General features: G+C 69.7%; 50 protein-coding genes, 1 tRNA gene, 1 other RNA gene and 2 pseudogenes (1 of these 54 running past the window's edge). 23 read left to right on the top strand and 31 right to left on the bottom strand.

All coding sequences use genetic code 11. The features are described 5' to 3' along the window. From acpM to aceE, 4 genes are all read right to left on the bottom strand, one after another. Positions 1 to 231: the 5' portion of a meromycolate extension acyl carrier protein AcpM gene (acpM, locus tag GOHSU_RS06370; protein WP_005938585.1), read on the bottom strand. 72 nt of this gene lie to the left of the window's left edge; only the first 231 of its 303 coding nucleotides appear in the window; it begins with the start codon at positions 229 to 231; its stop codon lies off the left edge, out of view. 138 nt (positions 232 to 369) lie between these two features. Further along, on the bottom strand, positions 370 to 1,281 hold the full coding sequence (locus tag GOHSU_RS06365; protein ID WP_024332833.1) for an ACP S-malonyltransferase: 912 nt from the start codon (positions 1,279 to 1,281) through the stop codon (positions 370 to 372). A gap of 206 nt (positions 1,282 to 1,487) precedes the next feature. Then, positions 1,488 to 2,756 (bottom strand): PucR family transcriptional regulator, encoded by a 1,269-nt coding sequence (locus tag GOHSU_RS06360; RefSeq protein WP_005938581.1) that lies wholly within the window; start codon positions 2,754 to 2,756, stop codon positions 1,488 to 1,490. Between the two features lie 48 nt (positions 2,757 to 2,804). Beyond that, on the bottom strand, positions 2,805 to 5,576 hold the full coding sequence (aceE, locus tag GOHSU_RS06355; protein WP_005938579.1) for a pyruvate dehydrogenase (acetyl-transferring), homodimeric type: 2,772 nt from the start codon (positions 5,574 to 5,576) through the stop codon (positions 2,805 to 2,807). A gap of 251 nt (positions 5,577 to 5,827) precedes the next feature. Between aceE and GOHSU_RS06350 the strand changes: the two genes are divergently transcribed. The 3 genes from GOHSU_RS06350 to GOHSU_RS06340 all read left to right on the top strand — a co-directional run bounded on the left by GOHSU_RS06350 (position 5,828) and on the right by GOHSU_RS06340 (position 7,362). Beyond that, the gene (locus tag GOHSU_RS06350) at positions 5,828 to 6,328 is read left to right on the top strand and encodes an Rv2240c family protein (RefSeq protein WP_005938576.1); all 501 of its coding nucleotides are present in this window, start codon (positions 5,828 to 5,830) and stop codon (positions 6,326 to 6,328) included. A 150-nt stretch (positions 6,329 to 6,478) separates the two neighbouring features. Continuing rightward, positions 6,479 to 6,892, top strand: a complete 414-nt coding sequence (locus GOHSU_RS06345) for a DUF3052 domain-containing protein (protein ID WP_005938573.1) — start codon at positions 6,479 to 6,481, stop codon at positions 6,890 to 6,892. Further along, positions 6,892 to 7,362, top strand: a complete 471-nt coding sequence (locus GOHSU_RS06340) for a peroxiredoxin (protein ID WP_005938570.1) — start codon at positions 6,892 to 6,894, stop codon at positions 7,360 to 7,362. Before GOHSU_RS06345 ends, GOHSU_RS06340 begins: the two co-directional genes overlap by 1 nt. Positions 7,363 to 7,404: 42 nt before the next feature. Here the strand turns inward: GOHSU_RS06340 and GOHSU_RS06335 are convergent, their stop codons facing one another. The 4 genes from GOHSU_RS06335 to GOHSU_RS06320 form a co-directional block, all read right to left on the bottom strand. Then, positions 7,405 to 9,876 (bottom strand): acyltransferase family protein, encoded by a 2,472-nt coding sequence (locus GOHSU_RS06335; RefSeq protein ID WP_005938567.1) that lies wholly within the window; start codon positions 9,874 to 9,876, stop codon positions 7,405 to 7,407. Between the two features lie 149 nt (positions 9,877 to 10,025). After that, complete coding sequence (locus tag GOHSU_RS06330; protein WP_005938564.1) at positions 10,026 to 10,883, bottom strand: SGNH/GDSL hydrolase family protein; 858 nt, start codon at positions 10,881 to 10,883, stop codon at positions 10,026 to 10,028. 89 nt (positions 10,884 to 10,972) lie between these two features. Beyond that, positions 10,973 to 11,785 carry a maleylpyruvate isomerase family mycothiol-dependent enzyme gene (locus GOHSU_RS06325; RefSeq protein WP_005938561.1) on the bottom strand — a complete coding sequence of 271 codons (813 nt, stop codon included), beginning with the start codon at positions 11,783 to 11,785 and terminating at the stop codon, positions 10,973 to 10,975. Positions 11,786 to 12,004: 219 nt separating this feature from the next. After that, a tRNA-Val gene (locus tag GOHSU_RS06320) sits at positions 12,005 to 12,079 on the bottom strand. A gap of 207 nt (positions 12,080 to 12,286) precedes the next feature. On the opposite strand from GOHSU_RS06320, the gene GOHSU_RS06315 reads away from it, so the two are divergent. Together GOHSU_RS06315 and GOHSU_RS06310 are read left to right on the top strand one after the other, a co-directional pair. After that, positions 12,287 to 13,756 carry an NAD-dependent succinate-semialdehyde dehydrogenase gene (locus GOHSU_RS06315; protein ID WP_005938558.1) on the top strand — a complete coding sequence of 490 codons (1,470 nt, stop codon included), beginning with the start codon at positions 12,287 to 12,289 and terminating at the stop codon, positions 13,754 to 13,756. A 44-nt stretch (positions 13,757 to 13,800) separates the two neighbouring features. Further along, positions 13,801 to 14,667, top strand: a complete 867-nt coding sequence (locus GOHSU_RS06310) for an esterase/lipase family protein (RefSeq protein ID WP_005938555.1) — start codon at positions 13,801 to 13,803, stop codon at positions 14,665 to 14,667. A gap of 560 nt (positions 14,668 to 15,227) precedes the next feature. Here the strand turns inward: GOHSU_RS06310 and GOHSU_RS06305 are convergent. Next, positions 15,228 to 16,037 carry a spermidine synthase gene (locus GOHSU_RS06305; RefSeq protein ID WP_024332830.1) on the bottom strand — a complete coding sequence of 270 codons (810 nt, stop codon included), beginning with the start codon at positions 16,035 to 16,037 and terminating at the stop codon, positions 15,228 to 15,230. A 7-nt stretch (positions 16,038 to 16,044) separates the two neighbouring features. Between GOHSU_RS06305 and GOHSU_RS06300 the strand changes: the two genes are divergently transcribed. Together GOHSU_RS06300 and GOHSU_RS06295 are read left to right on the top strand one after the other, a co-directional pair. Further along, positions 16,045 to 16,983, top strand: coding sequence for a cobalamin biosynthesis protein (locus GOHSU_RS06300; protein ID WP_005938545.1), 939 nt, complete (start codon positions 16,045 to 16,047; stop codon positions 16,981 to 16,983). 148 nt (positions 16,984 to 17,131) lie between these two features. After that, positions 17,132 to 17,815 (top strand): hypothetical protein, encoded by a 684-nt coding sequence (locus GOHSU_RS06295; RefSeq protein WP_245551689.1) that lies wholly within the window; start codon positions 17,132 to 17,134, stop codon positions 17,813 to 17,815. Positions 17,816 to 17,873: 58 nt separating this feature from the next. Here the strand turns inward: GOHSU_RS06295 and GOHSU_RS06290 are convergent, their stop codons facing one another. Genes GOHSU_RS06290 through GOHSU_RS06280 form a run of 3 tightly spaced genes read right to left on the bottom strand, consistent with a single transcriptional unit; the run spans position 17,874 to position 20,087 of the window. Then, positions 17,874 to 18,842, bottom strand: coding sequence for an SURF1 family cytochrome oxidase biogenesis protein (locus tag GOHSU_RS06290; protein ID WP_005938539.1), 969 nt, complete (start codon positions 18,840 to 18,842; stop codon positions 17,874 to 17,876). Positions 18,843 to 18,886: 44 nt separating this feature from the next. After that, complete coding sequence (locus GOHSU_RS06285; RefSeq protein ID WP_024332829.1) at positions 18,887 to 19,378, bottom strand: low molecular weight protein-tyrosine-phosphatase; 492 nt, start codon at positions 19,376 to 19,378, stop codon at positions 18,887 to 18,889. Continuing rightward, positions 19,371 to 20,087 carry an HAD hydrolase-like protein gene (locus GOHSU_RS06280; RefSeq protein ID WP_005938535.1) on the bottom strand — a complete coding sequence of 239 codons (717 nt, stop codon included), beginning with the start codon at positions 20,085 to 20,087 and terminating at the stop codon, positions 19,371 to 19,373. The genes GOHSU_RS06285 and GOHSU_RS06280 overlap by 8 nt, the downstream gene beginning before the upstream one ends. A 22-nt stretch (positions 20,088 to 20,109) precedes the next feature. Here GOHSU_RS06280 and cobC point away from each other — a divergent pair, with 22 nt between their 5' ends. The 5 genes and pseudogenes from cobC to rnpB all read left to right on the top strand — a co-directional run bounded on the left by cobC (position 20,110) and on the right by rnpB (position 24,275). After that, on the top strand, positions 20,110 to 21,195 hold the full coding sequence (gene cobC / locus GOHSU_RS06275; protein ID WP_005938533.1) for an Rv2231c family histidinol phosphate aminotransferase CobC: 1,086 nt from the start codon (positions 20,110 to 20,112) through the stop codon (positions 21,193 to 21,195). Between the two features lie 29 nt (positions 21,196 to 21,224). Continuing rightward, positions 21,225 to 22,346 carry a Nif3-like dinuclear metal center hexameric protein gene (locus GOHSU_RS06270; protein ID WP_005938531.1) on the top strand — a complete coding sequence of 374 codons (1,122 nt, stop codon included), beginning with the start codon at positions 21,225 to 21,227 and terminating at the stop codon, positions 22,344 to 22,346. A gap of 52 nt (positions 22,347 to 22,398) precedes the next feature. Continuing rightward, positions 22,399 to 23,160: a zinc ribbon domain-containing protein gene (locus tag GOHSU_RS06265; protein ID WP_005938529.1), complete on the top strand. Its 762-nt coding sequence runs from the start codon at positions 22,399 to 22,401 to the stop codon at positions 23,158 to 23,160. Then, a pseudogene (locus GOHSU_RS06260) lies at positions 23,082 to 23,801 on the top strand (bifunctional RNase H/acid phosphatase); the annotation flags it as partial. The gene GOHSU_RS06265 and the pseudogene GOHSU_RS06260, both read left to right, overlap by 79 nt. 50 nt (positions 23,802 to 23,851) lie before the next feature. Continuing rightward, positions 23,852 to 24,275, top strand: an RNA gene (rnpB, locus tag GOHSU_RS16255) — RNase P RNA component class A. A gap of 48 nt (positions 24,276 to 24,323) precedes the next feature. On the opposite strand, the gene GOHSU_RS06255 is transcribed toward rnpB, so the two are convergent. The 7 genes from GOHSU_RS06255 to panB all read right to left on the bottom strand — a co-directional run bounded on the left by GOHSU_RS06255 (position 24,324) and on the right by panB (position 31,561). Then, a complete protein-coding gene (locus GOHSU_RS06255; RefSeq protein ID WP_005938524.1) occupies positions 24,324 to 25,085 on the bottom strand; it encodes an iron ABC transporter ATP-binding protein in 762 nt (253 codons plus the stop codon). After that, complete coding sequence (locus tag GOHSU_RS06250; protein ID WP_005938522.1) at positions 25,082 to 26,116, bottom strand: iron chelate uptake ABC transporter family permease subunit; 1,035 nt, start codon at positions 26,114 to 26,116, stop codon at positions 25,082 to 25,084. The genes GOHSU_RS06255 and GOHSU_RS06250 overlap by 4 nt, the downstream gene beginning before the upstream one ends. Beyond that, a complete protein-coding gene (locus GOHSU_RS06245; protein ID WP_005938519.1) occupies positions 26,103 to 27,071 on the bottom strand; it encodes an ABC transporter permease in 969 nt (322 codons plus the stop codon). The genes GOHSU_RS06250 and GOHSU_RS06245 overlap by 14 nt, the downstream gene beginning before the upstream one ends. Beyond that, entirely contained in the window at positions 27,072 to 28,052 is a 981-nt protein-coding gene (locus GOHSU_RS06240) for an ABC transporter substrate-binding protein (RefSeq protein ID WP_005938517.1), read from the bottom strand. It abuts the gene before it with no gap. A 90-nt stretch (positions 28,053 to 28,142) separates the two neighbouring features. Further along, positions 28,143 to 29,645, bottom strand: coding sequence for a CYTH and CHAD domain-containing protein (locus GOHSU_RS06235; RefSeq protein ID WP_005938515.1), 1,503 nt, complete (start codon positions 29,643 to 29,645; stop codon positions 28,143 to 28,145). Beyond that, positions 29,642 to 30,631, bottom strand: coding sequence for a prolyl aminopeptidase (gene pip, locus GOHSU_RS06230; RefSeq protein WP_005938514.1), 990 nt, complete (start codon positions 30,629 to 30,631; stop codon positions 29,642 to 29,644). The genes GOHSU_RS06235 and pip overlap by 4 nt, the downstream gene beginning before the upstream one ends. Before the next feature lie 84 nt (positions 30,632 to 30,715). After that, a complete protein-coding gene (gene panB, locus GOHSU_RS06225; protein ID WP_005938513.1) occupies positions 30,716 to 31,561 on the bottom strand; it encodes a 3-methyl-2-oxobutanoate hydroxymethyltransferase in 846 nt (281 codons plus the stop codon). 175 nt (positions 31,562 to 31,736) lie between these two features. Here panB and glnA (GOHSU_RS06220) point away from each other — a divergent pair, with 175 nt between their 5' ends. The 4 genes from glnA (GOHSU_RS06220) to GOHSU_RS06205 are packed head-to-tail and all read left to right on the top strand — an operon-like array spanning position 31,737 to position 36,944. Further along, on the top strand, positions 31,737 to 33,074 hold the full coding sequence (glnA, locus tag GOHSU_RS06220; RefSeq protein WP_005938512.1) for a type I glutamate--ammonia ligase: 1,338 nt from the start codon (positions 31,737 to 31,739) through the stop codon (positions 33,072 to 33,074). 38 nt (positions 33,075 to 33,112) lie between these two features. Continuing rightward, complete coding sequence (locus GOHSU_RS06215) at positions 33,113 to 36,118, top strand: bifunctional [glutamine synthetase] adenylyltransferase/[glutamine synthetase]-adenylyl-L-tyrosine phosphorylase (protein ID WP_005938511.1); 3,006 nt, start codon at positions 33,113 to 33,115, stop codon at positions 36,116 to 36,118. Beyond that, entirely contained in the window at positions 36,115 to 36,570 is a 456-nt protein-coding gene (locus GOHSU_RS06210) for a FluC/FEX family fluoride channel (RefSeq protein WP_005938510.1), read from the top strand. Before GOHSU_RS06215 ends, GOHSU_RS06210 begins: the two co-directional genes overlap by 4 nt. Then, a complete protein-coding gene (locus GOHSU_RS06205) occupies positions 36,567 to 36,944 on the top strand; it encodes a fluoride efflux transporter FluC (protein ID WP_005938508.1) in 378 nt (125 codons plus the stop codon). The genes GOHSU_RS06210 and GOHSU_RS06205 overlap by 4 nt, the downstream gene beginning before the upstream one ends. Before the next feature lie 111 nt (positions 36,945 to 37,055). On the opposite strand, the gene GOHSU_RS06200 is transcribed toward GOHSU_RS06205, so the two are convergent. The 3 genes from GOHSU_RS06200 to glnA (GOHSU_RS06190) form a co-directional block, all read right to left on the bottom strand. Beyond that, positions 37,056 to 37,667 (bottom strand): FKBP-type peptidyl-prolyl cis-trans isomerase, encoded by a 612-nt coding sequence (locus GOHSU_RS06200; RefSeq protein ID WP_024332827.1) that lies wholly within the window; start codon positions 37,665 to 37,667, stop codon positions 37,056 to 37,058. Between the two features lie 122 nt (positions 37,668 to 37,789). Continuing rightward, on the bottom strand, positions 37,790 to 38,707 hold the full coding sequence (locus tag GOHSU_RS06195; RefSeq protein WP_005938501.1) for a hypothetical protein: 918 nt from the start codon (positions 38,705 to 38,707) through the stop codon (positions 37,790 to 37,792). A gap of 158 nt (positions 38,708 to 38,865) precedes the next feature. Further along, complete coding sequence (gene glnA / locus GOHSU_RS06190; protein WP_005938498.1) at positions 38,866 to 40,299, bottom strand: type I glutamate--ammonia ligase; 1,434 nt, start codon at positions 40,297 to 40,299, stop codon at positions 38,866 to 38,868. A 393-nt stretch (positions 40,300 to 40,692) separates the two neighbouring features. Here glnA (GOHSU_RS06190) and GOHSU_RS06185 point away from each other — a divergent pair, with 393 nt between their 5' ends. The 4 genes and pseudogenes from GOHSU_RS06185 to GOHSU_RS17360 all read left to right on the top strand — a co-directional run bounded on the left by GOHSU_RS06185 (position 40,693) and on the right by GOHSU_RS17360 (position 43,090). Then, entirely contained in the window at positions 40,693 to 41,235 is a 543-nt protein-coding gene (locus tag GOHSU_RS06185) for an RDD family protein (RefSeq protein WP_024332826.1), read from the top strand. 136 nt (positions 41,236 to 41,371) lie between these two features. After that, positions 41,372 to 42,252: pseudogene (locus tag GOHSU_RS06180) on the top strand (SDR family oxidoreductase). Beyond that, positions 42,249 to 42,665 (top strand): patatin-like phospholipase family protein, encoded by a 417-nt coding sequence (locus tag GOHSU_RS17365; protein WP_005938489.1) that lies wholly within the window; start codon positions 42,249 to 42,251, stop codon positions 42,663 to 42,665. Before GOHSU_RS06180 ends, GOHSU_RS17365 begins: the two are co-directional and overlap by 4 nt. Then, positions 42,569 to 43,090, top strand: coding sequence for a patatin-like phospholipase family protein (locus GOHSU_RS17360; RefSeq protein ID WP_345917305.1), 522 nt, complete (start codon positions 42,569 to 42,571; stop codon positions 43,088 to 43,090). The genes GOHSU_RS17365 and GOHSU_RS17360 overlap by 97 nt, the downstream gene beginning before the upstream one ends. A 101-nt stretch (positions 43,091 to 43,191) precedes the next feature. Here GOHSU_RS17360 and GOHSU_RS06170 read toward each other — a convergent pair whose 3' ends face one another. From GOHSU_RS06170 to GOHSU_RS06145, 6 genes are all read right to left on the bottom strand, one after another. Then, positions 43,192 to 43,959: a DUF4191 domain-containing protein gene (locus GOHSU_RS06170; RefSeq protein ID WP_005938484.1), complete on the bottom strand. Its 768-nt coding sequence runs from the start codon at positions 43,957 to 43,959 to the stop codon at positions 43,192 to 43,194. Between the two features lie 27 nt (positions 43,960 to 43,986). Continuing rightward, a complete protein-coding gene (gene lipA / locus GOHSU_RS06165) occupies positions 43,987 to 45,015 on the bottom strand; it encodes a lipoyl synthase (RefSeq protein WP_005938482.1) in 1,029 nt (342 codons plus the stop codon). A 27-nt stretch (positions 45,016 to 45,042) separates the two neighbouring features. After that, complete coding sequence (lipB, locus tag GOHSU_RS06160; RefSeq protein WP_005938480.1) at positions 45,043 to 45,750, bottom strand: lipoyl(octanoyl) transferase LipB; 708 nt, start codon at positions 45,748 to 45,750, stop codon at positions 45,043 to 45,045. Then, positions 45,743 to 46,624 carry a TIGR01777 family oxidoreductase gene (locus GOHSU_RS06155; protein ID WP_005938478.1) on the bottom strand — a complete coding sequence of 294 codons (882 nt, stop codon included), beginning with the start codon at positions 46,622 to 46,624 and terminating at the stop codon, positions 45,743 to 45,745. Before GOHSU_RS06155 ends, lipB begins: the two co-directional genes overlap by 8 nt. Positions 46,625 to 46,666: 42 nt before the next feature. After that, on the bottom strand, positions 46,667 to 48,427 hold the full coding sequence (gene sucB, locus GOHSU_RS06150; RefSeq protein ID WP_005938475.1) for a 2-oxoglutarate dehydrogenase, E2 component, dihydrolipoamide succinyltransferase: 1,761 nt from the start codon (positions 48,425 to 48,427) through the stop codon (positions 46,667 to 46,669). Positions 48,428 to 48,566: 139 nt separating this feature from the next. Then, the gene (locus tag GOHSU_RS06145; RefSeq protein WP_005938472.1) at positions 48,567 to 50,144 is read right to left on the bottom strand and encodes a leucyl aminopeptidase; all 1,578 of its coding nucleotides are present in this window, start codon (positions 50,142 to 50,144) and stop codon (positions 48,567 to 48,569) included. A gap of 62 nt (positions 50,145 to 50,206) precedes the next feature. Between GOHSU_RS06145 and gcvT the strand changes: the two genes are divergently transcribed. Beyond that, positions 50,207 to 51,316 (top strand): glycine cleavage system aminomethyltransferase GcvT, encoded by a 1,110-nt coding sequence (gene gcvT / locus GOHSU_RS06140; protein WP_005938469.1) that lies wholly within the window; start codon positions 50,207 to 50,209, stop codon positions 51,314 to 51,316. A 55-nt stretch (positions 51,317 to 51,371) separates the two neighbouring features. Next, positions 51,372 to 52,472 carry a branched-chain amino acid aminotransferase gene (locus tag GOHSU_RS06135; protein WP_005938466.1) on the top strand — a complete coding sequence of 367 codons (1,101 nt, stop codon included), beginning with the start codon at positions 51,372 to 51,374 and terminating at the stop codon, positions 52,470 to 52,472. A 38-nt stretch (positions 52,473 to 52,510) separates the two neighbouring features. On the opposite strand, the gene GOHSU_RS06130 is transcribed toward GOHSU_RS06135, so the two are convergent. The 3 genes from GOHSU_RS06130 to GOHSU_RS06120 are packed head-to-tail and all read right to left on the bottom strand — an operon-like array spanning position 52,511 to position 55,809. After that, positions 52,511 to 53,314 (bottom strand): adenosylcobinamide-GDP ribazoletransferase, encoded by an 804-nt coding sequence (locus tag GOHSU_RS06130; RefSeq protein ID WP_024332823.1) that lies wholly within the window; start codon positions 53,312 to 53,314, stop codon positions 52,511 to 52,513. Between the two features lie 40 nt (positions 53,315 to 53,354). Further along, positions 53,355 to 55,124, bottom strand: coding sequence for a nicotinate-nucleotide--dimethylbenzimidazole phosphoribosyltransferase (gene cobT, locus GOHSU_RS06125; RefSeq protein WP_005938461.1), 1,770 nt, complete (start codon positions 55,122 to 55,124; stop codon positions 53,355 to 53,357). A gap of 7 nt (positions 55,125 to 55,131) precedes the next feature. Next, complete coding sequence (locus GOHSU_RS06120) at positions 55,132 to 55,809, bottom strand: DUF3043 domain-containing protein (RefSeq protein ID WP_005938458.1); 678 nt, start codon at positions 55,807 to 55,809, stop codon at positions 55,132 to 55,134. 106 nt (positions 55,810 to 55,915) lie between these two features. Here GOHSU_RS06120 and GOHSU_RS06115 point away from each other — a divergent pair. Then, positions 55,916 to 56,624: glycerate kinase (locus tag GOHSU_RS06115; protein ID WP_005938455.1), on the top strand; the 709-nt coding region annotated here is incomplete at its 3' end.

Raw genomic sequence — 56,624 nt, 5'->3', positions numbered from 1 at the left:
GATGTAGCCGACGGCGTCGCCGACGGTACGCAGGTTGGCCAGATCCTCATCGGGGATCTTGACGCCGTACTTGTCCTCGGTCTGGACGGCGATCTCGACCATCGACAGCGAGTCGATGTCCAGGTCGTCGACGAACGACTTCTCCATGGTGACCTCGGACGGTTCGATGCCGGTGACCTCTTCGATGATCTCGGCGATACCGGCGATGAGCTGTTCCTGAGTTGCAGCCATTTCGGCCTCCTTCATTTGTCGTGACGCTGTGTAGGCGTATCGGGGTACTGCAGGTCCGGAGTGCGATGTGCCGTTCGGCGCACCGCATTGGATGAGCCGCGGGTGCGGCTCTCCGGGCGGGGTCGGTGGAACCGACCGCTATCCAAGTCCTGGTAGGTCCTCCAGATCGGTGGGGACCTTGACGGCGCGCGCGGGCACGCCCTTGAGCTCGCGCTTGGCGATACCCACCAGGGTGCCGCCGGGTGCGAGCTCGACGATCGAGTCGACGCCCTCCTCGCGCAGGTAGGCATTGCACAGATCCCAGCGCACCGGGCTGGTGACCTGGGAGACGAGCTTGTCCAGTGCCTCGACGCCGCTGGTCACCGGCTGCCCGTCCGCGTTGGACAGCAGGGTGAACACCGGATCGGCCGGGGTGATCTGGGCCGCGGCCGCGGCGACGGCCTCCTGGGCCGGGGCCATGAAGTGGGTGTGGAAGGCGCCGGCGACGGCGATCTTGCGGATGCGGGCCTTCTCCGGGGCGTCGTCGATCAGCTTGTCGATGTTCTCCACCGATCCGGCGGCCACGATCTGGCCGGCGGCGTTGCGGTTGGCCGGGACCAGGTCGTACTCGGCGAGCTTGGCCAGGACCTGCTCCTCGTCGCCGCCGAGGACCGCGGCCATGGTGGTCGGCTCGAGCGCGCAGGCCTTGGCCATCTCGGCGCCGCGGATGGCGGCCAGGCGGACGGCGTCGTCGTCGGAGATGACACCGGCGATGGCGGCGGCGGCCAGTTCGCCGACCGAGTGGCCGGCCACCACGGTGTCGGCCGGCAGTTCACCGGCGGTGACGCCCAACTGCTCGTAGGCGAGCAGAGCGGCAGCCACCACGAGCGGCTGGGTCACCGCGGTATCGGTGATCTCCTCCGCCGTGGCGGTGGTGCCCAGGCGCACCAGGTCCAGTCCGGTCACCTCCGACCATGCGGCGACGCGCTCGGTGGCACCGGGCTGTGCCAACCATTCGGTCAACATGCCGGGAGTCTGAGAGCCCTGTCCGGGCGCTAACAACGAAAGCACGTGACTAGCGAACACCGTTTAGGGGGTCTCGTGGGGTGTCGAGGGGTCCGAACCTTTCGCCCACTTTTTGTAGGGTTCCTACAAAAGCGTCGGGAGTGGCCATCGGGTGGTGCCCGCATCGTTGCCGCACCGAGATCCGTTACCAAATCGATGCCGAAACGCCTCTGCCAGCACAAATGTGGCGCTGGGGGTGGTGCCAATGGGACTCACGGGGCAGATTGCGGCGTTTCTTGGCTGAATCGTGCCAAACGACCCACAGTGGCGGCGACACGCAAGACGTAGGCGTCGCGAGGGTTACTTGGATCACGTCCGGTGGCATCTGCGATCTTTTTCAATCGATAGCGGACCGTATTGGGATGAACATACAACGCGCGGGCGCACTGCTCGATCGAGTTTCCGGCGTCCAGAAAGGCGTCGAGAGTGACCGTCAGCGAGCCGGAGGCATCCTGCAGCGGGGTCACCAGGGTCTCGGTCATGGTGCGCACGGCACTGGCATCGCCGTTGAGTGCGCGCTCGGCCAGCAACTCGGAACTGTGGGTGGGGCGCGGGGCGCCGGGCCAGCCGACGACGGCCTCGATACCGGCGATCGCCTCGATCGCACTGGCCGGTGCCGATACCAGATTGGGCATGGTGGGGCCGATCACCACCGGGCCGTCGGAGAAGTGCTCGAGCAGATCGGTCAGGAACCGGTCGGTGGGCCGGATCGCGCCGCTGACGATGGCCACCAGGCGCCGGCCCTGCACCACCGACAGTGCCGCGCGGTCGTAGCGCTTGGCGGTGTTGTGGATCGCCAACGGCACCGAGACGTTCTGTTCCGGCGGCGGCGAACCGATGATCACGGTGGCCGGGGCATCGGAGTCCCAGTTCAGTGCCGCAGCCCGCGACATCAGCTGCGGGCCGGTGTCACCGCGGACCACCCCGTCGACCACCAGGGCCTCCAGCCGCGAGTCCCAGGCGCCGCGGGATTCGGCGGCCGAGGCGTAGATGGCGGCGGCGGCGAAACCGATCTCCCGCCCGTACCGCAGCACCGCCTCGGTCAGCGCCCGCAGCTGGGCGTCCTCGCGCGCCAGCAGCGGGAGCCACTTCTCGAAGAACTCCATGGCAACCCGGACCATCTCGACGCTCTGCAGCAGCGTGATGCGACTGGCTAGGTCCTGGGGGACCACCTGGAAGGCCTGCACCGAGAACTTGATGTTGCTGTCGGGGTCCTGGATCCATTCGACGAAGTTGACCACCGCGGTCTGCACCACCAGCTGCACACCGGCGCGCTGGCTCGCATCCAGGTCGGCGAAGTAGGGCAGCTGCTTGGACATCGAGGCGACCGCCTCGGTCGCCAGCCGCCCGCTGTACTGCTTGATCCGGCGCAGCAGTGTCTCCGGCAGCGCATCGTGCACCGACGAGGAGGTCGGGATGTGCGCGCCTCCCTCACCGAAGGCGTCGGTGAGGGAGCTGGGGATCAGCGGTTCGTCGGACACAGGCACCAAGCTATCGGACGATCGCCGCCGGTTCGGCGACGACGGGGCTCAGGCGGTGCCCGGGTCGGCGGTGCTGACCGGTGCGGCGTGCACGTCGGTGATCTGGTAGCGCTCGGCGGCCTCGGTGGCCACCGTGCGCTCGATCCGGCCTTCCCGCGCCAGGGCGACCAGGACGCCTACGGCGATGGAGGCGGCGTCGACGTTGAAGACCCGGCGGGCGGCCGAACGAGTGTCGGAGAAGCCGAATCCGTCGGTACCCAGCGTCAGGTAGCCGCCGGGCACGTAGGGGCGCAACTGCTCCTGCACCGCGCGCTGATAGTCCGATGCCGCCACGAACGGGCTCGCGCCCTGTGCCAACAGTTCGGTGACCCAAGGCTTGCGCAGCACGCCCTCGCGCAGCTCCTGCCTGTCGCACTCGATGCCTTCGCGCGCCGGTTCGGTCCAGGAGGTCACCGAGTACACATCGGCGGCGATCCCGTAGTCCTGGGCGAGCAGGTCCTGGGCGGCCAGGCCGTCGCCCATCGTGACCCCCGAGACGAGGATCGAGGCGCGTTCACCGTCGATCTGCGCCGGCCGGTACAGATAGATGCCTTTGCGAATACCGGCCAGGTCCAGATTCTCCGGCTCGGCCGGCTGGTGGATCGGCTCGTTGTAGACGGTGATGTAGTAGTAGACGTTCTCCGGGTCCTCGCCGTACATGCGGGTCAGCCCGTCGTCGATGATGTGGGCCAGCTCGTAGGCGAAGGCCGGGTCGTAGGCGACCACCGCCGGGTTGCTGGCGGCCAGCAGATGCGAGTGGCCGTCGGCGTGCTGCAGACCCTCGCCGGTGAGGGTGGTCCGCCCGGCGGTGGCGCCGATGACGAAGCCGCGCGTCATCTGGTCGGCGGCGGCCCAGAGGCTGTCGCCGGTGCGCTGGAAGCCGAACATCGAATAGAAGATGTACAGCGGGATCATCGGCTCGTTGTGGGTGGCGTACGAGGTGCCCACCGCGGTGAAGCAGGCGGTGGAGCCGGCCTCGTTGATGCCCTCGTGCAGAATGCGGCCCTGCTCGGACTCTTTGTAGGCCAGCATCAGCTCGGCGTCGACCGCGGTGTACAGCTGGCCCGACGGGTTATAGATCTGCAGCGTCGGGAACCACGAGTCCATCCCGAAGGTGCGGGCCTCGTCGGGGATGATCGGCACGATGCGCTTGCCGATCACCGGATCGCGCAGCAGTTCCTTGAAGATCCGCACCAGCGCCATCGTCGAGGCGACCTGCTGTTTGCCCGAGCCGCCGGAGACCGCCTTGATCGCCGCGGAGGTGTCGGCCTTGAGCGGTGTGTGCGTCAGATGCCGTTGGGGCAGGAAACCCCCGAGCTCCTTGCGGCGTTCGATCATGTACTCGATCTCGGGCGAGTCGGTGCCCGGGTTGTAGTACGGCGGCAGCGCGGGGTCGGCCTCGAGCTGGGCGTCGGTGATCGGGATCCGGTTGGTGTCGCGGAAGGCCTTCAGATCCGCCAGCGTCATCTTCTTCATCTGGTGGGTGGCGTTGCGGCCCTCGAAGTGGCTGCCCAAGGTATAGCCCTTGATGGTGTGGGCCAGGATCACCGTCGGCTGACCCTTGTGCTCGAGGGCGGCCTGGTAGGCGGCGTAGATCTTGCGGTAGTCGTGCCCGCCGCGCTTGAGCTGCCAGATCTGCTCGTCGGTGTAGTCCTTGACCAGCTCTTTGGTGCGCGGATCACGTCCGAAGAAGTGCTCGCGGATGAAGGCGCCGTCGTTGGCCCGGTAGGTCTGATAGTCGCCGTCGGCGGTCTTGTTCATCAGGTTCACCAGGGCGCCGTCCTGGTCGGCGTGCAGCAGCGCATCCCATTCGCGGCCCCACACCACCTTGATGACGTTCCAGCCGGCACCGCGGAAGAACGATTCGAGCTCCTGGATGATTTTGCCGTTGCCACGCACCGGACCGTCCAGCCGCTGCAGATTGCAGTTGATCACGAAGGTCAGGTTGTCCAGGTGGTCGAGGGCGGCGACCTGAGCCAGACCGCGCGATTCGGGCTCGTCCATCTCCCCGTCGCCGAGGAAGGCCCACACATGCTGGTCGGAGGTGTCCTTGATGCCGTTGGCATGCAGATACCGGTTGACCCGCGCCTGGTAGATCGCGTTCATGGGCCCCAGGCCCATCGACACCGTCGGGAACTGCCAGAACTCGGGCATCAGCCGTGGGTGCGGGTACGACGGCAGCCCGCCGCCGAGGCCGGCGTGGCTGTGTTCCTGCCGGAAGCCGTCCATCCGGGACTCGTCGATCCGGCCCTCGAGGAAGGCGCGGGCGTAGATGCCGGGGGAGGCGTGCCCCTGGATGAACAGCTGGTCGCCGCCGCCGGGATGGTCCAGGCCGCGGAAGAAGTGGTTGAAGCCGACCTCGTACAGCGATGCCGAGGAGGCGTAGGTGGAGATGTGCCCGCCGACGCCGATCCCCGGCCGCTGGGCACGGTGCACCATGATGGCCGCGTTCCAGCGGATGTAGGCGCGGAATCGTCGTTCCATGTGCTCGTCGCCGGGGAACTCCGGCTCCAGATCGGTGGGGATGGTGTTGACGAAGTCGGTGGAGGTCAGCGACGGCAGCTGGACGCGGGCATCGTCGGCGCGCTCGAGCATCCGCAGCATCAGATAGCGGGCGCGTTCGGGGCCGGCGTTGGCGAGCATCCCGTCGAAGGACTCGAGCCACTCGTCGGTCTCGGATGGATCGGAGTCGGCGAGATACGACGCCACCCCGTCACGGATGACCTGTACGCGGTTGGTGCGGGTCGGGGGTCCTGCGTTGACGTCGGCCTGGTCGGTCACGATTCCACCTGTTCTACTCGTCGTCGACTCAATGGTCTGCTCGAGGGGGCAGCGGCGCCCACCACTTCCATCGTGCCCGATGCGGGCGATACCCGGCAGGGGTTGGAACAGACGTGCCCGGCGCCGATTGCCGGGACACGCTTTGGGTGTGCACGGTACGGTGCGGCAGGATAAGGACATCGATCGTCGTTCCAGGGGAGCGGCCCTGTGCAAACGGGTCGGGCAGCGACGCCCAGGGGGAGGAGCAGGGTGTGCGTTCGCCGAGGCATGTGGTGGTGTTGCCCGCCGTGGCCGGTGCGCTGATGCTGACCGGGTGCGGCGGTCAGTCGACCGCGCCGGCGCCGTCGCCCGGGGTCACCACGGTCACCACCGAATCGCGCGAGGGCATCGACGCGGCGATCAAGGTCTGCCATCAGGTGATCACCTCGGCCGGGGTGATGGTGCGCGATTACAACGCCTTCATCGTGCGACTCAACGACACGCAGGACTACGCCGAGATCGACAAGGAGGACCGGTACGCCGTCGATACGTTCAACACCGGCGCCGATCTGGTGCGGGAGGCGCTGACTCCGCAACTGCCCGATGACATCGAGCAGAAGGTGCACGATTTCCTCACCGCCACCGAGCAGTTGTCCGAGCAGGTGAGCAAGCGCCACAAGATCGCGCTGAACAGTGCGATGGAGCAGTGGAGCCGGCAGCGGACCGGGCTGATCGACGCCTGCGGCGAGTTCATGCCGACCGGAACCAATTGACCGGCGCGCGACGCGCAGAAGCGTCGCGGGGGAGAACATCGCGCGATCGGGCGCTGGACCCTCTACGCTGGACCGAAGGGGTCGCTGCTGCGGCCTCCGGCGCGCGGAACCCCCGCGTCGCCGCACAGACGAACCAGGAGGTCGCACCCGGTGGTAGCCACCACGGAGGACGGTAATGTCGGAAAGCTCGGATTCACCAAAGGAATGGTGATTCAGGAGCTCGGGTGGGATGAGGACACCGACGACGACCTGCGTGCCGATATCGAAGACGTGATCGACGACGAGATGCTCGACGAGGATGCGGTCGACGTGATCGACGCCGTGCTGCTGTGGTGGCGCGACGGCGACGGCGATCTGGTCGACGCCCTGGTCGACGCGATCACTCCACTGGCCGAGGGCGGCTTCATCTGGGTCGTGTCCCCGAAGACCGGCAAGGACGGCTACGTGGACCCGAGCGAGATCGCCGAGGCTGCACCGACCGCCGGACTGAGCCAGACCAAGGTGATCAACCTGGGTGACTGGTCGGGTTCGCGTCTGGAGTCTCGTTCGCGCGGTAGACGCTGATGAGCGGACCCGTACCCGTCGGCGCGACGGCGCCGGACTTCGTACTGCGCGATCAGAACAATCAAGAGGTCTCACTGGCCGCGCTGCGCGAGCAGGGCCCGGTACTGGTGGTCTTCTTCCCGCTGGCGTTCACCGGTACGTGCGAAGGGGAACTGGGCTACATCCGCGATCGGCTGCCGGAGTTCACCGCCGACGGTATGAGCACCGTCGCGGTCTCGGTGGGGCCGCCGCCCACGCACAAGGTGTGGTCGTCGGCCCAGGGCTTCCTGTTCCCGATCCTGTCCGACTTCTGGCCGCACGGGGCGGTGGCGCAGGAGTACGGGGTGTTCGACGAGGTGCGCGGCATCCCCAATCGCGGCACCTTCCTGGTCGACCGCGACGCCACCGTGCTGTTCTCGGCGATGGTCGGGCCCGGTGAGGCCCGGACCGCCCAGACCTGGGAAGCCGTCCTCGGCGTCGTCGCCCCATAGCTGCCGGTAGCTGCCAGGCACCCGCGGCCCGGCCGGGGTGCCCTACTTCTCGGCAGGAGTCTCCACGACCGGCTCGATCGACTTGATCAGGCAGCCGTCGGGCGCCTGATCCTCGGCCGGGAAGGCGGTGGCCAGCGCCGTCGAGATCATCCGCGCCCGCTGCACGTTGCCTTCGGCGGTGAAGTGGACCCCGTCGGAGAACCAACTCTGGTCCACCTCGCCAGCCAGATCGTAGATGCGCAGATTCGGGTAGCGCTTGCACGCCTCGACCAGGGCCCGGTTGAACCGCTGCATCGCGCGGTTGTTGTACGCCGGGTTCTGATTCAGCTGATTGGTGATGACCGTCGGCCACAGCACGGGCTGACCCTTCAGCGGGGACAGCAGCCGGTCGATCCGCATCGCGGCCGGACCGGGACCGCCGACCTCCATATTGGCGGCGTCGTTGATGCCCATGTTCATCACCCAGCAGCCCTCCCAGCCGTTGTCCAGATCGGTCTGGATCGACTCGGCCGCATTGGGTGCACCCTCCAGGCGCTCGAGGCTGGAACGTCCGCCGACCACATCCATGCGCACCACTTTGGCGCCCACGCGGGTGTACTGGGCGGTCAGCCGCTTGCGGGGATCGGGCTGCATCTCCGGTTCGGTCATCCCCAGCGCGGTGGAGTCGCCGACGTGGATCACCTCGGTGCACTCGGTACGTCGTTGGGCGGCAGGCAGCGTGGGACCGACCGGAGCGGTGGCCGACTCGTCGACCAGATCGCCGATGTCTTCCTGATGCTCGAACGAGAGTGCTCGCACCACGGCCATGTCCGGATGCAGCATGGTGGTGCCGACCAGGACGGCGACGGCCAGCGACAGCAGACCCAGCACCGAGCCGACCGATCGCCGCAGCCGGCGCCGGGTCGTGCGCGGACGCGGATCGGGGATCACCACCACAAGCTTCTCGTCGATGGCCGGGCCCTCGGTGTCGGCGGTGGCTTCGGCGACAGGAGCCTCGGCGCCCTCCGCGCCGTCGGTATCGAGGGAGTCGTCGGGATCGAGGGTGTCGTCGGGGTCGGGGGTCTCGTCGGCGTCGATCGCCGGCATCTCCAGAACCACCATCTCCAGCGGCAGCGAGTCGCTGTCGTGCGCGGGCTCGGCGGCCGGAGCGGGACCCTCGTCGAGGCTGCTGAGCTCGGTCTCGGCGGTCTGGTCGTCGGCCGCGGCATCGTCGAGGGTGTGGCCGCCGGTGAGAACGTCGGACAGGTCGATCGGCTGCTCGACGATACTGCTCACGCGCACCGGGCCGGCCGGAACCGAGTCGGGGGCGTCGGCTGGCGGATCGGCCGGATCAGCAGCCGTGGTCTCTGCGTTCTGATCTGGCGTGGGGCCGGACCGAGGCGAGACCACGGGGGAGCGGTGCGGATCGGGGTCGTCGTGCCGTCCGGTCAGAGCATTACGGAAGCCGTAGCGGCGGATCGGATCCTCCAGGTACCGCCACGACAGAGCGGCCAGCAGCACCGTCAGCCCGACGACCAGCGGAACACTGAGCCACGGCGAGTCGGTACGCACCGCCAGGGGCACAAAGGCCACCACCGGCATGTGCCACAGGTACAGCCCGTAGGAGCGTTCCCCGATCCACACCAGCGGCGGCAGGCTCAGCAGGTTGGCGACCAGGGTGTCCGGGGCCACGGCTGCGGCCAGGATCGCCATGGTGGCCAGGGTCAGTGCCGCGATCCCCCAGCTGTACAGGCTCATCGAGTTGTCTCCGGTGGTGATCACCAGGTAGACGATCGCGGCGATACCGGCCAGACCGGCCACGTCCAGCCAGGTGCGGCGATCCTGGTCGACGGAGTGTTTGCGGGCCGGCCACCAGAACGCCATGGCTGCACCCAGCAGCAGACCCCCGGCGCGGGTGTCGGTGCCCTCATAGGCGCGGGTGTTGTCGAAGGCGGGCGAGGCCAGTGAGTAGAGCAGATAGAAGGAGATCAGCGCCAGGATGACGGTCAGGATCGTCATCCCCATGCGGCGTTTGATCACCGCGTACATGGCCAGCATCATCAGCGGCCAGAAGATGTAGAACTGCTCCTCGATCGACAACGACCACATGTGGCTCAACGGGCTGGGTCCGCCGAACCGGTCGAAATACGAGTCGTTGGAGAAGATCGTGTACCAGTTGTTCACGTAGAACAGTGCGCTCAGCGCCTCCCAGAGGTAGCCCAGGAACTCCTTGGGGAGGGCGATCGCCGAGGTCACCAGCGTAGCGACCAGCACCAGGATCGAGGCCGGCATCAACCGGCGGAAACGGCGGATCCAGAAACTCTTGAGTCCCAGTCCGCCGGTGCGCTCGTGGGAGAAGACCAGCAGCGAGGTGATCAGATAGCCCGACAGCGTAAAGAACATGCCCACACCCAGCAATCCGCCGCTGAACCCGGGGACGTCGAGGTGGTAGAGCACCACGAAGATGACCGCCAGGGCCCGCAATCCGTCGAGAGCAGGCAGATACGACGTCTGGTTGTGTGTCGGTCGTGGCATGCTTCGCGCGCCCCCTGTTCTGATCGATGCCGGTCACGGTAGGACGCCCCGCTCCCCGCGAGGTTCGTCCGCCGAATGTTTTCAGCTTGAGCAGCGGTGTCCCCGGGGCACCGCCGCGACCGGATCAGTCTACGGTGTGGGGGTAGATCTTACGGAAAGGCGCTGGCCAGACCGGCGGCGTAGAGCCGGTTGCGGGCCGCCGAACCGGTGCCGGAATAGTGGATCCCGTCGTCGGTGAACCAGCCCGGCTGGGTCTGGGCGGCCAGGTCCATCACCCGCAGATTCGGGTAGCGCTGTGTGGCGCGGCGCAGCGCCTGGTTGAAGCTGGTCATGTTCTGCTCGCTGTAACCGTTGACCGACGGGCTGCGGGTGGACACGGTGGGCCACAGCACGCGCTGGCCGTCGAGCGTGCCCATCACGCGGTCGATGCGCTCATCGGCGTGCACCGTGCTGCCCACCCCGATGTTGGCAGCGTCGTTGACGCCCATTGCGATCACCCAGCAGCCGCGATGGCCCTTGGCCTGTTCGGAGGCGATGGCCTCAACCGCGTTGGGCGCGCCGTTGACACGCTCGACGATCGAGCGGCCGCCGTCGGCGTTGAGGACGGTGCGGGTCACGCCCACGGCGCGGTACTGCTCGCTGAGCCTGGCCGCGGGATCGCCGACGGTGGCCGCGTCGTCGATACCGACCGACGTGGAGTCGCCGATGTGGACCACGGTCGAACACGAGGTGGTGCCGTTGCCGCCCCGCGGGCCGTCCGGCCGCAGATTGTCGGGATCGAGGAGGCTGTTGAGGCCGGGGAGATTCGCCGAGCCGTTGCTCGTGCCCTCCTGCAGGAGCCGACCGACGGCACCGAGCGCCTCGGCGGCGGCATCGGCGGGCTCGGCGTAGGCCGCCGGCGCGGCCAGGCTCAGGCCCAGACCGGCCAGAGCGGCGACGCCCAGCGCCGCAACGGCATGGCGAAGCGGACGGCGGGTACGCGAGGACAGCTTGATCTCAGGAGTCACAATAGAACCATTGCAGCCTACCTGCCCCATCTGTTTCAAGCCGGGGCGGCATCGGATCGATCACGAAACGATCGCCGAGCGCTTCGGGGTCAGATCATGTAGTGCAGATTCGCGACGATCTTCTCGCCGAGCGCGTGGTCGCCCTCGATGTGCACCGAGGCAGGATCGGCCGTCGAGCGTCCCCCGATCAGGCGCGCGTAGTCGACCAGGTCGACCCGCAACGTGACATCGGCCGGACCGTCCAGGGCCGGGACCAGTGCCGCGCGATCCTCGACGGCGATGTGCACCGCCCGCGGGACCAGGCCGGTGAAAGCGACGGTCACGGCGGTACCGGCGGAGGCTCCGACGCGTTTGCCGACGATGAACGGCAACGAGGCGGCCATCTCCTTGCGGGCCGCGGTGGCCGGCACCACGTCGTCGGGCACGCCCAGTCCGAGGCTGTCGCGGATGTCGATCTCGTGGGCCCAGCAGTCGAAGACCCGCACCCGCATGAAACGCCCGTAGCTGTCGGGGCCGACCGGTGTCTGGGTCTCGGCATCCCACTGCTGAACGGCCAGTCCGTCCAGTGCGGTGAGGCGCTGGGTGGTGACCTTGGCGAAGTCGTCCATCAACTGCTGGCGGGAGCGGGCGCGGTAGAAGTCGAGCCAGTGCTCGTTGAACTCGCCGATCGGATTGCGCACGTGATCGAGGGTGGAGACGTCGCGCGTCGGGGCCACCTCGCGGCCGGTCAGCATCCATTCGGTGCCGACGATGTGGGCGTAGATATCGCTCACGCTCCAGCCGGGCAGGATCGACGGGGCCGCCCACTGCTCGTCGCTGAGCGAGTGCGCCAGCGTGTCCAGTACGGACCACTCCTCGCGCAATGCGTCGATCACGGGTTTACGGGGAACGCGAGTGATCATCGGGAACCTCCTTGGCGGGCTGAGGATTTCACGCTAACCCCGATGCGGCAATAGCGCCCGGATTCTTCTCGGCGCGCCCTGGATTCGGGTGTGCCCGGGAAGGCCTTCTCCGGCCCGCCGGGGCCTGGTCGCCGGTGCGCAATGACGTTGTCCGAGCCGGCTGACTGCGGGTCTGTCACAGGCCTCGCAGGTCCGCCGAACGGGTCGCGAGGAGGCAGGTGGTGCGCGCAGTAGGGATCGAACCTACGACCGCTGGTGTGTAAAACCAGTGCTCTACCGCTGAGCTATACGCGCATGGTCGACTGCAGTGAAAGATACCGTCCGGGCCGACGGGTCCCAAACCCGCCACCGGTGCGGCGGCTGATCGCGGGGTTCGGGTGCACCCCGGCGAGGGGATCCCTACGTTGGACGGTAGGCCCTCGATCCGCCCCGGGTGCGGCGGCGACCGGTGGCACGCGTACCGCACCGTGCGGTGGCGACCAGAGATGGGGAGGAACGACGATGTCGTTGAAGGAACTGCTCGCCGGAGCCAAGGAGTTGCTGGCGCCGGTGCCGACCGGGTTGTGGATCTCGAATCAGTCGGTCCCGGCCGCGTCGGGGAAGACCTTCCCGGTGCTCGATCCGGCGACCGCACGCCCGCTGGCCCAGGTGGCCGACGCCGGCGTCGAGGATGCGCTCCGCGCCCTGGACACGGCCGCCGGCGCCGCGGCGGGATGGGCGGGCACCGCCCCGCGCGAGCGCGGCGAGATCCTGCGCGCAGCCTTCGAGGCGGTGACCGCCCGGGCCGATGAGTTCGCGCATCTGATGACGCTGGAGATGGGCAAGATCGAGCCGGAGAGTCGCGGCGAGGTGACCTACGGCGCCGAGTTCCTGCGCTGGTTCGCCGAGGAGGCGGTGCGCGTCATCGGGCGCACCTCGGCCGCACCGGCCGGCAACGGCGAGATCCTGGTGATCAAGCAGCCGGTGGGTACCGCGCTGGCGATCACCCCGTGGAACTTTCCGCTGGCGATGGGTACCCGCAAGATCGGCCCGGCCCTGGCCGCCGGCTGCACCATGCTGGTCAAACCCGCCAGCGAGACGCCGCTGACCATGCTGCTGCTGGCGCAGGTCTTCGCCGACGTCGGACTGCCGCCGGGGGTGCTGTCGGTCCTGCCGACCACGTCGTCGTCGGAGGTGTCGTCGGCGTTGATGTCCGACGACCGTCTGCGCAAGGTCTCGTTCACCGGCTCCACCGGTGTGGGCAAGATCCTGATCCGCCAGTCCGCCGATCAGGTGCTGCGCACCTCGATGGAACTGGGCGGCAACGCGCCGTTCATCGTGTTCGACGACGCCGACCTGGAGGCGGCCGTCGACGGGGCGATGGCGGCGAAGATGCGCAACGGCGGGGAGGCGTGCACCGCGGCCAACCGCTTCTACGTCCAGCGCGGCATCGCCGCCGAGTTCACCGCCCGCTTCACCGCCCGGCTCGAAGCTATGAGGGTGGGGCCCGGATACGACGACGGCATCGATCTGGGCGCGATCGTCAACGCCGGCCAGCTGGAGAAGATCGCGGGACTGGTGAACGATGCCGTGGCCGCCGGAGCGAGGCTGCATGCCGGCGGCGAGCCCCTGCCCGGCCCCGGATACTTCTATCCGCCGACGCTGCTGACTCAGGTGCCGGCCGACTGCGAGATCGTCCACGAGGAGATCTTCGGCCCGGTGGTGGTGATCTCCGAGTTCGACACCGAAGAGCAGGTGCTGGCGCTGGCTAACGACACGCCCAACGGGCTGGCCTCGTACTTCTACACCCGGGACCTGGACCGGGCCCGGCGCGTCGCGCAGGCCCTGGAGTTCGGGCTGGTGGGAGTCAATCGCGGCGTGATCTCCGATGCGGCGGCACCGTTCGGCGGGATCCGGCAGTCCGGACTCGGAGTGGAGGGCGGTGTCGAGGGGATCGACGAGTACCTGAACCTCAAGTACATCGGCCTCTGACTCCGGGCTTTCGGCGGCGGCCCCGTTCGGGGGATAATCGGCGCATGATCGTCCGCCCTGCTCGCTGCGTCCGCCCCGGGTTCATCGCCCTCACCGCCACGGCGGCCATGCTGGTCGCAGCCCTCGGGGCCGGCGCCGGTTCGGCGGCGGCCGCCCCGCCGTATCCGGTGGTCATCGATGCTGCCGTCGCCACGGTGACCGGAGACCTGCAGCCGGCCGAGACGGTGCCGCCGGGCGCCAATGTGCCCGGCTGCCGTAGCGAGCAGCCGCCGGTGGTGCTGCTGCACGGAACCGCGCAGAACCAGATGTCGGCGTGGCAGTACCTGGCGCCGACGCTGGCCAATGCCGGCTACTGCGTGCACAGTCTCACCTACGGACAGACCAGCTGGAGCGGTCAGGTCGGGGGACTGGGACAGCGGGAGAAGTCGGCCCGGCAGGTCGCGGCCTTCGTCGACCGGGTCCTGGCGTCCTCGGGTGCCGGCCAGATCGACCTGATCGGTTTCTCCCAGGGCAGCGCGGTGGCGCAGCTGCTGAGCCAGCTGCCCGGACGGGCTGCCCAGATCCGGCATCTAATCGGGCTGGGACCGTCGAACAAGGGGGTGTCCACGGTCGGGTCGATCGCCGACCGCCTGCCCGCCCGCGGGCCCGGTGTCAACGACTGGGGGCCGCTGCACCCGGGGATCGACTACCTGATGGTGATGACCCGGTACGACGAGGTCGCCGCACCGTACACCAACGGTTACCTGCCGGCCCGGCCCAATGTGCGCAATGTGGTGGTGCAGCAGCAGTGCCCGGGTGACCGGGTCGGCCACATCGGGCTGCCGTACGACAGCTGGGTGGCCGGCACCGTCGTCCATACTCTGGCCGGCACCACCGGAGAGCCCCGCTGCACCAACGGTTTCGGATACTGATCCGGCGTCTGGTCGGTCGGGATAGAGGGAGAAGCATGCAGTTCGAGGTAGTGGTCGACCGCACCGAGCGGGTGCAGAAGTGCACCATTCTGCCGCTGGCCTACCGGGACGACTTCGAGATCCGGCGGGTACGCCGCGGCGCACCGGTGGAGCCGCTGACCGGTGACCTGCTGCTGCACCCGGACGGCGAATCGCTGGCCACGCTGGGACCGCGCCTGATCGCGGCCGGCCCCGTGGGCAGGCTCTCGGCGATCGACTGCATCTGGAAACAGCTCGACGGCTTTCTGAGCTGCATCGGCCGGCCGCTGCCACAGCCGGCCGCCATCCCGCCGGGTTTCGTGACGGCCTACCCGCGCAAGAACAAGGTGGATCTGGACCCCGACGGGGGGCTGGCCACCATCGAAGCGCTGTTCATCGCCGCGGCGTTCCTGGGGGTCTGGGACGAGACGTTGCTGGCCGAGTACTATTTCGGTCCGGCTTTCCTGGAGGCCAACCGCGAGGTCTTCGCCCGCTACGGCCTGGGGCCGGATGCGCCGGAGCCGGCTGACCGGGCCCGGCGATCAGGCCTGATCCCAGAACGCAGGCGCGCGGCGGGCGAAGTCGATCGCCGCACCGCCGGTCAGCAGCCGCGCCGGCTCGGGATCGCTGCGCAGGATCCGCTCCAGCGCCGGCGAGTCCGGTAGGGGCCCGTCCCCGGCGACGACGACGATGTTGCCGCTGCGCCGCCCCTTGAACATCGACGGATCGGCGATCAGCTCGATGTTGGAGAACGCTTCGGCGATGGTGGCGACCTCGCGCCGCACCGATTGAAGATCCCGCCGGTCGCCGCAGTTGGCCAGATACAGCCCCCCGGGGGCCAGGAGGCGGCGCACCGCGCGGGTGAACTCGACGGTCTTGAGGTGCGCTGGGGTCACCGACTCGGCGAAGACGTCGCGGATCACCACATCGCGGGTGCCCTCGGTGAGGGCCTCGACCACCTCGCGGGCATCGCCGACCCGGATCCGCAGCCGCGGTGCGCGCGGCAGATCGAACCAGTCGCGCGCCAGGCGGGCCAGTTCGGCGTCGATCTCCACGGCCACGTGCCGCGACTGCGGATAGCGGTGGGCCAGCGACCGCGGCAGTGCGCAGGCGGCCGCACCCAGATGCAGCATGCGCAGCGGCGCGGTGCGGTCGGGATGAGCATCGTCTAGGGCGGCCGTCATCTGCCGCATGTACTCGAATTCGAGGTTGGCCGGATCGAACGGGTCGACGTGGCTGCTCTGGGCCCCGTTGATCGTCAAGAGCCAGCCGCCGACGCCGTCGTCGGCCAGTTCTGCTGTGCCGGTGGAGATCTGGAAGACTCCGGCTTCCGGTCGCGGTGAGGTGGCCATCGCATCGATGGTAGTCGCCGGCGCCGATACCATCGTCGTCGTGCAGGCAGGGACGGCGACGGCGATCGGGATGGCGGCGGGGACGGCCGCCGATCTGGTGTTCGCCGATCCGCAGCGCGGCCATCCGGTTGCGCTCTTCGGATCGGCGGTGGCGGCATCCCAGCAGTGGACCTATCGCGATTCGCGGGCCGTGGGGGCGGCGTTCACCGCATTCTGGGTGGGTGCGGCGGCCGCGGTCGGGGGCTTCGCCGGGCGACTGGGGCCGGCCGGGGTGGCCGGGGCGACGTTCTCGGCGCTCGGCGGCACCACGCTGGGCCGGATCGGCGAGGAGATCGCGTCGGCGCTCGACTCCGGTGACCTGGAGGGTGCGCGGGCGTTGCTGCCGAGCCTGGTCGGCCGCGATCCGAGCCTGCTCGACGAGGCCGGGATCTGCCGCGCCGCTGTCGAATCGATCGCCGAGAACACCTCGGACGCCACGGTGGCACCGCTGTGCTGGGGTGCGCTGGCCGGTGCCCCGGGGCTGCTGGGATACCGGGCGGTGAACACCCTCGATGCGATGATCGGCTATCGGTCGAGCAAGTACGCGAACTTCGGCTGGGCCGCTGCCCGCACCGACGACGTCGCCAATCTGGTGCCCGCCCGCCTCACCGCGCTGCTGGCCGCGGTCCTCAGCGGCCATCCACTCCGGGCAGCCCGGGCCGTCCGCGCCGACGCGCACCGGCACCCCAGTCCCAACGCCGGGGTGGTGGAAGCCGCCTTCGCCGGGGCGCTGGGCATCTCGCTGGGGGGAACCACGGTGTACTCCCACGGCTCCGAGGATCGCCCGGTCCTGGGCAGCGGCCCTGCGCCGCTGGCGGCGGACCTGCGGGCGGCGGTGCGTCTGTCCCGGCGCGTGCAACTGGCCAGTGCCGTGGTCGCGGTGATCGGTGCCGTCTCGGCTCGGTGACGACTCGGCCACAGCAGAGTTGGTGCGTCACATCAGACCCTAGCGTCGCATCCAGACGCAGCGTCTGATCATCCGGATCCGGCCGCGTCCTGGGGAAGGACACCGAATGCCACGGACACTGCAGAGAAGGACACCGAGAGTCGGGCGGGTGAGTACCGCGGTGCTGGGCGCCGCCGGAATGCTGGCGGCCGCACTGGTCGCCGGCCCTGCCGCTGCCGCCGGCACCGGCACCGAGCTCGTGGGCCAGGCGCTCGGTGACTGCCGCGCCGAATTCACGCTCACCAACTACACGAATTCGACCTACTACCAGCCGGACTGGTGGTTCGCCTCCGAAGGCCTCGGAGAGGACGGCGGCACACCGCCGGAGGCTCCGCCGCCCTACGAGCTGCCGTGGCGGGTGGTCGGCAGTACCGGCACCAAGTGGGCGTTCGCGCGCTGGATCGGCAATCCACCGCTGCACTCGGAGGTCGGCGAGGGCGTGGCTCGCTACACACCGGGTGGCAGCGTGAAGTTGTCGTCGACCGCGCAACCGGACGGCAAGGTCAGCACCGCCACGATCGATGTCGCGGCGGCGGAGAATCCGGTGGCCCCGCCGCCGAGCGCCGAGGGCACCTACACCATCTGGTACCGCATCGGCAATGGCACCTCAGAAAAGGACCGCGTCCTGCCGAAATCACTGGTCGTGACCGGATGTAAGACGCCCGGCGGTCACGGTTCGCACGGGGGTCACGGTTCGCACGGGGGCAACAGCTCGCACAGTGGCAACGGCTCGATGTCGAACGGCTCGGTGGTGCTCGACGTTCTCGGGACGCTGCTGAACACCGGGTCGTAGACACCGGCTCCGGACCCGACCACGGAGGTCGGATTCCTCCGGAGGGGGCGGGGTGGTCTCAGCGGCCGTAGCGGCGGGCCAGTTTGGCCTGCACGTCATCGTCGTCGGTGTCGACGACGATGCCGGTGCCGACCTCGGCGTTGGCCCGCGGTTCGGCGGTCCCGGCCGTACTCACATCGCGCAACTCCTCCCGGATGCGCTTGCGCTGGCCGGCCCGGCTGTGCGGGTCGGGGCCGGCTCCTGCGGCAGCCGTGTCGGCGGTGCCGGTTCCGCCGGCCTCGGCGGCCCGCAGCGCCCGGCGGTGCTTGACCTCGGCCCAGATGAAATAGCCCACGCCCAGCGGCGCCATTATGCCGAAGGCCAGCCACTGCAGGCCGTAGGACAGGTAGGGGCCCGATTCCATCTGGGGGAGATCGATCACGCCCAGACCGCCGGGCTGGTCGGGGGTCAGCTGCAGGTAGTACGGCGCGAAGTCGGTGCCAGAGATCCGGGACAACTGGGCGGTGTCGAGGGTGTAGGCGGTCAGCCGGCCGTCCTCGTAGCGGGGTTCCTTACCCGGGCTGGTGCCCTGGGATTTCCGCAGCCGGGCATCGATGGTGATCTGACCGTCCGGCGCACCGGGCACGGCGACCACCCCGTCGGCTCCGGGCCGGACCCAGCCGCGGTCGACCAGCACCACCTGATTGGTTCCGGCGAGCTGGAAGGGCGTGACGAACTCGGCGGCGGGGCGCTCATTGACCGAGCGCAGCCGCATCATGATCTGCTCATCGGGCAGATAGCGGCCGGTCAGGCGCACCTCACGCCATTCGTCGTCGGCGGCCAGCGACCGGCCGGGGGCCACCAGCTCCTCCAGCGGGACCGCGTCGATCTGGGTGGCCGACCGCAGCAACTCGTTGCGGTGCTCGGTCTCGGAGTTCTTCCCCAGCTGCCAGGGCGCCAGGATCAGAAAGCAGGCCGCCGCGAACGCCAGCACCAGAACGGTGGTCAGCAGCCATCCCGGTCGCAGCAGAGTCCTCAGCAGTTGCACACCTGCCAGGATACCGAGTTACCGCGGTCGACCGGTCGCCTGGATCAGTCGCGTTCGGCCAGGGTGGCGTGGATCCACGCCAGCAGGCCGGGGACGGCGGCTTCGATCTGCTCACGCACCAGCACGAAGTCTTCCGGGCCGCCGTAGTAGGGATCGGGCACGTCCTCGCCGTCGGCCGCCGGATCGAAGCTGCGCAGCAGCCGCACGCGCTCGCTGCGGCGTTTGCGGGACAGTTCCCGCACGTGCCCGGCGTCCAGGGCCACCAGCAGGTCGGCCGACAGATGATCAGGGCCGAGCTGTGCGGCCACATGCGCATCGGAGTATCCGTGCGCCAGCAGTTCGGTGCGCGCCCGGTTGTCGGCGGGCTGCCCGATGTGCCATCCGCCCGTACCGGCGCTGCTGACCCGCACGCGATCGGCCAGACCGGCGTCGGCGATGGCGCCGGCCATGATCGACTCGGCCATCGGTGAACGGCAGATGTTGCCGGTGCACACGAAACAGATGTGCAGCCTCGGTTCAGCGGAATTGTCAGACACCCAGTACCTCGCGCAGTTGCGGGACCGTCTCGACGGTCCACGTGGCTTCGTCGACCTCACCGGGCCGGGCGTAACCCCACGACACGGCGATGGTGGGCAGCCCCAGCGAAGCGGCACCGACCACATCGTGGGCACGGTCGCCGATCATGATCACGGGGGTCGCCATCGGCTCCGATCCTAGTCTGTCCACGCCCAGCATGTTCAGGGCTCGCGCGATGACTTGGGCCTTGGTCCGGCGGCTGCCGTCGTCGCTGGCCCCGGCGATGGCGCCGAAATGCCCGCTCAGCCCGAAATGCTCGAGCACCTTGGTGGCGATGTGCTCGTTCTTGCTCGTGGCGATCGCCAGCGTCCGGCCGGCGGCGACCAGGTCGGCCAGCAACTCGGTGATCCCGTCGTAGACCGAGTTTTCCCGGTAGCCCAGGACGTCGTAGCGTTCGCGGTAGACGGCGACGGCCCGCTGTGCCTGGTCGCCGGTGAATCCGGAGGCCACCATCGAATCGAGCAGCGGCGGTCCGACGATGCCGGCGAGGAAGTCCTCGGTCGGCTCCGGGGCGCCCATCCGGTCGAGGGCGTGCCGGAAGGAGGCGTGGATGCCGGGGGCGCTGTCGGAGACGGTGCCGTCCAGGTCGAACAGCAGGACGGTGGCCGGGTCGGCGGGGTCGGGGAGGGGGTTCGCGGCGAGGTCAGGGTCGTCGTTCACAGCCTCCATGGTGCCCGTAGGGTCTGAAGCCATGTCGCACCCCCATCGCCGACCCGCCGAAACCGAACTGCTGGCGCCGGAGCGGCACGGGGACGCCGACGCCGAAGCCGGGGTGCTCGACTTCGCGGTGAACGTCCAGCCCGGCCCCCCGGGGTTCGTCCGGACCGCGCTGGCGGCCCGGCTCGACCAGCTGGCCGCCTACCCGAGCCGCACCGATGAACGCCGTGCCGTCGGCGCCGCGGCGGCCCGCCACGGCCGCCGCCCCGAGGAGGTGCTGCTGCTGGACGGGGCGGCCGAAGGCTTCGAGTTGCTCGCGCGTCTGGCGCCCCGCCATGTGGCACTGATCGAGCCGTCGTTCACCGAACCGGGCCGGGTGCTGCGGGCCACCGGCGCGCGGATCAGCACGGTCGTGCTGCCGGCGCCCTGGCACCTGGATGCCGAGCTGGTACCGGCCGACGCCGATCTGGTGGTGCTGGGCAATCCCACCAACCCCACCTCGGTGCTGCATCCGGCCGAGCAGATCCGCCGGCTGTGCCGGCCCGGCCGGCTGGTGGTGGTTGACGAGGCCTTCGCCGATCTGACCGCGGACCCGGTCACCGGGCGGCGGGAACCGGAGTCGCTGGCCGCAGCGCTGCCCGACGGGGTGATCGTCATCCGGTCGCTGACCAAGACCTTCGGGCTGGCGGGGCTGCGCATCGGCTATCTGCTGGCCGCCCCGGCGGTGATCGCCCGCCTCAGCGCCGGTCGGCGGCACTGGCCGCTGGGCACCCTGGCGCTGGCCGGACTGACCGCCTGCCTGAGCGAGGAGGGCGACCGGTACACCGCGGCGCTGGCCGAACGCCTGGCCGTCGACCGGGGCCGGCTGCTGGCGGCGCTGGCCGAGACCGACATCGAGGTGTGCGCACCGCCGCACGGCCCCTATGTGCTGATCCGGGTGCCCGACGGCCTCGGCGTCAAGGCCGCTCTGCGTGACCGCGGGTTGGGGGTGCGCAGCTGCGCCAACTTCACCGGCCTGAGCACCGATCACCTGCGTGTGGCCGTACGCTCGGAGGCGGAGACCGCGACCCTGATCGCCGGTCTGCGGGATGTACTGACATCGACGCCGGGCCCGTCCTGATCGGCGGCCCGGCCGGATCGAGGAGAAGCATGACGGTGACGCTGGGCGCACTCATAGACGCCCTGGAGCGGGCCTACCCGCCGGCGCTGGCCGAATCCTGGGATGCGGTCGGACTGGTCTGCGGGGACCCCGACGATCCGGTCGACACGGCCCTGGTCTGCGTCGATGTGACCGAGGCGGTGGTCGATGAGGCGTTGCGGCTGGGCGCGCAACTGATCGTGGCGCACCACCCGCTGCTGCTGCGCGGGGTGGAGTCGGTGGCCGCCTCGACCCCGAAGGGGCGCCTGATCCACCGGCTGATCCGCGGCGGCTGCGCCCTGTATTCGGCGCACACCAACGCCGACAAGGTGCGCGGCGGGGTCTCCGATGCGCTCGCCGACGTGCTCGGTGTGCAGCACACGGTGCCGCTGGCGCCCGAACCGGTCGTCCCGCTGGACAAGTGGGTGGTGATGGTCCCCGAAGGCAGTGCCGAGCAGGTCAGCGAGGCGATGTTCCGCGCCGGCGCCGGGGCGCTGGGGGAATACCGCAACTGCCAGTGGAGCGTGGTGGGTACCGGACAGTTCCTGCCGGTGGATGCGGCCCGCCCGGCGATCGGCGCCCTGGGGGAGCTGACCCTGGTGGACGAGGAACGGATCGAGATGGTGGCCCCGCGTGGGCGGCGCAGCGCCGTCCTGGCGGCTCTGCGCGGCGCCCATCCGTACGAGGAGCCCGCCTTCGACGTCTTCGCACAGGTGGCCCTGGACAGCGATATCGGATTGGGCCGGGTGGGCCGGCTGGCCGCGCCGATGTCCCTGGCCGAGTTCACCGACCACGCCGCCCGGGTGCTGCCGCGGGCCCCGTGGGGCATCCGCACCGCCGGCGATCCGCAAGCCACGGTGCAGGTGGTGGCGGTGTGCGGTGGCGCAGGCGATTCGCTGATCGATGCCGCCACCGCCGCCGGAGCCGATGTCTATCTCACCGCCGATCTGCGCCATCACGTGGTCGACGAGGCACTGCGCGCCGGCAGTCCCGCACTGATCGACGCCGGCCACTGGGCGACCGAATTCCCCTGGTGCACCACCGTCGTGGAACTGCTGGCCGACCACGGCTGCACCGCTGCGGTGTTCGCCCCGTCCACCGATCCGTTCACCGTGGTTCCGGAGCGCCGGTGATCACCGGACCGGTCTCGCCGCACGCCCACCGAACCTCTGAGAGGCTGATCTGATGAAAGCCGCGCCCGCACAACAGCGCCGACTGCTCGACCTGGCCGACCTGGACGCCGAGCTGGCCCGTGCCCGGCACCGCAGCGCCCACCTGCCCGAAGATTCCGCTCTGGCCGAGGTCGATGAGGAGCTGGGCCGCGCCGAACAGGACGCGGCGACCGCGGCGGCTGCGGTCGCCGCGCTGACCACCGAATACGAGCGCGCCGATGCCGAACTGACCGGGATGAGCGAGCACGCCGACCGGGACCGCGCCCAGCTCGCCGCGGGCACGCTCAACCACAAGGCCCTGGCCGAACTGCAGCATGAGCTCGCCGGCCTGGACAAACGGCGCGAGCTGCTCGAATCGGACATCCTGGAGATCATGGAGCGCCAGGAGGCGCTGGAACTGGAACTGCAGCGGGCTCAGGCGACGGTCACCGTGGTGCAGGAGCGCCGCTCGGCCGCGGTCGTGGCGCGCGATCATGCGCTGGCGGCCACCGAGAACGAGATCACCGAATTCCAGCGGCGCCGCGATGAGATCGCCGGGGAGATCGACCCGGGTCTGGTCGCGGTGTACGAGCGGCTGCGGGCCCAGGGCCGGGTCGGCGCCGGACTGGTCCGGCAGCGCCGCTGCGGGGCCTGCCGGATGGAACTGGATCCGCACACCCTCAACGCCATCGCCGCGGCGCCCGAGGATGCGGTGGTGCGCTGCGAGGAATGCGACGCGATCATGGTGCGCACCGACCAGTCCGGGCTGCCGGCCGGTCCGGGCGGTCAGCGATGAGCACGCCGAGCTGGCAGGGGCAGATCGACCAGCCCACCCGGCTGCTGTTGCTGCGGCACGGGCAGACGGCGCTGTCGGTGGATCGCCGCTACTCCGGGCACGGGGACCCCGAACTCACCGACCTGGGCCGCACCCAGGCGGCCGCGGCCGCGCAGCGGCTGGCCGAGCGCGGCGATATCGACGTGGTGGTGTCCTCCCCGCTGGGGCGGGCCCGGGCCACCGCGCAGGCCGCCGCCGATGCGCTGGGGCTACCGGTGCACGTGCACGACGGGCTGATCGAGACCGATTTCGGCGAGTGGGAGGGGCTGACCTTCGGGGAGGCGGCCCGGCGCGATCCAGACCTGCACCGGCGCTGGCTCGCCGATGTGCAGGTGCCGCCGCCGGGCGGCGAGAGCTTCGCCCAGGTGGCCGCACGGATGGCGACGGCCAAAGCCGATCTGCTCGAACGCTATCGGGGTGCGCGGATCCTGGCCGTCTCGCATGTGACGCCGATCAAGACGCTGCTGCGCGATGCGCTCGGTGTGGGACCGGAGCTGCTGTTCCGGTTGCACCTGGATCTGGCGTCGCTGTCGATCGCCGAGTACTACCCGGACGGGGGCTCGGTGGTGAGGCTGGTCAACGACACCGCCCACCTGGTCTGATCCTGCTGTCGCGGCAGCGGACCCGGGCGGGATATCCTGGTGGACGCGAACGAGCCGGCCGGGCGGCCGCGGCAACGGAACCGCGCGGTGCACCGCGCAGGCCGGAGTCGAGGAAAGTCCGGACTCCACCGAGCAGGGTGGTTGCTAACGGCAACCCGGGGCGACCCGCGGGAAAGTGCCACAGAAAGTAGACCGCCGGCGGCGGTGGACCGCGTGTTCACCACCGCGGGTAAGGGTGAAAGGGTGCGGTAAGAGCGCACCAGCGCCGCAGGTGACTGCGGCGGCTCGGTAAACCCCACCCGGAGCAAGGCCGAAGTCCGCACCGCTGGCCGGTGCGGGTGCGCGAGTGTTCGAGGACTGCTCGTCCGAGCTCGCGGGTTGGCTGCTTGAGGTACCCGGCGACGGAGTGCCCAGATGGATGGTCGCCGCTGACCCCGGTCAGCACAGGATCCGGCTTACAGGTCGGCTCGTTCGCCCCAGACCGGTCCGGTGAGAGTCCGGCCCGCTCAGAGTCCGGCCCGTTCAGAGTCCGGCGTAGACGGCGACCGGCTGCCCGCCGACCGAATGCACCTGCACCGTCGTCTCGAAGATCTCACTGAGCAACTCCTCGCGCATGATCTGCGCCGGACTGCCGACCGCGGCGATCGTGCCGTTCTTCAGCGCGAGGATCCGGTCGGCGTAGGCGGCGGCGAAGTTCAGATCGTGCAGGACGACGACGATGGTGCGCTCGAGCTCGTCGGCGGCGCGCCGCAGCTGCCTCATCATCGACACCTGGTGGCGGATGTCGAGGTTGTTCAGCGGCTCGTCGAGCAGGATCACCGGGGTGTCCTGGGCCAGGGTCATCGCGACGAAGGCCCGTTGGCGCTGACCGCCGGACAGCTCGTCGAGGTAGCGCTCGGCCAGCTCGTCGAGCTGCAGGAAACTGATCGCCTCGGCCACCAGACGCCGGTCCTCGTCGGTGAGCCGTCCGCGCGAGTAGGGGAAGCGGCCGAAGGCGACCAGATCGCGCACCGACAGCCGGGCACCGACTCCGTTGTCCTGGCGCAGGATGGCCAGCCGCTGGGCGGCCTCGCGCGGTTTGAGGGCGAGCAGATCCACCCCGTCGAGGGTGGCCGTCCCCGAGGACGGGGCCAGCAGGCGGCCCAGGATGGTCAGCAACGTCGATTTGCCGGCCCCGTTCGGGCCGACCAGGGCGGTGAGGCCGCCGTCGTCGAACCGGCCGGTGACCGGGCCGAGCACCAGTTGCTGGGCATAGGACTTGGTGAGGTCACGGAACTCGATCACAGCGAACCCTTCCGGAACAGCAGCACGGCCAGGAACAGCAGACCGCCGCAGAACTCGATGACGACGGTCAGCATCACATCGGTGCCGAAGACGTCGGTGTTGATCAGGAGCTGGCCCAGCGCCAGGGTGAGGATGCCCAGCAGCACGGCCATCGGAATGACCGCCCGATGCCGCCAGTCGCCGGCCAGCTGGTAGGCCAGGGTGGCGATGATGAACCCGAAGAAGGTGAGGGGGCCGACCAGTGCGGTGCTGACCGCCATCAGTACCGCGATCATCACCAGCGCACCGGTCAGTTCGCGACGATGATTCAATCCCAGCCCGGTCGCCGGTTCCCGGCCCAGCATCAGCACGTCGTACACCCGGCGGCGGCGCCAGGCGATCACGGCGACCACCAGCACCAAGGTTCCGGCAATCGGCAGCAGCGCGGCGTTGACGTCGGAGATGCGGCCATACATGTTGAGGAAGAGCGCATCGAAGTCGGTGGGCGAGAGCAGCCGCTGCAGAAATTCGGCGACGGACCGGAATGCCAGGCCCAGCACCACACCGGTGAGCAACAGCAGGAACAGGCTGCCGAAACGCCCGGAGAAGAGCCAGCCGTAGAGCGCCACCGCGAAGACGATCATCGCCGCGGTCTGCATCAGGAACTGCGGCACCGTATCGGAGTTGGCGATGAACTCGGCACCGATGACGCTGACCGCGACAGTCTGGATCAGCACGTACAGCGAGTCGAAGCCGATGATCGACGGGGTCAGGATGCGGTTGTGGGTGACCGTCTGGAACAGGACGGTGCCGATGCCGGCGCTGACCGAGGCGATGACGATGGCGATCGCGGTGTTGACCCGCCGGCCGAAGGTGAGCCCGAAGGTCTGTTCCACCTCCAGACCGTGCAGACCGTTGCGCAACAGCAGGAAGGCCGCCAGCGCCGCGGCGGCCAGCACCGCCGCGAGCACCAACCGGGCCTGCCAGGGGATACGCGTACTCCTGCCGCCCTCGATCGACGGCGCGGCGGTCGCCGAGTCAGAGAGCGACACGAGACCTCCCGGACAGCAGGATCGCCAGGAAGGTCACCGAACCGACCACTCCCAGGGTCACCGACACCGGAATCTCCATCGGGGCGACCACTACGCGGCCGATCAGATCGCAGCCGACGATCAGCACGGTGGCCAGCACCCCGATCCACGGCAGGTTGGACCGCAGATCATCGCCGCGCAGGGCGCTGATGAGGTTGGGCACCACCAGCCCCAGGAACGGGATGAAGCCGACCACCACCGAAGTGACGCCGCTGGCCAGGGCGACCATGCAGACCCCGACGGTCAGCACCAGTCCGTACCGCACCCCGAGACTGACCGCGACGTCGCGGCCCAGGCCGGCGACGGTGAAATAGTTGGCCAGAACAAAACAGGCCGCGGCGATGACCGCCACCGCCCAGAGCGGCTCGTAGAAGCCGCGCACGACACTGTTGAAGCCGCCCGAACGCCATGCGGTCATCGACTGCAACAGCTGGTACTTGTTGGCCAGGAAGGTGGCGGCCGCCCCGACCACCGCGCCCATCATGATGCCCACCAGCGGGACGATCGCCGAGTTGCGCGCCCGGATCCCGGAGATCACGGCCAGAAAGACCATCGTGCCCAGCAGGGCGGTGGCGGTGGCCACGACCATCTTCACCAGCGGCGTCGACTCGGGGATGAGCAGCCAGCACAGCAGCACCCCCAGGCCGGCCCATTCGGCGGTGCCAGCGGTGGTCGGCTCGACGAAGCGGTTCTGGGTCAGGCGCATCATGATGACCCCGGAGAAGCTCATCGCCACCCCCGCGAAGATCAGGGCCAGGGTGCGCGGGACCCGGGAGATGAAGAACATCCGCCACATCTGGGGGTCGCCGGAGAGCAGGCCGGCGACGGTGATGTGGTACTCGCCGACCAACAGCGACCCCAGGAGCAGCAGGATGGCGCTGACGGCCAGGGCCGGCAACAGCCAGCGGCCGCGCACCTACGCCGCGTCGCCGAGGGCGTCGGCGATCTGCTGGTAACTCTGCCCGTAGGACTGGATGCCTTCACGGACGTAGAACTCGGGGTCGAGGTAGATCACGTGGTCGTTCCGCATGAACTCGGTGCCGGCGAAGGCCTCCTGCGCGGCGAAGACCGAGGCTGCCGGGGTCGGCCGGTCGCCGCCGGAGGTGACCGCGGCATCGCGATCCATGACGATGACCCACTGCGGGTTCGCCTGGGCGATCGCCTCGGGGGTCAGCCCCGAGTTCTGGTGGTGATCGCCGGCCTTCCCGGCGAAGACGTCTTTGAGATCCAGGGGTGCCACGAACGGTCCCAGCCGCTTGGCGCCGTTGTCGATCTTGCCGCCGCTGACGATGGACAGGAAGACGGTCTGGCCGTGGCTGGCGGCCTTGGCCGCGTCGAGCTGCTTGGTGAAGGTCGCGTTGATCTGTTCGGCCTGCTGCTGCTTGCCGAAGATCTCGCCCAGGGTCGTGGTCTGCCGGAGCAGGGCCTCCTGGCGTCCGCCGGGCGCATCGTCGGAGGCGGCGATGTCGAGGGTGGCCCCGCCGGTCTGATCGGTGATCTTGGTCAGGTCGTCGGTGTATTTGGCGAAGCGGTAGCCGGCGATGATCAGGTCCGGGTCGGCGTCCTCGATGACCTCCATCTTCGGCTCGTTATGCGAGCCGACATCGGCGATGTCGGGATCGTCGATCCAGTCGGCGAACTTCGATTTGGCGAGCAGCCCCTTGGGCACGGCCACCGGGGTCACCCCCATGGCCTGTACGGTCTCGGCCGCGGTGTTGTCCAGCAGGACCACCCGGGTCGGGTTCCGGGGCACCTGGATCTGGCCGTTGGTGGCCTGCACCGTGAGGGTGTCCCCGGATGCGCCGGTGCCCGACGACGACGAACAGGCCGTCAGCACCAGGATCAGGGCGGCGAGCAGCGCCGGCAGGGTGATGGATCGGACAGTGGGCCGAGACATGGGGAATCAACTTCCTTCGACGATCGGGCAACAGCGCCAACGAGTTACTTAGCGCAGGCTACCCTAGCCGGTCGAGGGTGTGGTCCTCGGTCAGCGTTCGGCGAGGTAAGTCTGCACGGCGGTGCGGCCGCGCTGCTCCTCGCGTTCGTCGAGCCGACCCAGGATCAGCAGCGCGCGCGGCGGCAGATCCGGGGTCTGGGCCGCCCGGGCGATCTGCTCCCGGTTGATGACGGTGTCCTGGAAATCCCCCAGCAGTGACTGGATGCGGGCCGCCCGTTTGCCGACCTTGCCGGCCCTGGGATGGTCGAGCCCGGCGACCGCACCGGCGGTGTACCGCACGGCTTTGGCGCGTCGGCGGATCCGATGCACCTGCGCCACCCAGTCCGGGGACCACGGCGGCAGGGCGGAGAGCTTCTTCTCGGCTTTGCGCAGCCGTGTGCGGGCCGCGGCCAGTCCCTCGTCGGCGACCTTGTCGGCGCGGCGGGCGGCATCGGGGCCGGGTACCGGATTGGCGACCAGGTCGTCGAGGGCATCCAGCAGGCGCAGATAGCGGCTGGTGGACATGGCGTAGCGCACCGACCGCAGGGCGCGCTCCTGGCGGGCGATCTCGTCGTCGATCAGCACCGCCTGCAGCTGCTCGGGAACATCGTGTTCCCCGGCCAGCAGCCTGGTGTTGATCTCCAGCTGCACTTCGCGGTCGCGGGCCTCGCCGAGCACCTCGCCCAACGCCTGGAGTTCAGCGGTGAGTCCGGCGGTGCTGTCGGGGTCGGCGATCTGCGGGAACGAGGTCAGGATGGACCGGAGCCGACGGCTGTTGACGCGCATCTGGTGCACCGCATCCCAGGCGTTCTCGCGCACCAGCGGATCGGTGGCGACCAGCGCGGTGACGTGTTCACCGACGGTGTGGACCAGAAAGTCCAATGCGGTGGGCTTCTTGGGCAGCGTGCCCGGGGCGTGCACATGGGGTTCGGTGCCGATGGCCCGGGCCAGTTTGGAGGAGCTGACCGCCGGGCGCGCCCCGGCCGAGCCCAGGAGTTTGTCGGCGGCCTTGAGCAGCTTCTTGCCGCCGCCGGTGAGCTCGAACTCCCACTCGGCCCATTCCTGGGTGTGCTGGCTCTGGTGGGCGTGGGAGATCACGCGGTCCTGACAGAACTCGGCCAGGGAGGTGCCCTGGGCGTCCCGCAGAACGGTGACGGTGCGTTCGCTGGTGATCTCGGCGACCGGGATCAGGTCGCGGTCGCGGACGATCGCCATGATCGCGTGGCGGATCGCTGCGGGCACCTCCTGCTCGGCCGGATCGGTGGACGGGTCGGTGAACGGCACGGCCAGTTCCCGGCGCACCGTACCGGAGCCGAAGGCCTTGCCCGGACGCTTGAGATGCCAGCCGGCATCGGTACCGCCGGTGCGCCGGCGCAGCGTGATCTTGCGCGCGGCCAAGTCGTGCCCGATGGTGTCGAGGTAGGTGGCACGCAATTCGAAGCGCTGCGGCTGCGCAACCGAGCCGTCGGGGACCAGGGCGGCAAGATCGGGAACCGGATGGTCGACGTCGACGTCGAACTTCAGTTCCACTTCGAGGGACTCGTGTGCGCTCAAGATGTGCCTCCTGCGGCGAAATGGTCGGTGGCCGTGACCAGACGGTCGACGATCCCGGGTTCGAACGAAGCATGACCGGCGTCGTCGACGATCTGCAGGGTGGCCTGCGGCCAGGCGCGGTGCAGGTCCCAGGCGCTGCGCATCGGGCAGACGACGTCGTACCGCCCCTGCACGATCACGGCCGGTATGTGCTGCACGGCAGCGATGTCGGTCAACAGCTGGGCCTCCCGGAGAAAGCCGCGGTTGACGAAGTAGTGGTTCTCGATGCCGGCGAAGGCCAGCGCGAAGCGGTCGCCCTCGCCGTCGGTCTCGGGTGCGGGCAGCAGATGGCTGGTCCGGTTCTCCCAGCGCGTCCAGGCCAGCGCCGCCTCCTGGGCCAGGGCGGGGTCGTCGCCGGTGAGCAGGCGATGGTAGGCGGCGACCAGGTCGCCGTCGCGCTGCTCGGGCGGGATCGGCGCCAGATAGTGCTCCCACTGGTCGGGGAACAGCTGGGCGGCGCCGCCGTTGTAATACCAGTCGATCTCGCTGCGCCGGAGCAGGAAGATGCCGCGCAGCACCATCTCGGTGACCCGTCCGGGATGTATCTGGGCATAGGCCAGCCCGAGCGTCGAACCCCAGGATCCGCCGAAGACCTGCCAGGCGTCGATGCCCAGGTGCTCGCGCAGCAGTTCCAGATCTGCTACCAGCGCCCAGGTGGTGTTGACGGCCAGGGCCGCGCGCAGGGCGGCCGGTCCGTCGGCGGCCGCATCGGCCAGGTGGGGCCGCGACCGCCCGCAGCCGCGCTGATCGAACAGCACGATCCGGTAGCGCGCGGGATCGAAGAACCGGCGCTGCTGCGCGCTGGTGCCTCCGCCGGGCCCGCCGTGGACGAAGACCACCGGTCGCCCGTCGGGGTTGCCGGAGGTCTCCCAATAGATCTCTTGACCGTCGCCCACCGGCAGGTACCCGTGCGAGTACGGCTCGACGGGCGGGTAGAGAGTGCGCATGGGTCCCAGCCTATCGGCCGGTGCAGGAGTGCGACGGTGCTGCGGGCGAGCCGGCCGCGATGGTCCGATCGGCTGCGGCGCCGGTCAGTAGCAGTGCTCGGGGGCGGGGAAGGTGCCCTCGGCGACCTCGGCGGCGTAGGTGCGTGCCGCTCGGGACAGTTCGTCGCCGACCTGGCCGTAGCGCTTGACGAACTTGGCGGTGCGGCCATGGGTGTACCCGGCCATGTCCTGCCAGACCAGGACCTGCGCGTCGGTCTCGTGTCCGGCCCCGATACCGACCGTCGGGATGGTCAGCTTGCGGGTGATCTGGGCGGCGAGTTCGGCCGGGACCATCTCCATCACCACAGCGAACGCACCGGCCTCCTGGACGGCGATCGCATCGGCGATCAGCTGGTCGGCACCGGCGCCGCGGCCCTGCACGCGGTAGCCGCCCAGAGTGTTGACGCTCTGCGGGGTGAAGCCGATGTGGCCCATCACCGGGATGCCGGCCGCGGTCAGCGCGGCGATCTGCGGGGCGATCCGCTCGCCGCCCTCGAGTTTGACGGCGTGGGCGCTGCCTTCTTTGAAGAAGCGGATCGAGCTCTCCAGGGCCTGCTGCGGGCTCACCTCGTAGCTGCCGAACGGCAGGTCGGCGACCACCAGGGCGTGCGGGGCGCCGCGGACCACAGCGCGTACCAGCGGCAGCAACTCGTCGATGCTGATCGGGACCGTGGTGTCGTAGCCGTAGACCACGTTGGCGGCCGAATCACCGACCAGCAGGACAGGGATCTGCGCGTCGTCGAAGATCCGGGCGGTGGAGTAGTCGTAGGCGGTCAGCATCGGCCACTTGTGGCCTTCGGCCTTCCACTGGGCCAGATGCGGCAGGCGGGTGACCTTGCGGGGAGCCTGATCAGTCTGGGGGGACGAGCCGTAGACGGGTGCGTCGGACATGGTTGCCTCATTTCTGCCTCGAGTCCCGCGCGGCGGGTACCCGGGTCGGTGTGGACCCTGTCATCATCTCACCGGCATCGGTGCCCGTCACCGGTCAGACCGGTGGCCTTGGTCACAGCGGCTGCACCGGGCGGGGTGTAACACGGGTGTAACAGGACGGGCATAGGGTGCGGTCATGGATCGCCAACAGGAATTCGTGCTGCGCACCTTGGAGGAGCGGGACATCCGCTTTGTTCGGCTGTGGTTCACCGACATCCTCGGGTATCTCAAGTCCGTGGCGATCGCCCCGGCCGAGATGGAGGGCGCGTTCGCCGAGGGAATCGGTTTCGACGGCTCGGCGATCGAGGGGTTCTCCCGCGTCTTCGAGGCCGATATGGTCGCCCGGCCCGATCCGTCCACCTTCCAGGTGCTGCCCTGGGAGACCGACGGGGTCACCGCCGCCGCCCGCATGTTCTGCGATATCGCCATGCCTGACGGTTCGCCGTCGTGGGCCGACCCGCGGCACGTGCTGCGCCGGCAGCTGAGCAAGGCCGCCGATCAGGGTTTCACCTGCTACGTGCACCCGGAGATCGAGTTCTATCTGCTCAAGAACATGCCGATCGACGGCAGCGTGCCCGAGCCGGCCGATAACGGCGGCTACTTCGATCAGGCCGTGCACGATGCCGCGCCGAACTTCCGCCGGCACGCGATCGAGGCGCTCGAGGCGATGGGGATCTCGGTGGAGTACAGCCACCACGAGGGCGGGCCGGGCCAGCAGGAGATCGATCTGCGCTACGCCGATGCCCTGTCGATGGCCGACAACGTGATGACCTTCCGCTATCTGATCAAAGAAGTGGCGATCAACGACGGGGTGCGGGCGACGTTCATGCCCAAACCGTTCACCGATCACCCCGGGTCGGCGATGCACTCGCACCTGAGCCTGTTCGAGGGCGAATCCAACGCCTTCCACGATCCGGACGATCCGATGCAGCTGTCGCCGACCGGCAAACAGTTCATCGCCGGCATCCTGACCCACGCCAACGAGTTCAGCGCGGTGACCAATCAGTGGGTCAACAGCTATCGGCGGCTGGTGCACGGCGGCGAAGCGCCCACGGCGGCGACCTGGGGCCGGGCCAACCGGTCGGCGATGGTGCGGCTGCCGATGTACACCCCGAACAAGGCATCCTCGCGCCGGGTGGAGGTGCGCAGCCCCGATTCGGCATGCAACCCGTACCTGTCGTTCGCGGTGCTGCTGGCCGCCGGGCTGCGCGGAATCACCGAGGAGTACGAGCTGCCCGAAGAGGCCGAAGACAACGTGTGGGCGCTGACCGCGGCCGAGCGCCGGGCCATGGGCTACCGGGAGTTGCCGAACTCGCTGTCGGATGCGCTCGAACAGATGGAACGCTCCGAACTGGTCGCCGAGGCACTCGGGGAACACGTCTTCGACTACTTCCTGCGCAATAAGTGGGCCGAGTGGTCGGCCTACCGCGAACAGGTGACCCCGTTCGAACTGAAGAACCACCTGCCGCTGTAGTCCCCGCCGGCGGCGGCGCGCCCGATAGGCTTTCTGGCGTGACTGTGCACGGTGGACGTTCGACGGTGCCGAGCCCGGGCCGGCTGGGCCTGATCGAGCCCACCGCCCGGGCCGATCTGGCGGAGCTGGGCTGGAACGAGGCCGCGGCCGTGGACCGGCTGTGGGCGCTGTCGCGGACCGCCGACCCCGATCTGGCGCTGCGCGCGCTGGTCCGCATCCGCGCGGCCAACGACGAGGACTGGCCGCAGATCGACGCGCTGCTGACCACCGACACCACCTTCCGCGGCCGCCTGCTGGCCACCCTGGGGGCCTCCGATGCGCTCGGCGATCACCTGGTGGCCGAGGCCGGCTCGTGGCGGCTGCTGACCGAACCGGAACTGCCGACCGCCGCGCAGGCGCGCACGGAGATGCTGAACGCCGTCGACGCCGTCCCCGATCCCGATGCGGGCGGCGGTCTGACCTTCCGCGCACAGCTGAGCGGTCCGGAGGCGACCGGCCGTCTGCGGGTGGCCTACCGGAATCTGGTGCTGCGGCTGGCCGCCCACGATCTGGCTCCGACGGTGCAGGACGAGCCGGTGCTGTTTCTGCCGGAGGTCGGCCGGCGGCTCTCGGAGCTGGCCGATGCGGCGCTGACCGCGGCCCTGGCGGTGGCGGTGCGCGAGGTGCTCGGGGACAAACCGCTCACCGGGCGGCTGGCGGTGATCGCGATGGGCAAGGGCGGTGCGCGCGAGCTGAACTATGTCAGCGATGTGGATGTGGTCTTCGTGGCCGAACCGGCCGACGGCGTCTCGGCCCGCATCGCCGGGGAGATGATGCGCATCGGTTCCCTGGCGTTCTTCGAGGTGGACGCGGCACTGCGCCCGGAGGGGCGGCGCGGGGCGGTCACCCGCACGCTGGAGTCGTATCTGAGCTACTACCAGCGATGGGCCAAGACCTGGGAGTTCCAGGCGCTGCTGAAGGCCCGCCCGATGACCGGGGATCTGGAGCTGGGCGAGCAGTACGTGGCCGCCACCGGCCCGCTGGTGTGGTCGGCGGCCGAACGGGAAGACTTCGTCGTCGACGTCCAGGCGATGCGCCGCCGGGTGGAGTCGCTGGTGCCCGAGGAGGAGAAGGACCGCAATGTGAAACTCGGGCGCGGCGGCCTGCGGGACGTCGAGTTCGCGGTGCAGCTGATGCAGATGGTCCACGGCCGCGCCGATGAGAGCTTGCGGGTGCGTTCGACGCTGGAGGCGATTGAGGCGCTGACCGACGGTGGCTACGTCGGTCGCACCGACGGGGCGAACCTGTACGCCTCCTACGAGTACCTGCGCGGGCTGGAACACCGGCTGCAGTTGCAGCGGCTCACCCGCACCCATCTGCTGCCGGATCCGGCCGATGAGCACGCGATGCGGTGGCTGGCCCGGGCAGCCCACATCCGGCCCGAAGGCGGCCGCGATGCCGCACAGGTGCTGCGGCGGGATCTGCGCCGCCAGCGCACACGGGTGCGGAGCCTGCACGAGAAGCTCTTCTACCGGCCGCTGCTGGAAGCGGTCACCCGGTTCGACAAGGACTCGCTGTACCTGCAGAATCAGGCGGCACAGCGGCAGCTGGCAGCTCTGGGATACGCCCAGCCCGAGCGGGCGCTGGAGCACATCAAGGCGCTGGTCGCCGGAACCGGGCGGCGCACCCAGGTGCAACGGTTGATCCTGCCGGGGCTGCTGGAGCACATCAGCAACACCCCCGACCCGGATGCGGGGCTGCTCAACTACCGGCGGCTGTGCGATGAGATGTTCGAGGCCGCCTGGTTCCTGCGGTTGCTGCGCGACGACGGTGTGGTGGCCGAGCGGCTGATGCATGTGCTGGGCACCTCCGAGTACATCGCCGATCTGCTGATGCGGTCGCCGGATGTGATCGGGTTGTACTCCACGGGAGCCTCGGGCCCGAAGCTGTGCGAGGTCACCAGCCAGGAGGTGGTCAAGGGGCTGATCGCCTCGGTGCGCCGCCAGCCCGATCCGCGGAAGGCCATCGCGGTAGCACGCTCGCATCGTCGCGCCGAACTGGCGCGTATCGCCTCGGCGGACCTGCTGGAACTGATGGATGTGCGGCAGGTGTGCCGCGCCCTGTCGACGGTGTGGGCGGCGGTGATCAACGCCGCCCTGGAGAAGGTGATCGAGGCGATGGGCGCCGAATCCGGCGAGAGCCCGCCGGCGGTGATGGCGGTGATCGGCATGGGCCGCCTCGGCGGCGGCGAACTCGGCTACGGTTCGGACGCCGACGTGCTTTTCGTGTGCGACCCGATCGAAGGCGCCGACGAGACCGGGGCGCTGCGCTGGGCCCAGAACGTCGCCGACAACGTCCGGTCGCTGCTGGGCACCCCCAGCGCCGATCCGCCGCTGGAAGTGGATGTGGGACTGCGGCCCGAGGGCAAGAACGGGCCGATCGTGCGGACGCTGGCATCCTATCGCGCCTACTACGAGCAGTGGGCGCAACCGTGGGAGGTGCAGGCGCTGCTGCGGGCCAATGCGGTGGCCGGGGACCCGGAGCTGGGCCGGGAGTTCCTGCACATGATCGACCAGGTGCGCTACCCGGCCGGCGGGGTCTCGCCGGACGCGGTACGGGAGATCCGCCGCATCAAGGCGCGGGTGGATGCCGAGCGGCTGCCGCGCGGGGCCGATCCGATGACGCACACCAAACTCGGACGCGGCGGACTGGCCGACGTCGAATGGACCGTGCAGTTGCTGCAGTTGCGATTCGCCCACCAGCATCCGGAGTTGCATACCACCTCGACGCTGGAGGCGCTGGAGGCGATCGAGCGGACCGAGCTGCTGCCCGGCGACCAGGTCGCCACACTGACCGAGGCCTGGCTGACGGCGACCACGGCCCGCAATGCGCTGGTGCTGGTGCGTGGCAAACCGGTGGACCAGCTGCCGGGCCCGGGACGGGAACTGCGGGCCATCGCCTATGCCGCCGGCTGGCCGCAGGACGAAGCCGGTGAATACCTGGAGCACTACCTGCGCATCACCCGACGCGCCAAGAAGGTGGTCGAAGAGGTCTTCGGCGGATGAGCGGGTCCACGCCGCAGCGGCGGGGCCTGCAGGCCCTGGCGGGGCAGGGTCCGGCGATGCTGCTGGTCTTGGCCGGAGGCATGCTCGGCGCCCCGGCACGGTACGGGGTCGAATCGGTGCTGCCGAGCGACCCGGGCGGCTTCCCGGTGGGGACCTTCGCGGTGAATATCGTCGGGTCCGCGGTCCTGGGGTTGCTTCTGGAGACGCTGCTGCTGGCCGGTCCGGACACCGGTGCGAGGAACCGGCTGCGGCTGCTGTGGGGCACCGGCTTCCTGGGCGCCTTCACCACCTACAGCAGTTTTGCGGTGGAACTGGATGCGCTGGGCCGGGGCGGACACGCGGTGCTGGCAGCCGGCTATGCCGCGGCCAGCCTCGCCGGCGGGCTGGCAGCGGTGGGCATCGGCATCGGCGCGGCGCAGCGGATTCGTCGGTGGCGGGGAGCGCAGCGATGAACCAACTGTGGATCGTGCTGGGAATCAGCGTCTTCGGCGGGCTCGGCGCACTAGCCCGTTCGGTACAAGACACCCTGGTCAAGGACAGGTTCGGCTCGGAATTCCCGCGGGGAACGATGGCGATCAACATCGGCGGGAGTTTTCTGCTCGGGGTGATCACCGGAATGGTGGTCACCGCCGAGGAGCCGGGTCCGTGGGCGGTGGTGGTCGGCGCCGGCTTCTGCGGCGGCTACACCACCTTCAGTACCGCGATGTTCGAAGCGGCGGTCCTGCTGCGCGAGCAGCGCTGGCGCGCGGCGACGGCCAGCGTCGTCGGCACGCTGGGCGCGACGGTGGTGGCCGCCGGGGTGGGACTGTGGCTGGGCGCACGCTGACGGGGTCCAGTCGAGCCGGCGGCCGCGCCGAGGATGCGCGCCGGCCCGCCGGTCGTCGAGACGATGCTCGACCGGCGGGCCGGGGCGTCGACCGTGGTGGGGCGGTCGGAGTCAGTTCGCGGCGAGGATCTTCAAGGCGAAGACGATGGTGTCGCCGGCCTTGATCGACCCGTCCGGGGTGCCCTGCGGGTAGCCGTCCTTGGACGGGATCACCACGGCCACGGTCGAGCCGACCTTCTGGCCGACCAGAGCCTGGCGGAAGCCGGGGATCACGCCGCCGGCCGGGAACTGCTCGGGCGCACCGCGCTGGTGGGCGCTGTCGAAGGTAGCGCCGTCACGGCCGTCGACGCCGACGTAGCAGACGGTGATCGTCGAGGAGTCGGTCACCTCGGGCCCCGTGCCCTCCGAGAGGGTCTTGACCTCGGTCTCGTCGACTGCGAACGGCTTGTCGACGGTGATCAGCGGTGCGGTGGTGTCGGTCTGGCCGACGATCGAGACCGAACCGGTGGTGCCCTCGACGGTCCATTCCGGTTCGGTGCCCTCGGCGGGGGCCTGTGTCGGGCAGTTGCTGGCCGGGACCACGTCGCCGGCCGACGGCGCCGAGGCTTCGGCGCTGATCGCGGTGACGCCGGTCGCGGCGGTGTCGGTGTCGTCCGAGGAACACCCGACCAGCAGGACGGCGCAGGCGGCGGCGGGCAGCAGAAGCAGTGGCTTGAGTCTCATGTCTGCCGACTGTACAGAGTCCGCCCGGCGGACACGGACGGCCCGCCCGGCTGCGAAGGGATCACCGGGTCGAACCGGGACCGTGCTGCCGGTCCGGAGCCGCAGCGCGCAGCCGATCACGATCACTGGGTGGCGGTGGGGCAGCGCCCGGCAGGCAGCAGCGCCAGGTTGGCCCCGAGCCATCGGCCCAGCCCGTTCAGTGCCGCACCACCGGTGTCGAAGGTCATCCCGGGTGCGTGGGCGCTCATCGATACCGCCACCTGGCGGCCGTCGTCGAGGGTGATCAGACCGATCTGCCGGACCACATAGCCGGAATCGTCGTCGTTTCTGCCCCAGCCGCCCTTGACCGCGGTCCGGTCGCCGGGGATCTGCTGCAGACCCCAGTCCTGGGTCGGGCCCACATGCGACATCAGTTCCAGGATGTGGGCGCTGCCGGCCAGGCACGGCAAGTGTGCGGTCCAGGTGGCCGAATCGGCCAGCGGCCAGACGGTCTCTCCGGCTTGGGGCCACTGTCCGTCCGCAGCGCGTTGCACCGTCGTCGTCGAATGGCCTTCGCGCAGCACTTCGGTCACCGCCGCGGCCGCCTGCGCGGGATCTCCCAGCGACCGCATGAGGATGCGGGCCGACCGGTTATCCGAATCGACCAGGGCCCGGGATTCGGCGCGGTTGGCTCCGTGCAGCCGTTCGGCGGCCAGCGCGACCGGCACCTTGATCGTCGACCAGGCGTCGTGCGGGGTCTGATCGCCCAGCAGCAGGGGAGTGCCGCCACCGACTGGGACCAGTGCCAGGCCCACCGGGGCGGGCAGATCGAGGCGGTCGAAGGAGACGCGCAGCTGCTCCTGGTTGCCGAGGGCGGGATCGTCGAGAGTGGGTGCCGGGGCGGCCACGTGCGGTCCGTCGCTCGGGCCGGCGGATTCGGTGACGATCACGAACAGGCCGCCGGCGATCACCGCCAGCGCGAACACTCCGACGGCCAGGCGCGCCAGGATCCGGTCGGGCCGTCGGCGTGCACCCGCACGGGCGCGGTGCCGTCCGCCCATTCCCTGTCTCCTCCCCGTGTGCGTGGCCGATCGTCGACTCCCCGACGGTAGCGGCCCCGTGCACCGATGCCCAACGCCCCGGCTCGGCGGAGCCGGGGCGTCGGTGCCCGCCCGTTCGGCAGACGGGGAGTCAGCAGACTGGAATCAGCAGACTGGAATCAGCAGTCGTAGTAGAGCTGGAATTCGTACGGATGGGGCCGCAACTGCACCGGCAGGATCTCGTGCTCACGCTTGTAGCGCACCCAGGTCTCGATGAGGTCCTCGGTGAACACGCCGCCGGCGGTGAGGTAGTCGTGATCCTGCTCGAGGCGGTCGATCACCGCGGCCAGGGAGGTCGGGGCCTGCGGGATGTTCTTGGCCTCCTCCGGCGGGAGTTCGTAGAGGTCCTTGTCGACCGGCTCGTGCGGCTCCATCTTGTTCTTGATGCCGTCCAGGCCGGCCATCATCATCGCGGCGAACGCCAGATACGGGTTGCCCGAGCTGTCCGGGCACCGGAACTCGATGCGCTTGGCCTTGGGATTGTTACCGGTGATCGGGATACGCACGCAGGCGCTGCGGTTGCGCTGGCTGTAGACCAGGTTGATCGGGGCCTCGTAGCCGGGGACCAGCCGCTTGTAAGAGTTGATGGTCGGGTTGGTGAAGGCCAGCAGGCTCGGGGCGTGGTGCAGGATGCCGCCGATGTAGTAACGGGCCAGATCCGACAGGCCGCCGTAGCCGGACTCGTCGTAGAACAGCGGTTTGCCGTCCTTCCACAACGACTGGTGGGCGTGCATGCCCGAGCCGTTGTCGCCGAAGAGCGGCTTGGGCATGAAGGTCACGGACTTGCCGTGCTGCCAGCCGGTGTTCTTGATGATGTACTTGAACAGCTGGACGTCGTCGGCGGCGTGCAGCAGGGTGTTGAACTTGTAGTTGATCTCGGCCTGCCCGCCGGTTCCGACCTCGTGGTGACCCCGCTCGAGGGTGAATCCGGCGTCCTTCAGGTTGTTCGACATCTCATCGCGCAGGTCGACGTAGTGGTCGTACGGGGCGACGGGGAAGTAGCCGCCTTTCGCACGAACCTTGTAGCCCAGGTTCGGGGTGCCGTCGGGGTTGAACTTCTTATCGGCGTTCCAGGCCCCCGATTCGGCTTCGACCTCGTAGAAGGTGCCGTTCATATTGGAGCCGTAGGACACGCCGTCGAAGATGTAGAACTCGGCCTCGGCACCGAAGAAGCAGGTGTCGGCGATCCCGGTGGAGGTCAGGTAGTCCTGGGCCTTGCGGGCGACGTTGCGCGGATCGCGGCTGTAGGCCTCCCGGGTGAACGGGTCGTGCACAAAGAAGCTGACGTTCATCGTCTTGGTCTTGCGGAACGGATCGATCCGCGCGGTGGCCGGATCGGGCAGCAGCATCATGTCGGACTCGTCGATCGACTGGAAGCCGCGAATGGACGAACCGTCGAACGCCAGGCCCTCATCGAAGACGGACTCGTCGAACGCCTCGGCGGGGATCGAGAAGTGCTGCATGGTGCCCGGGAGGTCGCAGAACCGGATGTCGATGTATTCGACGCCTTCGGCCTTGATGCCCTCGAGCAGTTCTTCGTTCGTGGTGTACACGGTCGCCGTTACTCCTTACTGGGGTGGCCCAGAACCTCTCTGGACCCGCAACTCACGCCCATTCTGTCGTGAGTGGGCGGTGAATCGTTGTTTTCGACCGTAAGGACGCGAGGTTGCCCGACGATCAACCGAATGTTTCGCGCATGTAACACGCGTCCGATCCGGTGTGGTGCACATTACTCGGCCCGCCCCGCGGCGGGGGTGCCAGCCTGCGGCGGCGTGATTCGCGACGCGTTCGGCGGCCACTAGGATGGAGACATGGCTTCGAAGAACAAGGGATCGGGCGCCAAGAACACGGGTGCGACGACCCCCGGCGTCACGGGCGGGTCTGCCAAGGGGCAACCCGCCAAGGGCCGGCCGAGCCCGGCGCCGCAACAGTCGACGGCCTCGACGATGCGCGAGGCCGCCGGCTCCTGGCTGACCGGCCCGTACCAATCGCCGGACAACATCGAATACCGCGGTGAGGACCTGGGGCTGCCCGAGACCGGGCCCGGCTCGATCGCCGGCGGCTGGCTGCGCGTGCTGGCCCTGCTGATCGACTGGTTCCTGGCGATGGCCATCGCCTTCCTCATCACCGGACCCCGGGAAGAGATCGTGGTCAACGGTCATGTCTTCAGTGCCTTCGAGGTGACGGCCCAGGCGATGGCGATCCCGCAGTTCATCATCTGGTTCGTCGTCGGAGTGTTCGCGGTGGCGCTGTTCGGGTTCACCCCGGGCCAATTCATCGCCGGGACCCGGGTGGCCCGCGTCGACTACGGACCCGAACGCGGTGCGGCAGAGGCCGCGGGCACCGCACCGCGCGCCGCCGTGGGCATCGTGCGGGCGTTCTTCCGTCAGCTGCTGATCCCCTTCGTGGTGCCGGCGTTGATCAACGACTACAACGGTCGGGCCATGCACGACCGGGCCACCGGCACGGCCATCGTCCGCACCCGCTGACCCGGCGCCTACACTCTCGGGTGACCGGGGTCACCGATTCCGGCGCTGAGGCCCGGACCGGGCCGGTCACCGGCGAGGAGAGTTCATGGACGTTCTGGGGATGCTTACCCGCGCGGTCACCTCGCGCGTCGGCTACCTGCGCGGGGTTCCGCCGATCGACCCGAACGGAGCGGTGGTCGGTCACCGGCGGCGCCCGCGGAATCGGCGCGCAGACGGCGCGGGTCTTCGCCGACGCCGGTGCGCTGGTCTGGATCGGCGATCTGGACCGCGACGTCGCCGAAGCGACCGCCGCGACGATCCCCGGAGACGCTGCCCGCCGCCTGGACGTCACCGACCGGGATTCCTGGACCGGTCCTGGTCGAGGAGATCCTCGGCGCCCACGGCCGGATCGATGTGCTGGTCAACAACGCCGGCGTGATGCCGGTGGGTCCGTTCGCCGACGAGCCCGAGACCACCACCGACCTGATGATCGATGTCAACGTCCGCGGCGTGCTCAACGGGATGCATGCGGCGGCGCCGCTGATGGCCGCGGCCGGCCGCGGCCACATCGTCAACATCGCCTCGATGGCCGGGGTGATTCCGCTGCCGGGCATGGCCACCTACAACACCACCAAATTCGCGGCGCTGGGCGCCTCGCTGGCGGCACGCCGCGAATACGACGGCACCGGTGTCACGGTGTCGGCGATCCTGCCGGCCGCGGTACGGACCGAGCTCTCCTCCGGTGCGGACCTGTCGGTGCTGCCGACGGTGGACCCGGGGCAGGTCGCCGAACAGGTGCTGGCCACCCTCACCACGCGTGCGGCGACCGTGTCCTCGCCGGCGTGGGTGCTGCCGGGCTGGCGGCTGGTCCAGACCCTGGTGCCGGAGACCGTCGAGCGACTGGCCCGCCAGGTGATCGGGCACGATCAGGCCCTGGCCCTGGACCCGGTCGGCCGCAAGGACTACCTGGACCGGCTGGAACGCCACGCCGGGACCTCCCCGGCCGCCACCCGTGCCGCCGAGGCGGTCCGGCGATGACCCGGGTCGCGCTGGCCATCGGCTGCGGCGGCACGATCGGCGGTGCCTGGTCGGTCGCGGCTCTGCACGCGTTGGCAGAGCAACTGGACTGGGATCCGCGGCAGGCGCAGGTGCTGCAGGGCACCTCGGCCGGTGCCGAACTGGTGACGTTGCTGGCAGGCGGGTACTCCACCGCCGACCTGGTCGACATGCAGTCGGGCCGCTCGACCGATGCTCTGCTGGCCGCCCATCTGGCGACGCCGCCTGGCTCGACCGGCTGGCCGGTGCGGTGGCAGACCCGCAGACCGGCTGGGCCGGACGTCGAGGGGTCCGGCTGGTGGCCTACCGGCCCGCCGACGATCGGCGCATCGCCTTCACCGGACCCGGGGAGTCGGCCCCGGGCGAGCCGTCGTCGAGTTCGGCGGCGACGCTGAGTCAGGCCCTGCGCGCCTCGTGGGCGATCCCGGCCTGGATGCCGCCGGTCACCGTCGACGGTCACCGGTACGTCGACGGCGGGGCGGCGTCGACGGCCTCGGTCGATCTGATCGGGGCCGGGGACGCGGAGATCGTCTATGTGATCGCCCCGATGGCCGGTCTCGACGACGTGCGCGGACCCGGTGCGGGCGGGCTGGCCGAAGCGGTACTGCTGCGCCGGCCGATGTCGGCGCAGCTGCGGCGGGAGGTGGCCCAGGTGCGTGCCCGCGGCACCGAGGTGGTGGTGATCTCGCCGACCACCGCCGAGCTGAGTGCGCTGGGGCCGAACTTCATGCACCGGGGCCGCCGCGCCGCCGCGTGCGAGTCCGCGATGAGCTCGGCACGGATGACCGTGGCCACCGCGCTGGCCGGGGTGCGCCGCTGACCATCGGCCGATCCGGCGGCTCGTGCCGAGCTCGCGAGCTCACCGTGGCCGGGAACGGTCCGCCGCCTCAGCAGTGGCTGCGGCTTAGCAGTGACGGCGGCTCACACGCCGGTGGCGCCGCCGCGACGGCGCGCGGTGCGGGCCACATTCTTCATCTTGGCGCCCTTGGGCATCGGGCCCTTGGGCATGGCCGGGCCGCTGGCGCCCTTGCTCTTGAGGGCGGCAAGCCGGCCGTCGAGCGATTCCATCTGATCGCGGCTGATGTTGCCGGGCAGCTTCTTGACGTGGGACTCGAGCTTGGCCAGCCGAACCTGGCCCTCCTCGGTGCCGACGATGATCTCGTAGATCGGCGTCGTCCCCACCACGCGCGCGGTCTTCTTCTTCTCCTGGGCGATGAGCGGCTTGAGGCGTACGGCATTGCCCTCACCGATCAGGATGATGCCGGGCTTGCCGATCACCCGGTGCACGGCATCGAGCTGGGTGGTACCGGCCACCGCCTGCTGCACGCGCCACTGGCCGCGCATGTTGCTCAGCGCCCAGCCGGCTGCCCCCGGCTGCCCCTCGGCCTTCTTGTAGACGCTCTTGGACACCCGCCGGGTGAACAGCAGGAATGCGCCCAGCACGCCGAAGAGGATGCCCAGCACGAGCATGAACCACAGGCCGCCGAAGACGAACTTGCCGAACAGGGCGAAGAGCACCGCGAACAGCACGATGACACCCAGCATCAGCGGAATGAGCGCCTTATCGTCCTTGCGCTGCATGTTGAAGGCCTGCCAGATCTGCTGGCGCTGCTGCTTGGAAGCGGCTTTGCGCGCGGCCTTGGCGGCCTTCTTGGCCTCTTTGCTGGTGTTGTCGGAGGACTTTGCCATGCCGATCAGTCTACGGTGTGTCAGCGATCATCGGTTCATGCGGGCGAGCACCGCGGATGCCTCCTGCGCGGTACTGCCCTCATTGGCCAGATGCGCCATCTCCGGGGCCAGTTCGCGGCCGTGGCGAGCCATGGCCTGAGCGTAGAGGCGCCCCGCCCGGTACGACGAGCGGACCAGCGGTCCGGCCAGCACGCCGGCGAAACCGAGTTCGGTCGCATAGTCGGAGTGCTCGACGAACTCCTCGGGCTTGACCCACCGCTCGACCGGATGGTGCCGGGGGGAGGGCCGCAGGTACTGGGTGATGGTGACGATGTCGCAGCCGGCCTGGTGCAGATCGACCAGCGCCGACCGCACCTCTTCGGGTGTCTCGCCCATCCCCAGGATGAGGTTGGACTTGGTGACCAGACCGAAGTCGCGGGCCTGGGTGAGCACGTCCAGCGACCGCTCGTAACGGAAGGCCGGGCGGATCCGCTTGAAGATCCGCGGCACCGTCTCCAGGTTGTGCGCCAGGACCTCGGGCCGTGCGTCGAAGACCTGCGCCAGCAGATCCGGTTTGGCGTGGAAGTCCGGGATCAGATTCTCCACACCGGTACCGGGGTTGAGTTCGTGGATCTTGCGGACGGTCTCGGCGTAGAGCCAGGCGCCCTCGTCGGGCAGATCATCGCGGGCCACCCCGGTGATGGTGGAATAACGCAGCTCCATCGCCCGCACCGACTCGGCTACGCGGCGCGGTTCGTCGGTGTCGAGGGGATCGGGTTTGCCGGTATCGATCTGGCAGAAGTCGCAGCGGCGGGTGCACTGGCCGCCGCCGATCAGGAAGGTGGCTTCGCGGTCTTCCCAGCATTCGTAGATGTTGGGGCAGCCGGCTTCCTCGCACACTGTGTGCAGACCTTCGCTGCGCACCAGGTTCTTCAGCTCCGAATACTCCGGACCCATCGTCGCCCGCGTCTTGATCCATTTGGGCTTGCGCTCGATGGGGGTCTGCGAGTTGCGCACCTCCAGCCGCAGAAGTTTGCGGCCGTTGGGGGCGTCGGTGGAGTCGGGCTGAGCAGTCACTGTGTCGATCCTACGCTGGTTGTGTGGTCATCGGCCGGTCGCTTCGTGGGCGATCGGCCCCCTCATCGATGCATCAACGTCGTCGGCGTCCAGACATTCCTGCACCCGCGCGGCGATCGATTCCAGGGTCTGGGCGACGGTGAGCGGCGTACCGGTCTCGGCGACGACGGAGGTGACCCCGGCGTCGGCGATACCGCACGGCACAATCGCCGAGAACACCGACAGATCCGGGTCGACGTTCAGTGCGAAACCGTGCAGCGTCACCCCGCGCGAGACCCGGATGCCGATCTGGCCGAGTTTGCGTTCACCGGCGTCGTCGACCACCCACACACCCGACCGGCCGTCGACGCGGGTGGTGGTCAGCCCCTGTTCGGCGCAGTAGCCGATGAGGGCCTCTTCGATACGGCGCACGTAGTCGACGACATCGAGCGGTTGCGCCAGCTTGACGATCGGATAGCCGACCAGCTGGCCGGGGCCGTGCCAGGTGATGCGCCCGCCCCGGTCGACGTCGATCACCCGGGCGCCGTTGACCGGCCGGTCCGAGTCCTCGGTACGTTTTCCGGCGGTGTAGACCGACGGGTGTTCCAGCAGCAGCAGGACATCATGGTCGAGTTCGCCGGAGGCGCGCTGCGCGGCCAGTTCGTGCTGCAGCGCGTAGGCGGCCTCGTAATCGACCTCTCCCAGCCGCCGGACCTCGATCGGTCCGGCGTCTGCGCGGGCCGGCCCGTTACGCATCGGCGTATTCGAGCGCGGCTGCCAGGGTGGGGTGTTCGAAGACATAGCCGCGGGAGGTCAGGACCGCCGGTTCCACCCGCGAGGAGGTCAGCACCAGACCGTCGACCAGCTCGCCGGCGACCAGCCGGGCCAGGGCCGCCGGGACACGCAGCAGCGAGGGCCGATGCAGTTGGCGGGCCAGTTGTTCGCTGAAGTCGCCGTAGCGGACCTGCTGCGGTGCCGACAGATTCATCGGCCCGTTGATCAGATCGTCGTGCAGAGCATGCTCGATCGCCCCGACCGCGTCGGGCAGCGAGATCCAGGAGAAGAACTGCTGGCCGTCGCCGATCGGGCCACCCAGCCCCAGGCGGTAGAGCGGACGCAGCCGGCCCAGCAGGCCGCCCCTGCGGGCCAGCACCGGAGCGGTGCGCAGGCGCACGATCCGCGCCTGCTGGGCGGGGATGGTCGCCGCCTCCCAGTCGGTGGTCAGCTCGGCCAGGAATCCCTCGCCTGGGGGAGTGGTCTCGGTGGCCACCTCATCGCCGGTGTCACCGTAGTAGCCGGTGGCGCTGGCGTTGATGAAGACCGGAATCTGGGCCTCATGCACCGCCTCGGCCAGCACCGTGGTGGGCGGGATACGCGAATCGCGCAACTGCTGTTTGAACGATCCACTCCAGCGGCCGTTGCCCAGGTTCTTTCCCCCCAGCCCGATCACCGCGTCCACCCCGCGCAGGGCTCCCGGTGGGATCCCGAAGGTCTCCGGATCCCACCGGATCTGGTCCTGGCCGGTGACGGGTTCGCGGACCAGGCGCACCACCTCGTTACCGGATCTGGTCAGCGACTCGGCCAGAGCCGAGCCGATCAACCCGTGACTGCCCGCGATCGCGATACGCATGTGGGGATCCGTTCGGTTATCGCCGGGCCGGCTGCCGCACGGTCACAGTCCCAGATCGGCGGCGAACTCGCCGCCCTCCAGACGCTGCCGCACGGTGGTGAGGAACCGGCCGGCGTCGGCGCCGTCGATCAGACGGTGGTCGTAGGTCATCGGCAGGAAGGCCATCGACCGCGCCGCGATCGACTCGGTGCCGTCGTCGGCGGTGAGCACCACCGGACGCTTGACGATGACACCGGTGGCCAGCATCGCCGCCTGCGGCGGCACCAGGATGGGGGTGTCGAACAGTGCACCGGCGCTGCCGATGTTGGTGATGGTGAACGTGCCACCGGCCAGCTCGTCGGGCTTGAGGTCCCCGGAGCGGGCACGCGCGGCGATGTCGGCGATCGCCCGGGCCAGACCGGCCAGCGACAGATCGTCGGCGTTGTGGATCACCGGGGAGAGCAGCCCCTGTTCGGTGTCCACGGCGATACCCAGGTTCACGGTGCCGTGGTAGGTGATCTCCTTCTTGGCCTCGTCGAGGGAAGCGTTGATGTTCGGATGCGCCTTGAGGGCCTCGACCACGGCCTTGGCGTAGAACGGCAGGTACGTCAGGTTGACGCCCTCGGCGGCCTGGAACGAGGCCTTCGCCCGTCGGCGCAGCCCGGCGATCTTGGTCATGTCGACCTCGTGCACCTGGGTCAGCTGCGCCGTGGTGGCCAGCGATTCGCGGGTCTTGGCCGCGGTGATCTGCCGGATCCGGTTGATCTTCTGGGTGGTGCCGATCAGGGCCGCCAGTTCCGGGCTGGCCGATGCCGCAGCGGCCGGTGCCGAGACGGCCGGTGCCGGTGCGGCGGCCGGAGTGGCCGGTGCCGGGGCCTTGGCGGCCTCGGCGGCTGCCAGCACATCCTGTTTGCGGATGCGTCCGCCCACACCGGTACCGGTCACCGTGGACAGATCGATGTTGTTCTCCGCAGCCAGCTTGCGCACCAGCGGGGTCACGTACGGAGTCGACTGCATATCGGTCGGCTCGGGAGCCGGGGTCGACGGTGCGGCTGCCGCCGGAGCAGGAGTCGGCGCCGGGGCGGGAGTAGACGCGGGAGCGGGAGTCGGTGCCGGGGCGGCGGGCTCGGGTGCTGCCGCGGGCTCGGGAGCAGCTTGTGCGGGAGCGGCTGGAGCCGGATCCGGGGCACCGGAGGCACCGGGCTCGCCGATCACGGCCAGGTCGCCACCGACGGCGACCACGTCGTCGGTGTCGGCGACGATCTCCAGGAGCACACCGGCGAACGGCGAGGGGATCTCGGTATCGACCTTGTCGGTGGAGATCTCCACCAGCGGCTCGTCCACGGCGACGGTGTCACCGACCTGCTTGAGCCAGTTGGTGACCGTTCCCTCGGTGACCGACTCGCCCAGCTCGGGCATGGTCACCGAGTTGCCCTGCGCCGGACCGGTCGACTCGGCTGCCGGCGCCGGGGCTGCCGGGGCTTCGCCGTCCTCGGCGGCCGGCGAGGTCTGTGCCTGTTCCTCGACCTCGGCGACTTCGGCCGGCGGAGTCGTCTGCCCGGAGTCCTGCTCACCGGTGGACTCGTCGGCGTCGCCGATCAGGGCGAGCTGTCCACCGACCTCGACGACATCGTCTTCCTGCGCAACGATCTTCAGCAGGACACCGCTGGTCGGGGCCGGAATCTCGGTGTCGACCTTGTCTGTGGAGACCTCCAGCAACGGCTCGTCGGCGGTGACGGTGTCACCTTCGCTCTTGAGCCACTGGGTGACGGTCCCTTCGGTGACGCTTTCACCCAGTGCGGGCATCTCGACGGAGAAGGCCATTTGCGTAGTGCTCCCTGTTCTCATCGTGCGCTGTGCCGGTCGCCGCGAGGTTCGCTCGGCTCGACCGACGTTCCGGTAAAACCCTACCCTCTCCGGCGCGACCGATCAGAGGTCTCACGGCTTACCGGCGAGTACATTCTCAACCCTGTTCGGCGATGTCCTCCAGGACCGCGATCAGGGTGCGGACCGGAACTCCGGTGCCGCCCTTGCCGGTGTAGCCGAACGGGCCGCCGCTGTTGAAAGCCGGACCGGCCACATCCAGGTGTGCCCAGCCGATGTCGTCGCCGACGAACTCGCGCAGGAACATCGCGGCCGAGAGCATTCCGCCCCAGCGATGGTTGGTGACATTGGCCAGATCGGCGACCCGGGATTTGAGGTCGGCGCGCAGCTCGGCAGGCATCGGCATGGGCCAGCCGTTCTCCCCGACGGCCTGCGAGATGGCCGCGACGCGGTCGCGGAACTCGTCCGTGCCCAGCACGCCGGGGGTCCGGGTGCCCAGAGCGACCATCTGCGCACCGGTGAGGGTGGCGGTGTCGATCAGGTAGTCCGGCTCGTCTTCGCAGGCCCGCACGATCGCGTCGGCCAGGATCAGCCGGCCCTCGGCGTCGGTGTTGAGCACCTCCACAGTGGTGCCGCCGTACTGGGTCAGCACGTCGCCGGGGCGCTGGGCGGTGCTCGACGGCATGTTCTCGGCCATCGGGACGGTCGCGGTCACGGCCACGTCCAGGCCGAGCTCGGCAGCGGCGACGACGGTGGCGATCACCGCGGCCGCTCCGCCCATGTCTGAGGTCATCTGGTCCATGTTCGCCGCGGGCTTGATCGAGATGCCGCCGGTGTCGAAGGTGACGCCCTTGCCGACCAGTGCGACCTTCTTGGTGGCGTTGGCCGGCGCATAGGTCAGCCGGACCAGTCGCGGCGGCCGCGAACTGCCCTGGCCCACGCCGAGGATGCCGCCGTATCCGCCGTCGGCCAGAGCCTGCTCGTCGAGGATCTCGACCTTCAGCCCGGCTGCGGCGCCCACTCGCTTGGCGCGGTCGGCGAACTCGCCGGGGAACAGGTGACTCGGCGGGGTGTTGACGAAGTCGCGGGCCAGCGCCACCGCGTCGGCGACGGCGACGGCGTGCTCGAGCTCAGCCTTGGTCTGCTTGTTCTTCTGCGGCACCAGCAGGGAGATCTGCCGGGGCGGCTGCTTCTCCGACCGCGACTTGTCCGAACGGAAGTCGTCGAAGCGGTAGGCGCCCAGGTAGAACCCTTCGGCGGCCGGGCCCAGTGCAGCTGCCGACAGGGTCGAGACCACATCGCCGGCACCGTCGAGGGTACGCACCGCGCCGCCGGCGGCCTGCCGGATGTTCTCGGGGTCCTCGGCGTCGGCGACCGAACCCAGGCCGACCGCCACCACGAGGCGGACCGGCAGACCCGCGGGGGCCGGCACCGAGCTGACCTCACCCTTGGCGCCGCTGGCCCGGGTGGCACGCAGCGCAGCGGCCAGACTCTCGGCGGTCTCGTCGTCGAACAGATCTTCGGTGAGCAGCAGCGTGGGTTCCGCATCGCCGGCCGCCGCGTCCGGGTTCGTCTCGTCGGCGTCGTCGGGGGCGATCAACCCGATCACCAGGACGTCGTCGGACTTGCTCAACGAGGTGGTCAGATCCATGCGCGGGCCCCGGCCGCTCCGGTCCCGCAGGCCGGTGGAGGGGGCGATGATGTCGTTGCTGCTCACGCCGATCCACTCTGCCACAGGCCGGGCGGCTGCGGCGCGCCCGGCGCGATACGGTGAGGACCATGACCGAACTGCTCGCCGGACCGATCGCCGACCGCCACACCGCCCTGGGCGCCACCTTCGCCGAATTCGGCGGCTGGAACATGCCCGTCTCGTACTCGGGGACCGGTGCCGAGCACCAGGCGGTCCGCGAGACCGTCGGGATCTTCGACGTCAGCCACCTGGGTAAGGCGCTGATCGCCGGCGCCGGTGCGGCCGGACTGGTCAACGACACCCTGACCAACGACCTGACCCGGATCGAGCCGGGCAAGGCACAGTACACCCTGTGCTGCAACGAGCGCGGCGGCGTGGTCGACGACCTGCTGGCGTATCTGGTCAGCCAGGAGGAGGTGTTCCTGGTGCCCAATGCCGCCAACACCGCCGCGGTGGTCGCGGCGCTGGCGGAGGCCGCCCCCGACGGCGTCGAGGTTATCGACCAGCACCGTGACTACGCCGTCTTCGCCGTCCAGGGTCCGCAGTCAGCGGAGGTGCTACAGGCGCTCGGATTGCCCGCCGAGATGGAGTACATGGCGTTCACCGACGCGCAGCTGGCCCTGGACGGGGTGGACTACCCGGTGCGGATCTGCCGCAGCGGTTACACCGGGGAGCGCGGCTACGAGGTGCTGCCCCGCTGGGCCGACGCCGGACCGGTCTGGGATGCGCTGTTCGAGGAGGTGACCGAGCGCGGCGGCCTGCCGGCCGGGCTCGGGGCGCGCGACACGCTGCGCACCGAGATGGGATATGCGCTGCACGGCCACGAACTGTCCGAAGACATCACGCCGGTGCAGGCGCGCAGTTCCTGGGCTGTCGGCTGGGCCAAGCCCTCCTTCTTCGGCCGGGAGGCGCTGCTGGCAGAGCGGGAGTCCGGACCGGCCCGGCGCCTCATCGGACTCAAGGCGACGGGGCGGGGCATCCTGCGCGCCGGCTGCACTGTGCACTTGACCCCGGGCGGCGAGGTGATCGGCGAGTGCACCTCCGGGACCTTCTCGCCCACCCTCAAGGCCGGTATCGCTCTGGCTTTCGTCGACACCCTGGCCGGACTCAACCCCGGCGACGAGGTGGTCGTCGACGTGCGCGGGCGCCCGGTCACCTGCATCGTCACCAATCCGCCGTTCGTGGAGAGTCGCGTCTGAGGGTGACGGCAGACGGTGCGGAAATTCGCTTGAGGCTCGACGGTATTCTGGTGCAATGACCCTGGAGTTCGCGCAGACCGACCACCCGCATCCCGTCTCGGAGGGCCGTCGCGCCGAGATCCTGCAGGCGCCGGGTTTCGGTAACCACTTCACCGATCACATGGTCTCGATCGACTACGACCGTGACCGCGGCTGGCATCGAGCCCGGGTCACCCCGTACGGCCCGATCGCGCTGGATCCGGCGGCGATGGTGCTGCATTACGCCCAGGAGATCTTCGAGGGCCTCAAGGCCTACCGGCAGCCCGATGGCTCCATCGCGGCCTTCCGCCCATCCGCCAACGCCGAACGCTTCGTGGTCTCGGCCGAGCGGCTGGCGATGCCGCCGCTGCCGGTCGACGACTTCGTCGAGGCGCTGCGCGCGCTGCTGTCAGTCGATCACGGGTGGGTCCCGGAGGCCGGCGGTGAGGAATCGCTGTACCTGCGGCCGTTCATGTTCGCCACCGAACCGAGCCTGGGTGTGCGTCCGGCCGACCAGTACCGCTTCATCGTCATCGCGTCTCCGGCCGGCGCCTACTTCTCCGGCGGGGTGAAGCCGGTGAGCGTCTACCTGTGCACCGAGTACGTCCGTGCCTCTCCGGGAGGCACGGGGGCGGCCAAGTTCGGCGGCAACTACGCCGCATCGCTGCTGGCCCAGGCACAGGCCGCCGAACAGGGCTGCGATCAGGTGGTGTGGCTCGACGCCATCGAGCGCCGCTACATCGAAGAGATGGGCGGGATGAATCTGTTCTTCGTGCTCGGCAGCGGTGCCGAGGCCCAAATCGTGACCCCCGAGCTGTCGGGATCGCTCCTGCCGGGCATCACCCGTGATTCGCTGCTGACCCTGGCCGCCGATGCCGGCTACCGGGTCAGCGAACGCAAGATCTCCACCGACGAACTCCGGCAAGGCGTGGCAGACGGCACCATCACCGAGGTCTTCGCGTGCGGTACCGCCGCGGTCATCACGCCCGTCGGCCGGGTCAAGGGTGCCGACGAGGACTATCTGATCGGCGACGGCTCCACCGGCCCGGTGACCCAGATTCTGCGCGATACGCTGACCGGCCTGCAGCGCGGGACCGTCGCCGATCCGCACGGCTGGATGACGACGCTGCACCCGTAGACCCGGGCGCCGGCGGCCGCGGCCCGGCCCGGCCCGGCTCACCAGAGCAGAACGACCAGGGCGATCGTGGTGCTCAGCTCCAGGGTCGCGCCCAGTACATCGCCGGAGGTGCCGCCCATCCGGCGCGCACAGTGCCGGGTGAACAGGTAGACGGCCACCGCGACGACGACCACTGCGGTCAGCGCCGGCAGCGCCGCCGACAAGCCGGCACCGGTCCAGATCGAGTCGCCCGGCACCGGATCGCCTGGGCCGGGATCGACGGCTCCGGCGCCGAGCGCGGCGGCCACCGAGACCAGCAGCCACACCAGGATCGACCACCGCTGGGTCCCCGATACCAGGGCGCCGAAGCCGTCGGCGTTGGCCGGGCCGAGCCCGCGGCGGCAGGCGATCACCACCGAGACCCGGCCGAGGAAGACGGCGAAGACGATCGCGGTCCAGCGGTGCTGGTCGACCAGGGCGCCGATCGCCAGGGTCTGCAGGAGCAGCACCATCGTCATCGCCGCCGCCCCGAACGGTCCGACGTCACCGCTGCGCATCACCGCCCGGGTGCGTTCGGGATCGCCGTAGCAGCCCAGACCGTCGGCGGTGTCGGCGAGCCCGTCCAGGTGCATGCCGCGGGTCGCCACGGCATCGAAGGCCACGATGAGGGCGCCGATCAGTGCGGCCGGCAGTGCGGTGTGGTGCAGGCCGAAGGCGAGTGCGGCGGCGGCCGACCCGAGCAGGACTCCGATCACCGGGACCGCGGAGATGACGTGAGCACCGATGCGCCGGTCGGGCGCGGCACTCGGCTGGGGGACCGGCAGCACTGTGAGCCAGGCCGTGGCCACCCACACCGACCGCATCGGCGCGGTGAAGCGGGACCGGCCGGCCGGCGGCCCGGGGTCAGGAGCTGCCGCTGACACCAGCATCGCCGAAGGTGGCCATCTGGTTCATCAGGTCGACGGCGCCGGTGACCACCGGCAGTGCGGCCGCTGCACCCGAACCCTCGCCCAGTCGCATGGACAGATCCAGAATCGGCTCCAGACCGAGTTCGAGCAGAGCGAAGCCGTGGGCCGGTTCGGTGGACCGGTGACCGGCGCACCACCAGGCGCGCGCGCCCGGCGCCAGCAGTTCGGCGACCAGAGCGGCCGAGGTGACGACGGTTCCGTCCAGGATCACCGGGGTCTTGCGCAGCGCCGCCTGGGCCAGGAATCCGGTGATCGCCGCCAGGTCGGGACCGGCGACCGCGGCCAGCAGGGACAGCGGATCGTCGCGGTGGGGCCGGGCGAAGCGCATTCCGTCGCGCACGGCGGCGGTCTTGCGGATCCAGCCGGCGTCGTCGATGCCGGTGCCACGACCGACCACCACCACCGGCTCCTGTTCGGTGAGCGTTCCGGTCAGCACCGCCGCCGGAGTGGTGTTGCCGATCCCCATCTCGCCGGCGATCAGCAGATCGGCGCCGGAGTCGACGAGTTGATCGGCGACCGCACGCCCGGCGGCCAACGACCGGCGTGCCTCGGCCAGGGTCATGGCCTGGCCCCGCCGCAGATCGCCGGTGCTGCGCCGGACCTTGTACCGGGCGATGACCGGATCGGTGTCCTCGGTGTCGACCGACAGATCCAGCACCTGTACCCCGGCCCCGGCCCGGCGCGCCAGCACGTTGATCGCCGCACCGCCGCCGGCGATGTTGGCGACCATCTGCGCGGTCACCTCGGGGGGGAAGGCCGATACGCCCTGCCGGGCGACACCGTGGTCACCGGCGAAGACGGCGATCTGCGGGGCGGTCAGCGGCCGCGGTGGGCACACACCCTGGCAGGCGGCGATCCAGACGGCCAGATCCTCCAGCCGCCCGAGCGAACCCGGCGGTTTGGTCAGGTTCAGTGAATGCCCGCGCGTCTGCTCGGCGATGTCCTCATCCGGCGGTGCGATGGTGTCGAAGAGTTCGGCGTCAATCGGGTCGAGCGGGAAGTCGGCGCGGCCTCCCGAGACGGGGGAGGCCGCGATATCTGGTGCAACGGCCTCGGGTGCGGCCGTGTCCGGCGCACGGGTGTCAGGGACGTTGCTTTCGGACGCGGGACTCGGTGCTGGGGGAGCCGGTGCGGGGGGAGCCGGGGTTGCCGAAGTCGGGGTCGCCGAAGTCGGGGTCGCGGTCGTCGCATCGGGGCGGAAGACCTGCCCGGCGACCACCAGCTCGACCCGGTCGCAGGCGGCGGCCACCGCCAGATTCGCCGCACCCAGCAAATCCTGGAAGCGGCGGCCGGCCGCGGTACCGGGGACCACCGACAATCCGGTCTCCGGGCTCACGATCACCAGGTCGCCGTCGAAGGCGCGCACGGCGTCGGCCAGCTCGCTGATCGGCTCGGACAGATCGGTCTGGTGGTTCCAGCCGGACTCGTCGAGCAGACCGGTGATCCAGTTGCCCAGATCGTCGATCAGCGTCGGGACGGTCGGGGCGCGGCGCAGTTCGGCGGCCAGGGCCAGGGTCTCGACGGTCGTATACCGCTGGTCGCGGCGGGTCTGGTGGGCGAGCACGCGTGCGGCCCATGCCGGATCGGCCCCGGCATTCGGGACGCCTCCGGTCGCCAGGTAGCGCACCTGCGGCGCCGTCGCCAGCAGATCTTCGGCCCTGGCGGATTTTCCCGACCGGGTGCCACCGAGCACCAGTGTGCGCATGAAGCGATCAGACCTTGTCGCCGAGCGAGACGCGCGGGCGCGGTGCGCGCATCATGCGCAGCTGCATGGCGCGGGTGAACGCGTACAGGCCCAGGCGGAAGCCGCCGTCGGTCGAATCCGGGTAGCGCTCGCGCACTCGGCTGTTCACCATCCGGCCGAGGATGACCGAGTCGATCAGCACCAGCACCACGAAGATCAGCAGCAGGAAATTGATGTAGACGGCGAAGTTGGGCATCATCATCGCCACGATCAGCACGATCGCGAAGGGCATGAACAGCCCGGCGATATTGCGGCGTGAGTCGACCAGATCGCGCGTATAGGCGCGGACCGGGCCGCGGTCACGGGCGATCATGTACTTCTCGTCGCCGGACATCATCTTTTCGCGCTGGTCCGCCCGTTGCGCCGCGCGCTGGTTCTTGAGCTCCTTGCGCTCCTCCTTCGACAGCGTCACCTTCTCGGCCTTGCGGCGAGCGCGGGCCTCGGCGCGCGTGGTCGGCGGCGGGGCGACGGGCCCCTGCCGGCGACTCTGAGCATCGCGGCGTTTCGGGGTGGGGCGACCCTTGCCCGGTGTCGTCGCACCACTGCGAGGCGTGGCAGCCTCCGCAGCGGCATCTGCGGCGGTGTCGGTGCTCGTCGAGGGGACTTCTTCGGCGGCATCGGAGCCGGACTTCCAGGGCAACTTCACGCCCCCGAGCTTAGGGCATGACCGGCGGCGCCCCGGCGAGGGTCCAGGTACCGAGTCTGCGGATATGCGGTGCGATCGACCGGTCCGGGCCCTAAGGTCAGCGGTCATGGGCGACGGGGTGAACATCGCAGTGATGCCGGATTCGTTCGGGGGAACGTTGACCGCGGTCGAGGCGGCCGCCGCGATCGGTGCGGGCTGGCACGCCGCCCGGCCCGACGACGTGGTGACCCTGGCGCCGCAGTCCGACGGCGGTCCGGGATTCGTGATGGTGCTGGAGAAGGCGTTCGGCGGCGAGGTGCGCACGCAGAGCGTCACCGGCCCGCTGGGCGAGCCGACCCGGGCCTCCTGGCTGATGCACGACGGCGTGGCGTATCTGGAGGTGGCGCAGATCTGCGGTCTGCAGCTGGTTCCGGCCCCGCGCACCCCGCAGACGGCGCTGGCGGCCACCAGCGCCGGGCTCGGCGACCTGATCTCGACGGCACTGCTGGCCGGAGCCCGCAGCATCGTCGTGGGTCTGGGCGGTTCGGTGACCACCGACGGAGGCCGCGGCGCCGCCGAGCGCCTGGGAGGTTGCGCGGCGGCCGTGCGGATCCTGTCGGAGGTGGAACTGGTCGCGGCCACCGATGTGGACAATGTGCTGCTCGGTCCTCGTGGTGCGGCCGCGGTCTTCGCACCGCAGAAGGGCGCCGATCCGGCGACGGTGGAGCTGCTGGAAGAGCGGTTGACCGGTTGGGCGCAGGAGTTGCGTGACGTCGCCGGCCGCGAGGTCGCCGACGAACCGGGGGCCGGCGCGGCCGGCGGGATCGGGGCGATGT

The sequence above is a fragment of the Gordonia hirsuta DSM 44140 = NBRC 16056 genome (assembly GCF_000333015.1).
Classification (GTDB): domain Bacteria; phylum Actinomycetota; class Actinomycetes; order Mycobacteriales; family Mycobacteriaceae; genus Gordonia; species Gordonia hirsuta.
The sequence above is the reverse complement of the archived record's forward strand: the minus strand, read 5'-3'. Positions and strand labels throughout refer to the sequence as shown.

What these genes read in the sequence shown, in the direction of transcription:
- GOHSU_RS06315 (WP_005938558.1), top strand. Translation starts at nt 12,287, where the DNA reads ATGTCGTTGAAGGAACTGCTCGCCGGAGCCAAGGAGTTGCTGGCGCCG.
- GOHSU_RS06130 (WP_024332823.1), bottom strand. Translation starts at nt 53,314, where the DNA reads ATGCGGTCGGTGTGGGTGGCCACGGCCTGGCTCACAGTGCTGCCGGTC.
- GOHSU_RS06210 (WP_005938510.1), top strand. Translation starts at nt 36,115, where the DNA reads ATGAGCGGGTCCACGCCGCAGCGGCGGGGCCTGCAGGCCCTGGCGGGG.
- GOHSU_RS06135 (WP_005938466.1), top strand. Translation starts at nt 51,372, where the DNA reads ATGACCCTGGAGTTCGCGCAGACCGACCACCCGCATCCCGTCTCGGAG.
- GOHSU_RS06200 (WP_024332827.1), bottom strand. Translation starts at nt 37,667, where the DNA reads ATGAGACTCAAGCCACTGCTTCTGCTGCCCGCCGCCGCCTGCGCCGTC.
- GOHSU_RS06300 (WP_005938545.1), top strand. Translation starts at nt 16,045, where the DNA reads ATGGTAGTCGCCGGCGCCGATACCATCGTCGTCGTGCAGGCAGGGACG.
- cobC (WP_005938533.1), top strand. Translation starts at nt 20,110, where the DNA reads ATGTCGCACCCCCATCGCCGACCCGCCGAAACCGAACTGCTGGCGCCG.
- GOHSU_RS06170 (WP_005938484.1), bottom strand. Translation starts at nt 43,959, where the DNA reads ATGGCAAAGTCCTCCGACAACACCAGCAAAGAGGCCAAGAAGGCCGCC.
- cobT (WP_005938461.1), bottom strand. Translation starts at nt 55,124, where the DNA reads ATGCGCACACTGGTGCTCGGTGGCACCCGGTCGGGAAAATCCGCCAGG.
- GOHSU_RS06310 (WP_005938555.1), top strand. Translation starts at nt 13,801, where the DNA reads ATGATCGTCCGCCCTGCTCGCTGCGTCCGCCCCGGGTTCATCGCCCTC.
- pip (WP_005938514.1), bottom strand. Translation starts at nt 30,631, where the DNA reads ATGCGCACTCTCTACCCGCCCGTCGAGCCGTACTCGCACGGGTACCTG.
- lipB (WP_005938480.1), bottom strand. Translation starts at nt 45,750, where the DNA reads ATGCGTAACGGGCCGGCCCGCGCAGACGCCGGACCGATCGAGGTCCGG.
- GOHSU_RS06335 (WP_005938567.1), bottom strand. Translation starts at nt 9,876, where the DNA reads ATGCCACGACCGACACACAACCAGACGTCGTATCTGCCTGCTCTCGAC.
- GOHSU_RS06195 (WP_005938501.1), bottom strand. Translation starts at nt 38,707, where the DNA reads ATGGGCGGACGGCACCGCGCCCGTGCGGGTGCACGCCGACGGCCCGAC.
- GOHSU_RS06270 (WP_005938531.1), top strand. Translation starts at nt 21,225, where the DNA reads ATGACGGTGACGCTGGGCGCACTCATAGACGCCCTGGAGCGGGCCTAC.
- GOHSU_RS17365 (WP_005938489.1), top strand. Translation starts at nt 42,249, where the DNA reads ATGACCCGGGTCGCGCTGGCCATCGGCTGCGGCGGCACGATCGGCGGT.
- panB (WP_005938513.1), bottom strand. Translation starts at nt 31,561, where the DNA reads ATGTCCGACGCACCCGTCTACGGCTCGTCCCCCCAGACTGATCAGGCT.
- GOHSU_RS06240 (WP_005938517.1), bottom strand. Translation starts at nt 28,052, where the DNA reads ATGTCTCGGCCCACTGTCCGATCCATCACCCTGCCGGCGCTGCTCGCC.
- GOHSU_RS06325 (WP_005938561.1), bottom strand. Translation starts at nt 11,785, where the DNA reads ATGATCACTCGCGTTCCCCGTAAACCCGTGATCGACGCATTGCGCGAG.
- gcvT (WP_005938469.1), top strand. Translation starts at nt 50,207, where the DNA reads ATGACCGAACTGCTCGCCGGACCGATCGCCGACCGCCACACCGCCCTG.
- GOHSU_RS06280 (WP_005938535.1), bottom strand. Translation starts at nt 20,087, where the DNA reads ATGGAGGCTGTGAACGACGACCCTGACCTCGCCGCGAACCCCCTCCCC.
- glnA (WP_005938512.1), top strand. Translation starts at nt 31,737, where the DNA reads ATGGATCGCCAACAGGAATTCGTGCTGCGCACCTTGGAGGAGCGGGAC.
- GOHSU_RS06205 (WP_005938508.1), top strand. Translation starts at nt 36,567, where the DNA reads ATGAACCAACTGTGGATCGTGCTGGGAATCAGCGTCTTCGGCGGGCTC.
- GOHSU_RS06305 (WP_024332830.1), bottom strand. Translation starts at nt 16,037, where the DNA reads ATGGCCACCTCACCGCGACCGGAAGCCGGAGTCTTCCAGATCTCCACC.
- GOHSU_RS06340 (WP_005938570.1), top strand. Translation starts at nt 6,892, where the DNA reads ATGAGCGGACCCGTACCCGTCGGCGCGACGGCGCCGGACTTCGTACTG.
- sucB (WP_005938475.1), bottom strand. Translation starts at nt 48,427, where the DNA reads ATGGCCTTCTCCGTCGAGATGCCCGCACTGGGTGAAAGCGTCACCGAA.
- GOHSU_RS06185 (WP_024332826.1), top strand. Translation starts at nt 40,693, where the DNA reads ATGCGCGAGGCCGCCGGCTCCTGGCTGACCGGCCCGTACCAATCGCCG.
- GOHSU_RS06155 (WP_005938478.1), bottom strand. Translation starts at nt 46,624, where the DNA reads ATGCGTATCGCGATCGCGGGCAGTCACGGGTTGATCGGCTCGGCTCTG.
- GOHSU_RS06265 (WP_005938529.1), top strand. Translation starts at nt 22,399, where the DNA reads ATGAAAGCCGCGCCCGCACAACAGCGCCGACTGCTCGACCTGGCCGAC.